Source organism: Streptomyces sp. NPDC048473 (genome assembly GCF_043200155.1).
Classification (GTDB): Bacteria; Actinomycetota; Actinomycetes; order Streptomycetales; family Streptomycetaceae; genus Streptomyces.
In genome coordinates, this window is the sequence record NZ_JBICXE010000010.1 from 169354 (window position 1) to 226858 (window position 57505).

The following is a 57505-nucleotide window of genomic DNA, read 5'->3' on the forward strand; positions in this document are numbered from 1 at the left end:
AGGGCCAGCAGGGTGGGGACGGTGAGCGACCCGTCGAGCTGCCAGGAGACCCCGAGTGCGAGCAGCAGGGCGAACACGAGTCGGGTGGCGAAGGTGAACGAGACCAGGCCGGGGAGGCCGCGCGCGATGAGCCGCCGATCGGCGCGTGCCTCGGCCACCAACGCGTCGTCCAGCGCTCCGTAACCCTCCGCGGTCCGGCCGAACGCCCGCAGGACCGGCTGGTTGCGCGTGTACTCCAGCACGCGGTCCGCGGATTCGCCGGCCGCGGCGTCGCGGCCGAGGTCGAGTCGGCGCATCATCGCGGTGCTGGCCAACTGGACGGCGAACAGCACGGGCGCGCAGACCAGGAGCACCAGGGCGGTGCGGACGTCGAAGAAGAAGGTGGCGATGACCAGTGTCACCGGGGTGAGAAGGGAGGTGAGGAATGGGCGCAGCAGGTGGGCCGGTGTGCTCATCACCTGGATGACGTTCTGTCCGGCCAGTCTGCTGAACTCGGCCGTGCGGCCGTCGGTGAACCAGCCCATCGGCAGGCGCAGGGCCTGGTCGGCCAGTCGGCGGTGCAGCACCCGGGAAAGCTGGGAGCCGACGGTGAACCCGCCGCTCAGCGCGGCGCCCTGCAGCGCCGCGTAACCGAGTACGCAGCCGGAGAACGCCGTCAGCCAGGGCCAGACGTCGTCGGGGTCCGCGCCGAGCAGGGCCTGAAGGACCGGCACGAGGAGGGCGAAGGCCACTCCTTGCAGGACGGCCGCACCGGACTGGAGGACCAGCAGCCGGTTCAGCGGGCGGGAGCCTTCCGGTCCCAGGACGCGGTAGAGGTGACGGATCATCGTGCACTTCCTTCTCGGATGTCGTCCGCCCTGCGGCCGGCTCCCACGGGTGCGGACCGGTGGTGCGGTAGGCCATCGCTCTCGTCCGGGCCCGCGGTCCGCTGGGCCTCCCACAGCGCGGCGTAGCGGCCCTGAGCGGCCAGGAGGTCGTCGTGGCGGCCCTGTTCGGTGACGCGTCCGTCCTCCAGCACCACGATGCGGTCGGCGGAGCGGATGGTCGACAGCCGGTGGGCGATGACGAGGAGGGTCCGGCCGGCCGCGAGCTCGGACAGCGCGTCCTGGATCAGCGCCTCGGAGTGCGGGTCGGCGTACGCGGTCGCCTCGTCGAGGACGAGAACGGGGGCGTCGGCGAGCAGTGCCCTCGCGATGGAAAGGCGTTGGGCCTCCCCACCGGAGAGGGTGACGGTCGTGCCGAGTTCGGTGGCGTAGCCGTCAGGCAGGGCCGTGATGCGGTCGTGGATGCGGGCGGCGCGGGCGCACCGCTCGACCTCCTCGTCAGTGGCGTCGGGACGGCCCAGCCGAATGTTGTCGGCGACGCTCGCGCGCAACAGCCGCACGTCCTGGAGGACGAAGCCGACCCGGCGGTACAGCTCGGCCGCGGGGATGTCGCGGAGGTCGACGCCGCCGAGGGTGACCGTACCGGCGGTGACGTCGTGGAAGCGGGGCAGCAGCGACGCCAGGGTGGACTTGCCGGAGCCGGAGGGGCCGACCAGCGCGGTGACCGTGCCGGGCGCGAGGTCGAGATCGACACCGCTGAGGACGTCGGCCCGCCCGTCGTAGGAGAACGACACCCCACGCAAGGAAACGTGATGGCCGTCGGGCAGGGCCGGGTTTGCCGGCTCGGGGAGCGTGGGGGCGTGCAGCAGTGCCGTGATGCGTACGGCGGCGGCCTGGCCGGCACGGATCTGCTGGATGCGGGGGCCCACCACGCCCATGGGGGCGGCGACGGCGGGGCCGAGCAGGAGGAAGGGGACGAGTTCGGCGCCGGTCATCCAGTCCTGGGTGATGAACACCGCGCCCAGAACGGACAGGAGCAGCAGGACCACGGCCGGCGCCACCACCAGGATCGCGGCGGTGGAGGTCACCAGGGTGGACCGGACCCAGCCGGAGAAGAAGTCGGCGAAGCCCTCGGTCGCGCGCACGAAACGCTCGTGGGCCTTGCTCCCGCGCCCGAAGCTCTTGAACACGGCGATGCCGGAGGCGAACTCCACCGCGGCTGCGGATATCCGTCCCAGGGCGGCACCGAACTCGGCCATCTGTCCCGCCGCGCCCGCCATGGCCCGGCTGAACAGGTACACGCCCAGCAGCAGGGGCACCACGCTGACGAGGGCCAGACGCCAGTCGACCGTGAACAGGTAGGCCAGTGCCAGCACCGGGGCGGTGAGGACCGCGACGACATCGAGCAGGGTGTGGGCGAACAGCGTGTGCAGCGCGCTCACGTCGTCCTGCACGGCCTGCTTGACCTCGCCGGTGCCTCGTTCGGTGAGCCGGCCGAGCGGCAGCCGTCCGATGTGCCGGGCGAGCCGGCGGCGGAGGGTGAGCTGGAGGTTGTTGTCGGCGATGTGGGCGAGGGCTCCGGCCGCCGTGCCGCACACCAGGGCGACGAAGCCCGAGGAGCAGGCCAGGACCACCAGCGGCCAGAGGGCGTCGCCGTCGGCCGGGGGCCCAGCGGTGAGGAGTTCGGCGATGCGGGAGACGGCGATGAAGGGGACCACACCGGCGAGGGCGGCGACGGCCTGGAGGCCCGTGGCGAGGGCCAGTCGGCCGCGGACCGGCTCGGCGAGCGCGCGGAGCGGAGTCGGAGTGAGGCGGGGGCCCGTGCTGTCGGCAGCGGTATCCGCGGCTGCCGGGGCCTGACCGGCCCCGGGCGGTTGTGACTTCACTTGACGAGTACTCCGATTTCGGGGATGGGCCTGCCGCCGGCCTCGGTGATGCGGCGGCTGGTCATGCCGGCCTCGCGGGCCAGCCGGGCGACGTCGAAGGTGTGCCAGTCGTAGGTGTCGGAGACCTCACGCACGGTGCGGCCGTCGCGCAGCACCTTCCATGTGGTGGTGAACCGCATGGCGTCGCCGTCGGTGGGTTCGCCGCCGATCCACCACTCGTACGTCTGGCGTCCGATGGTCTCCCTGAGGGACATGACGGGTGGGATGACGCGGGGCGCGGTCACTCCCATGAGTTCGACGACGATGGGCGCACCGTCCGGAAGGCGGTCCGCGAGCCGTTTCCACAGCGCGACGCGTTCGGGGACGGTGAGGTGACCGGCTACGCCGAAGATCACGACGGCGGAGAGCCGTTCGGGCAGGACGAGGTCCTGGGCGGCGCCGTCCATGACGGTCACGCGCTTGCGCAGGTCCGGGTCGCGGGCGACCCGGGAGGTGAGCATGGCGCGCATGGTGGCCGAGGGCTCGGCCGCGAGGATCTCCGCCTCGGGCAGGGCGGAGGCGATGACCTCCGTCACGCGTCCGGTGCCCGCCCCGATCTCCAGGACGGGGCCGTGGGACGTGTCCAGACCCGTGAGGACGCGGGCCAGCGGCGGGCCGCTGCTGGCCGTGTGCCGGGTGGCGACCAGTTCGTAGAACTCGGCCGAGGTCGAGTAGTAGTCGATCACGGCGTTCTCCGGGTGGGGGCGGGCGTGGTGGGTCGTATACGGGTGGCGTTGCGGTCTCGGTTCACGGGGTGCTCGGCCAGGTGTGTGCGCCGCCGATGGTCAGCGAGGGGTCCAGTCGGCGCAGCACGGTGGCGACGACCTCGCGGCGTCGGGGGGTGAGGTAGAAGTGGTCGCCGGGGAAGACGCGGACTTCGGTGCGGGCGGTGGTGAGGTCCGCCCAGCCACCTGCCCCGTCGCGGCTGCGTTCCTCCCCGAGTTCGGGGTCCTTGCTGCCGGTCAGGACGTGCATGGGGCAGGCCAGTGGCGGCCGCTCCGCCGGCCGGTACGTCTCGATGATCCGGTAGTCGTGACGTACGGCCGTCAGGATCAGGGACCGCAGCCCGGGGTCGTCGAGGACCTCTCGGCTGGTTCCGCCGAGGCGTGCCAGTTCGGCGCTCAGGGTGTCGTCGTTCTGGCGGTGCAGTTGCCCGGTCACGGCGGTGCCGGGTGCCGCCCTGCCTGACGCGAACAGCCGGTGCGGGGGGAGGTTTCGGCGGCCGGTGAGCTCGTGGGCCAGCTCCCAGGCCACGGCGGAGCCCATGCTGTGTCCGAAGAGGGCGTACGGCCGGTCGAGCAGCGGTTCGAGGGCGTCCGCCACCGCGCTGACCAGCTCCCCCATGTCGGCCGCCCCGGGATCCTCGAAACGGTCCTCGCGGCCGGGGTACTGGATGGCGAGGAGTTCGACCTCGGGGGGCATCATGGCCGCCCAGGGCCGGTAGAAGCCCGCGCTTCCGCCCGCGTGCGGCAGGCATACGAGCGTGAAGCGGGGAGCAGGCCCGCCGCTCCACCGCCTGATCCAGGGGCTGTCGGCTCGGACTGCGCGTGCGGAGGGCCGGGGGAAGTGCTGGGCGGGGTGCTGGACCGACACGTTCGGTGAGGAGGACGCGGTCACCAGGTCACCCTCAGTTCTTCGAGGCCGAAGGTGGCCGAGTCGTGCTTGACGGCGACGTCGTCCCGGTCACCGGCGAGGCGGAGGGTGGGGACCCGGCGGATGAGTGTCTCCAGGGCGACCTCCATTTCCAGCCGGGCCAGGTGCTGTCCGACGCACTGGTGGACGCCGTAGCCGAACGCGACGTGGTGGTTGTCGGTGCGGTGGAAGTCGACCCGCTCCGGCTCGTCGAACTGCTCGGGATCGTGGTTGGCCCCGGCGAGGAGGGCGATGACGCCGTCGTCGGCGGGGATCGTCCGGCCGGAGAGGTCGATGTCCTCGGCGGCCACGCGCAGGGGGATGGAGTCGGCGACGGACAGGACGCGCAGGAGTTCGTCGACGGCGGCGGGCATGAGGGAGGGGTCGCGGCGCAGTTCCTCCTTCAGCTCCGGCCGGTCCAGGAGGAGCAGAGTGCTCAGGGCGATCATGCTCGTGGTGGTCTCACGGCCGGCGTTGATGGTGATGCCGAGGGTGGACAGCAGCTGGTCCATGGTCACGTGGCCGGTGGCGAGATGGTCGGTGACGAGCTTGGAGATCAGGTCGTCCCGGGGTTCTTCCCGCCGTTCGGCGATGAGTTCGGCGAGCAGGCCGAAGAGACCGCCGAGGGCTTCGGCAACCTGTTCGGCGGTGCTGTTGCGGGAGCCGGAGATCCGGGTGACGTCCCGGAAGAACTCCAGGTTCTCGCGCGGGATGCCGAGGAGTTCGCAGATCACCGAGGTGGAGACGGCGTTGGCGTACGCGGAGACGAAGTCGACGGGTCCGCCTGCGGCGAGCATGCCGTCCAGGATCTCGTCCACCCGTGCCTGTACGGCGGGGCGCATCTCCCGGACCCGGCGCACGGTGAACACCGGCAGGAGCATGCGCCGGTACTTGGTGTGCTCGGGGGCGTCGGTGCGGATGAAGGGACGGAACCGTGCCCCGGCTTCCTGTTCGCCCTCGCCGAGGGCCGGGAAGCCCGGGCGGCGGATGTCGGCGCTGACACGGGGGTCGGAGAGCAGTTCGCGGACGTCGTCGTAGCGGGTGACGACCCAGGCTTCCTTCTTGGTCGGCAGGGTGACGCGGGCGACCGGTTCGTCGGTGCGCAGCGCGTCGTACTCCGCGGGCGCGGCGAAGGGGCAGCCGCGCTGGATGGGGAAGTCCCGGGGTGGGGCCGTGGTGTCCGCAGCGGTGTCCGTGCGGAGTGGGTCGGAGGCGTGAGACGTGGTCGAGGTCTCGGGGGTGCTCATGGTGGGTCCTAGCCGTCGGTGGGAGAGGAGACGAGCGGAGTGGCGGTGCGCGGGGCGTCCGGGCCGTCGGACGGGGTCCGCGCGTGCGGCAGCCGTGGGGCCGTGTCGGGGCCGCCGGGTGTCCGGGTGAGTACGGCCAGTGGGGGTGCTCCGGGGCGGGTGGGCAGGGCGCGTGCCGTCATGCCGGACTCGGCCGCCACGTCCTGCAGTCCGAAGGGTGCCCAGCGGTAGGAGTCGCGCACTTCGCGTGTCGCATGGGCTGCGCCGTCCTGGTAGACCCGCCAGGTGGAGTGCAGGCGCATCGCTCCGTCCTCGGCCTCGTCCGGTGCTCCGGCGAACGACCACTCATAGCGGTGGCGTCCGGCTCTGGCGGTGGCGAGCCGGGTCTCGGGCAGGGACGAGGGGCTTTCGAACTGCATGAGTTCGACGATGACGAGCCCGCTGGGGGCCAGCCGTTGATGCAGCCGCCGCCATAGCCTGGCCCGCTCTTCGGCGTCGAGGTGGCCGAGAACTCCGCACAGCAGGACGACGCTGATCCGGTCGGGAAGCTCCAGGTCGGGAGCGGAGTCCGCGGTGACGGTCACCCGGGTACGCAGGTCTTCGTCACTGAAGACACGGCTGGTGAGCACGGCCCGCATGCCGACCGACGGTTCACAGGCAATGATCTGCGCGTCCGGCCGGGCCCGGGCGACGGCCTCGGTGACCAGACCGGTGCCCGCACCGATGTCGACGACCGGCCCCGCGCTCAGATCCGCTTCGGCGAGGAGGGCGGCGACCGCCGGGACGCTGGAGGTCGCGGTGTGCTCGGCGGCGAAGAGGTCGAAGAACTCGGCCGACGGGGAGTATGGCGCGGCGTCTGCGGGACGGACCGAAACCGTCTCGGGCGAGAAGCCGGTCGGCTCACCGGCGGGGGTCGGACCTGCGACGTGCGAGGACGGTTCCGAGCAGGATGTGGTATCGCCTGGGAAGCCCTCCGGCACTGGGAATATGTCGCTGACCGCCAGGGGCAGGGGGGTGGCCGGCCGGACGATCTCGGGTGGTCCCAGCCGTGCCGCGAGGTCGGTCCAGATGCGGCACACGGCCAGGTCGTACTGGCCCGCGCGCAAGGCGTCCCCGCCCTGGGCGACGGCCTCGCGGAGACCGTCTAGGGCCGTGCCGATCGCTTCGGGCCACAGGTCGGAGAAGACCGCACGGAAGGTCCCCGTGGTGCCGACCACGGCCGTGGTGCCGAGCCCCAGTCGCCCGGTTCCCGGCCCGTCCAGGACGAACCGCCGGTCCATGTCCCGGCCGATGTGCAGCCGAGGGCTCCACAGCACCGGGCCGTGGGTGTCGGCCAGGGTGAGCACTCCGCCCTCTGTTCCGACGGAGATCCGGTGCCAGTGCAGGGCATGGTTGTCCCGGTCGGACGGGTCGAGCTGGTGGTGCACCCGCAGGGTGAGGGGTACGCCGGCGAACACACCGTGCAGGGAACGGAACGGCTGCGGTCCGATCTCGGCGGGCAGCGGCGCCGGGTCCGCGAACCGCCAGGGCCGGAGCGTGCCCATCGCCTGACCGAGGATGTCCACCAGGGGATGCATCAGGTGGACCGGGGTGGCGGCGTCCACGAAGAGCGGTCGCTGCCGTTGGACGAGCCGGCGGGCTGCCTCGATGAAGACGCGGACGGGAGCGACATGCGGGTAGTGGGTGTTGAGGCGGTACTGCACCCCCCGCCTGCGGGCGTGTTTGAGGTTGTCCATCAGCTCGGTGACGTGGACGGGGTGTTCCTGGAGGACGTGGATGCCCCGGTCCATAAGCGCCCTGGCCAACTCGGTGCCCGGGCCACCCGATATGGAGGAACTCACCGCGACGCAGGCGGCGTCGACATCCTCCGGAAGGTCGGCCACGGCCGTGTAGAACGGGACGCCCAGGCTCTGGGCGTACGCGCGGGACGCTGCCGAACCCCGGCTCAGGACACCGGCCAGGAGGTAGCCGGGGCGCCGACGTACCGCCTCGGCGTAGAAGCGGCCGAAGTTGGTACCGCAGACCAGTACACGCAGGGGCGACGCTTCGCTCACAGCACGCCTTCTTCCACTTGTTCGGCTTCGGCCGCCGCGCCGGTGAGCCGGAGATCGGCAGCCCCGTGGGATCGCAGGTGCGTGACCACGGTGTCCGGATCCAGGACGTCGCAGGCGAAGTGCACGCCCGCCGGAACTTCGCCTCGCAGTACCGCTTCCACCGCGAGGGCGCCGACGGCCGCGGTGAGGCGGTAGCTGCTGGCGGCGCGCAGGGTCAGCCCCGCGGTGGCCGGCCGTGCGGACGCCGTTCCCGACAGCGCGAAGTCCATGACGTAGTAGGGCTTGCGCCCGGCCAGGTCAAGGTCGGCGGCCAGGATCAGCCGCTCCGCGAGCCGGTCGGGGTCTTCTCCGGCTGCGAGACGTCCCGGCAGGACGTTGAGCAGCGCGCGTACGGCCCGGCCGGGGTGGACGTTGTACCAGTCGAGCCGGTCCAGGCCCAGGACGGTGGCGAGGCGTTCACTTTCGCCGCTGAGGTAGGGCTGCACCGCGACCCGGCCGGGGAACGCCTCGTGTTCGGTGTCCTCGGCCGTGCGCAGGGCACGTGAGGCGCGCCGCCCGCCGCGAACGGCCGCCAGCGCCTCGCCGTATGCCGCACCGTCCGCGCCACCGGAGGTCAGGGAGAGCATGAGATCGTGCGCCACGGTCGGTGAACAGGTCTCCAGGCCACCGCAGTACGCGGTCAGCGCCGCGGCCGCGTCCAGTCCCTGCCCGGCCAGCCAGCGCGGCAGGAGGCTCGACAGCCCGGGCAGGGCTCCCGCGGAAAGGACGACAGTGCGGCCGCCGAGGGTCGGATCACCGGCCTTGAGGAGGTCTTCGGCGGCAGGGTCGTCCCCGGCCACGTCGACGCAGTGGGCACCGGCGGCGAGTGCCGCGGAGGCCACCGTGGCCCGGAGCCGGTAAGTGGGTCCGACGCAGTTGAGGACGATGTCGCAGCCCTCGGTGAAGGCGCGCAGGTCCTCCGGATCGGTGGCGTCGGCCCGGACCGTCTCGTCGTGGCAGGTGGGGTTCTCCTCGGCGACAGCGCTCAGGGCGGACGCGGTCCGTCCTCCCAGGCGGAGCCTGGTGTGGCCGAGCCTGCGCAGCTCCCGTACGGCGGCCCGGCCGACCGCACCGGATGCCCCGAGGACCCCGATCACTGGCTTGTTCATCGGGTGATCGCCCCCTGGGTCAGCTCACCGAGGGTCTTGAGGATGCCGGGCGCGTGCTCGACGGACAGGCAGCTGTAGTGGTCGCCGCCGATGTCGACGATGTCCAGGTCTCCCAGCGTCAGTTCCTCCCAGTAGGTGGTGACGGCGTCCTTGCTGCCGGGGAAGGGGTAGGCGCCGTCGTGGCGCAGGAAGGTGATGTCGCCCGCGTAGGGCTCGGCGTCGTAGCGGGTGATGGCGAAGACGCTCTGCCGGAACGCGAGGAAGAGCCGCGTCATGTGATCGGGTTCGTAGGTGCCCGCCGAGGCGGGGACCGCCGCGCACATCCGCTCGATGCGGGTCGCGCGGGGGACCTCCGCCAGTTCCCGGAATCGCGCCGCCACGTCGTCGAACTCCTCGGGCAGTCCGGCCAGTCCGCCGTCCGGCAGCACACCGGGGCTGGCGGCGAGGACGGCGTCGGCGGCCGCTGCGACCCGGTACTGGTCGTCGGGGAAGCCGAGGTCGGCCGGGTCGATGCCCATCATGACGGCGAAGGAGTACTCGGCGAGGAGTTCGTCGTCGAGCCGGAAGCGGGGGCTGTGGCTGCTGATGACGGTGAGGCTCTCCACCTCGGCCCCGGACTCGGCCAGGTTGCGCGCCACCTCGGTGGCGATCAGGCCGCCCAGGCAGTAGCCGACGACGTGGAAGCGGCTGCGGCCGTCCGCCGTCAGGGCGCGGGCGTAGTCGGCCGCCATCTGCTCGATGAGTCCCTCAGGGGGCGCGGCGAGGAATCCGTTCAGGTCCGGGACCTCGACGCCGACGACCTCGGCGAGACCTGGTGAGCGGCGTCTGATCTCGGTGACCAGCGCCCGGTACGGCATGATCGTCGCGGTTCCCGCATGTACCAGGACGGTCGTCGGCTCGTCCTCGGAGCGGGCGCCGTGCAGGTGGATCACCGGGTCGGTGCGCACGGCGTCCGCCGAGGGCGCGTCCTCGGGGGCGGCCAGACCGCGCAGGAAGCCGGCGAGACCGGCGACCGTGGGGCGGCGCAGCATGTGGCGCAGGACGACCTCCCATTCCAGGTCGGCCGCCTGCGGTACGCGTTCGCGCAAGCGGCCCACCATGCGTGCGACCAGGAGGGAGTCGCCGCCGAGGTCGAAGAAGTCGTCGTTGCGGGTGACACGTTCGACAGCGAGGAGTTCCGCCCATAGGTCGGCGAGGCTGTTCTCCAGCTCGTCCTTCGGCTGTTCGTCCACGACGACCGGTGCGCTTTCGCGGGGCAGCCAGGTCCGCAGGCGAGCGCGGTCGGTCTTGCCGTTGGCCGTACGGGGCAGGGCGTCGACGACCTGCCACACCGACGGAAGCATGTACTCCGGGAGCCGGGTGGCCGCCGTGCGGGCAAGCTCACCCGTGGGAACGTGACAGCGGTCGTCCTTCAGGGTGGCGAAGAAGACCTCCTGCCCGGTGAGGGCCAGGGGGTCCCGGGCGTCGGGCAGTGAGGTGACCTCCGAGGCCCCCTGTGCGTCCAGGAGTTCACGCCACTGGGTGTGGGTGAGGAAGGACTGCCCGGTGTGCTCGCGCACATCGGTCCAGGTCCGGCCGGCGACCTCCAGGAACTCCATGGAGACCAGCAGGGGGAGGTTCTCGTCGCGGGTGTTCTCCACGAACACCAGCTGGCCGCCCGGCACCAGCAGTTCCCGCAGCCGGCCCACGGCGGCGTCCGCGTCGGCGGCGGCGTGGAGCGTGTTGGCGCAGATCACGACGTCGAAGGTGTTGGGCAGCAGGTGCTGGGCGCGGGGGTCCTCGTCGACGTCGAAGCGCTGGTAGCGGACCCAGGCATGGTCGGCGAAGCGCTCGCGGGCTTCGTTCAGGAAGAAGGCGGAGGCATCGGTGAACAGATAGTCCACGCCGTACTCGGCGAGGACGGGCACGAGTTCGCCGGTGGTGCCGCCGACGCCGCCGCCCACTTCGAGGACGCGCATCCGCTCCTCGCCAGTGTGGCCGGCAGCGATCTCCCGCAGTGCGGCGACCACCGCGCGGTTGAGGTGCCGGATGGCGAGGTTGTCACGGTAAGCGGCATCCGCGGCATCCGTGGCCGCTCCGGGGAAGAGCAGTTCCTGGATGCCCGTCTCGCCGGAGATCAGCTCGGGCAGTCGCTCGGCACACGTACGCATGACGGTGAGCAGCTCCGTGCTCCAGCCGATCTCGTGCTCCAGTGCCGCGGCCCGCTGCCAGCGGCGTTCCTTCTCGGTCTCGGACACGGGCACCAGGCCGGTGTAGGTGTCGTCCGGGCTCTGGTGGGTGAGCCGGTCGCGTACGGCCAGGGCGCGCAGCCAGCGGCGCACGATGTGCCGGTGCCGGGGCGTGGCGCGCAGGGCCGTGCCCACTTCCTCCGCGGTGCGCGACGCACCGTCGGCGAATGTTCCGGAGGCGGCGAGGACGCGGGTCATCTCGGCGATGGCCACCTCGTCGAGGGCGCTGAGGAAGTCTGTGAGCCGCGCGGTGTCGACGGCGGCCGAGGCTTGACGTACGGCGTCGGCGGCCACCGTACGCGCCTGTGCCCTGGTCGCCGCGGCGGGATCGTAGCCGTCCCCAGAGGGTGCTCCGGGAAGGCCGGCATCCCCGTCCTTGCGGGCCGTCTCCACGAACGCGGCGAGGCGCCGTCCGCCCGCCGCGGAGTCATCGACGATCACGGCGCCCGCCGCGACCGCCGGGTGGGCCTGTACGGCGGCCTCCACTTCGGCGAGTTCGACACGGTATCCGCGGATCTTGATCTGGGCGTCCTCGCGGCCCAGGAACTCGATGGTTCCGTCGGGGAGGTACCGCCCGAGGTCGCCCGTGCGGTACAGGCGCCCTCCGGGGGCGGGGTCGGTGAGGAACCGCTGTGCCGTGCGCTCCTCGTCGCCGAAGTAGCCCAGGGCGACGCCGGCGCCGCCGATGTACAGCTCGCCCGGCACCCATTCGGGGCGGGGCCGCAGGTGCCGGTCGAGTACGGCGAAGGTCTGGTTGGTCAGGGGCTTGCCGTACGGGATGCTCGGGCGGGCGGTGTCCACCTCGCCGATCGGGTGGGCGATGGACCAGATGGAGCCCTCGGTGGCTCCGCCGAGCGAGATGATGTCCAGTCCCGGGAGGAGTTCACGGGCCTGGTCGGGCAGCGAGACGGGTATCCAGTCACCGGATATGAGCGCGAGCCGCAGCGAGGCGTCGCCGGCGGGGGGCTCGGAGCGGAGCCAGTCGCACAGCATGTGGAGCTGCCCGGGGACCGAGTTCCACACGGTCACGCCGTGGTCGCGGACGAGTTCGGCCCAGTGGGAGGGGTCCCCTCGCCGGTCGGCAGCGGGCAGGACGAGGGTGGCACCCACCGCGAGCGGCCCGAACAGGTCGTAGACGGACAGGTCGAAGCCCAGCCCCGCGATGCCGAGGACGCGGTCGCTCCCGGTGACGGCGTAGCGCCGGTTGATGTCCTCGACAGTGTTGAGGGCGGCTCGGTGACTGATCATCACACCCTTGGGCGTGCCGGTGGAACCCGACGTGTAGATGATGTAGGCGAGGTCGTCCGGGTCGCATCGGCTGCCACGCACGTCCGGCGCGGCCACGGTGTCCTCGGGTACGACGAGGTCGACGGCGACGGCCGTGATGCTTTCCGGCAGGTCGTCGATCTCGGCGAGCCAGGATTGGGTGAGGACCGTGCGAACGCCCGCGTCCGCGATGATCGTGTCCCGACGGGCCGGCGGCTGAGCGGTGTCGACGGGCAGATAGGCGCCACCCGCCATGAGAGTGCCGAAGACCGCGACGACCTGCTCCCAGCCCTTGTCGGCCCAGATGGCCACGGGTTCCCCCGGGCGAAGCCCGGAGCCCGTCAGTGCACGAGCCAGAGCGCTCGCGCGGGCCACGAGCTGTCGGTAGGTGAGGGCGAGGTCGGGGGTCCGGACGGCGATCGCGTCCGGTGTGGCCTGCGCCTGGGCGATTACGGGTTCGTGAAGCAGGGCGTCCGGCAGGGGCCCCCCGGTCGTGTTGACCGCGCGTCGGCGTGCCGCCTGCGCCTCGGGCAAAGGAATGCGGACCGGGGCGTCCCAGGCGGCCTCTCCGGCTTCGCCCTCGGCCGACAGCGACCGTACGAGTGCCGTGTACGCCTCGAACATGGCGTCGGCCACCCCCTGGGCGAGTGCGGCCTCCCGGATGTCCCAGGACAGAATCAACGCGTCACCGCGCTGCATGACCTGGCAGTCGAGCCATACCTGCGGCGTCCGGGTCACGGCGTACGTCACCTCGGGAGGCACTCCCTCGGAGGTGGCGCCGGTGCCCAGGGCGCTGGTGAAGACGACCGGCATCAGCACCGGGGAGCCGGCGCGGCGGGAGAGTTCGGCCAGCACCTCCGAGCCGGTGAACGACGCATGCGCCAGGTCTTCGAGGAGCTGCTCCCCCACCGCCCTGGTCCGGTCGGTGAAGGTGGCCGGGGCGTCGAGGTCGACGGCGAGGAGTTCGAGCGAGGTGAAGTCGCCGATGAGGCGGTGTATGTCGTCGTGCAGAGCGGGTCGGTCGACGGTAGGCACGTTGAGCGTGAAGCGGCTGGTGCGGGACCAGGCGCCGACCGTCTCGGCGTATGCGGTGAGCAGGGCGGTCGACACGGTCAGTCCTCGCCGCGCCGCCCGGCCGGTGAGGCGGTCCCGGTCGGCCGCGGACAGCAGGGTCTCCAGTCGGCGGAACGTCACCGTGCCGTCGGGAGCCAGCGTACTTCCGGTCCCTCCGTGATCGTCCACATCGGCTTCCCAGTGTTCGGCGAGGGGAAGTTCGGGGGCGGGCGGCAGGGTGTCGAGGCGTCCGGTCCAGTAGGCGCGGTCGCGGGTGTGTGCGTCGCTGTCGGCGAGTGCGCGGCGGGCCAGGACGTAGTCGCGGAAGGTGATCCGCGGTGCGTCGGAGAGGGCGGCACCACCGTAGCTCCCCTGGAACTCGGCGAGCAGGATACGCAGACTGGCGTGGTCGACGACGAGCATGTCGAAGGAGAGGTGGAGCACAGCCTGCCCGGCGGTCCGGGTGACGTGCACGGCGAAGAGCGGCCACCGGTCGGTGGGGGCCTCGCGGGTGGACAGGCGTGCTCGCGTGCGTTCCAGCTCTGCCTCGGCCGTGTCGGACGGGAGCGCGGTCAGGTCGTCGGTCCCGACCACGAGGGCGGGAACTTCGGGCAGGACCCGCTGGTGGCCGTCGCGATGGACCACGGCACGGAGCATGTCGTGGCGCTGGACCAACTCGCGCCACGCGGCGGTCACTCGGTCCACGTCGAGGTCGGGGTAGCGCAGCTCGACGTAGGCGTGGCAGCCGATGCCGCCGTAGGCGTAGGCGTCGGTGCGGCCGATGAGGTAGGCGGCCTGGATGTCCGTCAGCGGGAACGGTTCGTGGCGGTTGCCGGGGTCGCTCCGCAGCGTGGGCTCCCCTGCCTCCAGGTGGCGCAGGATGGCGTCCTTGTGCGTGCGCAGTTCGGCGCGGTGCGTGTCGGTGAGCCGGCCCTGGGGGGCCCGGAACCGCAGTTGTCCGTCCTGGGCCCAGAGCACCACGCCCTCGTCGGCGTATCGGGCCAGCAGTTCAGCGATGTTCACAGCTCTCCGGTCTCATAGGTGGTCGCGTGGGCCGCGAGCGTTCGGGTGACGTCCGCAGCGAGCGCGGCGATGGTCGGTGCGGCGAAGAAGCGGCGGGCGGGCACGGTGGCCCCGAGACGGCGCTCGATCGCGGTCAGCAGGCGCAGTGCGGTGAGGCTGTCGCCGCCTGCGGTGAAGAAGTTGACGTCGCGGTCCGGCACCCATTGCGGCAGGTATTCGTGCCAGAGCGCGGCAAGGGCTTCTTCGGTTTCGCCCCGTGGCGGTTCGGCACCGGTGGCCGCCGTCTGCGGGCCCGCCATGCCGGCCAGGGCTCCCCGATCGACCTTGCCGTTCGCGGTGAGGGGCAGCGTGGGAAGCAGGAGAATGCGGGACGGGACGGCGTAGACCGGCACCCGTTCCGCCAACAGGACGAAGAGCCTCTCGGCGAGTTCCGGATCCTCGGCGGGTGTGACCGGACCGGAAGGAGCGGACTCGGTGGCGGGCGTGGAGACCGTGGTGGGATCCTGCGGTACGGCGAAGGCGACCAGGCGCTTGGCGGTGCGCTCCCCCACGGCCACGACGGCGGCCCGCGCGACGGCCGGGTGTGCTTCCAGGGCGGCCTCGATCTCGCCTGCCTCGATGCGGTGCCCTGCGATCTTCAGCTGGCTGTCGAGCCGACCGAGGAACTCCAGCAGTCCGTCACCCCGGAACCGGCCCAGGTCACCCGTCCGGTACCAGCGTCGCCCGTCCTGCTCGACGAACTTCTCGGCAGTGCGGGCCGGGTCGGCCAGGTAGCCGCGAGCCAGTCCGGCACCACCGATCAGCAGCTCGCCGGGCGTCCAGTCGGGGCAGTCCCGGCCGGCCCGGTCGACCACCCGGTAGTGCTGCCCGGTCAGGGGACGTCCGTACGGGATGGAGACCCACTGGGCGTCCAGATCGGTGACGGTGAGGGTGTTGGACCAGATGGCGGCTTCCGTGGCGCCGCCCATGGCGACGAAGGAGCAGGGCCGCGCGGTCCGGGCCCGCAGCCGGGCGGGAAGGTCCAGGCCGATCCAGTCGCCGGAGACCAGTGCGGTCCGAAGCCCTGCGATCCGGCTGCCTTCCGCGCCGCCCTGTTCGTCGGCCTCGAGCAGCAGGTCGAGCAGGGCGGGGACGGTGTTCCAGACGGTCACGCGGTACTGATCCAGCAGGCTTGGCCAGCGGGCGGGTTCACGGCGCTGGTCTTCGGTGGGCAACAGGAGGGAGCCTCCTGCCGCGAGCAGGCCGAAGATGTCGTAGACGGACAGGTCGAAGTCCAGCGCGGAGAGGGCGAGGACACGGTCGTCCCCGCTGATGTCGTGGCGGGCGTTGATGTCGGCGATCGTGTTCCAGGCTGCGGCGTGGGTGATCTCGACCCCCTTGGGCTCGCCCGTGGAGCCTGAGGTGAAGATCACGTAGGCGAGCGTCTGCGGAGACGTCGTACAGGGGGTGGGCAGCGGCTCGTGGTGCTGCGTGTCCGCGAAGGACAGGCTGCGGGGGCCGGCTGCCTCCGGGGCGGGCCAGGTTCCGAGGACCACCTCGAACCCGGCGGTGGCGTGCACGCGTTCCAGTCGTGCGGTGGGCTGTTCGAGGCTGAGGGGAACGTAGGCGGCTCCGGTCGCGAGGACTCCCAGGACGGCCGCGATCTGTTCCGGGCCCTTGGGCAGGGTGACCGCGACCAGGTTCCCCGGCCGTACGCCCGCGTCGCCGAGCGACGCGGCGATGCGCAGCGCCTGCCGGGCGAGGGCTCCGTAGGTCACCTCCTGCCCTGCCGTCGTGACGAGGGCGGTGCGGCCGGGGGTGGTGGTCGCGTGGCTGAAGAACGCGTCGTGCAGCAGGCGAGGAGCCACCGGTTCGAGGGCCGCCACCCGTGCCTCGGCAGCCCGCCGTTCGTACTGGGAGGCTGGCAGCAGGTCGGGGAGCGGTGCTTCCCAGTCGTCGGCGACGATGTGCCGCAGGAGCCGTTCGTAGGCGGCGAACATGGCGTCCAGCACGCCTTCGGCGAACAGCTCCTCGACGGCGTCCCAGGTGACGACCAGGTTCCCGGACTCCTCGGTGACCTGGTTGTCCAGGCAGACCTGCGGTGACTGGGAGATGCCCCAGACCTTGGCGGGGAAGCCGGTGCCCGGTGCGGCCAGTGTCGCGTCACCGACTCCGATGGCACTGGTGAACACGACGGGTGCGGCCGCGTCCACTGTGCCCGTGCGTCGGCCGAACTCCCGCAGCAGCCAGTCGATCGGCACGTCCGCGTGGTCGAGGTCCTCGGCCTGACGGCGTTGCAGGACCCTGGCCGCCGCCGGCCAGCAGGTGCCCTCGCGCCGGTATCCGGCGAGGGACAGGGAGGTGAAGTCGCCCAACACCCGGTGGATGTGGGGATGGACGTCACGGCGGTTGAAGAGGGTGAGCGTGAGAGTCAGGGCGTCACTCCCGCTCCAGGTCGCCAGGGTTTCCGCGTACAGGGCGAGCAGGACGGTGGAGGGGGTGAGGCCGCGCCGGGCCGCGTCCCGCTTGACGGCCTGCCAGTCCTCGGCGGGCACGGTCAGTCGGCGCCGGGTGAAGACGGGCGTGTCGAGAGTCGCGGGGTCGCGGTCGAAGGGGAGCGCGGGGGGCGGCGGCAGTTCGGACAGGCGGGACTGCCAGTGGGCGCGGGCACGCGCTTCCGCCTCCGGGTCCGCCGGGAGGCGGGTCAGATAGTCGCGGAACGTCACATCGATGGGCGGCAGTTCCTGGTCCGGATCGGCGTAGAGCGCGTTCAGTTCGGCGTAGAGCGTGGTGATGGAGAGCGCGTCGAGCACCAGGTAGTCCAGGCCGATGCCGATGCGGGTGCGTACCTCACCGTCCTCCTTCCCGGCATCCTCGTCCTCGCGGTAGCGCACCGCCTCGATGGCGAAGAGCGGCCACCGGGCGGGGTCACGGACCTGGCGGGACAGGCGGGCACGCAGGTCCGCCAGGGCCTTGGTCGTGTCGCCGTCGCAGGCGTCCCCCACGGGGATGCGCACGGGTGGCACCTCGGGAAGGACGCGCTGACGTCCGTCGTCGACGACGGCACGGAGCATGCCGTGGCGGGCGACGAGGGTGTTCCAGGCGCGCTCCAGCCGGGGCAGGTCGACGTCCGTGCCGTCGAACTCCGTGTAGTGCCAGGTGCCGACGCCGCCGAGGGTGAAACGAGGGTCTCGGCCGGTGTGGTAGGCGGCCTGGACGTCCGTCAGCGGGAAGGGCTCGTGGGCGTGGTACGGGTCGGGCACGAGGACGGCTGCCTGCTCGTGGGTGGTCGTCGCGGGGTGCAGCGTCTCGCAGAAGTGCTGGAGCACGGGGCGGGCGAAGAGGTCGGCCACACGGGCGCCGGGGAATCCGGCTGCGCGCAGTCGGCCGATCATGCGGGTCGCGACGAGCGAGTCGCCGCCCAGCAGGAAGAAGCTGCTCTCGCGTCCCACGTCGGCCACGTCGAGCAGGTCGGCCCACTCGGCCGCCACGGCCGTCTCCACGGGACCGAAAGGCTCGGAAGTGCGCGGTCCGTCCTGGCCGGCGGCCTCGGTCAGCGCTTGGCGGACGGCGGCCCGGTCGAGTTTGCCGTTGGCGGTCAGGGGCAGGTCGCGCATGACGAGTATGCGCTCGGGAACCATGTAGGCGGGCAGTCGGTCCGCCGCCCGGAGGCGGACCTTCTCCGGGTCGGGTGCCTCGTCGCGAGCGGAGACGGCCGCGGCGAGGTGTCGCACCGGTGTGTCGAGGACGGTGGCGACGGCGTGCAGGACGACGGGGTCGTCCTCCAGCGCTGACTCGACCTCGCCGAGTTCGATGCGGTGGCCGCCGATCTTCACTTGGTGGTCGGCGCGGCCGAGGAACTCCAGCACTCCGTCGGGCCGGTAGCGGGCCAGGTCGCCGCTGCGGTACCAGCGTTCGCCGTCGTGCTCGACGAAACGTTCGGCGGTCCGCTCGGGGTCCCCCCGGTATCCGTTGGCCACACCGGGGCCGCCGATCCACAGCTCGCCGGGGACGAGATCGGGGCAGTCACGGCCGCGCTCGTCCACGACACGTGCCCGCATGTTGCGGAGCGGAACACCGTACGGGACCGACTTCCAGGCCGGGTCGGTCTCCTCCACCTCGAAGACCGTGGAGTGGACCGCGGCCTCCGTCATGCCGCCGAGTGCCACGAAACGGCAGCCGGGTACGAGGGCCCGCAGTCTGCGGGGCTGGTCGAGTCCGATCCAGTCCCCGCCGAGCAGCGCCATGCGCGGGGAGTCGCCGAGGCCGTCGTCCTCGCCGGCGGCCATCAGCAGGTCCAGCAGGGCGGGCACGCACTGCACCAGCGTCACCCCGTGCGTGCGCACCAGCCGCGCCCAGTGGTGGGCATCGCGGCGGTGCTCCTGTCCCACAGCGACCAACTGGCCGCCGAGTGACAGCGGGGTGAAGATGTCCCAGGTGGCGAGGTCGAAGTCCAGTGCGGAGATCGCGAGCGTGCGGTCCGCGGGGCCGAGTCCGAGCTGTTTCTCCATCGCCTCGATGGTGTTGACGACCGCTCGGTGCGACACCTCGACGCCCTTGGGCAGTCCGGTCGAGCCGGAGGTGAACAGCACGTAGGCCGGCAGGGCGGGATCCGGCTGGACGACCTGTGCGGGTTCCGCCTTCGCCGCGTCCTCCAGGAGCAGCACCGGAGCCGAGGAGGCTTCCGCGCACAAGTGGGCGTGGTCCCGGTCGGTGAGTACGGCGGACGCTTCGGCCACGGCGTGGATGCGGGCTCGTCGTACGGCGGGCTGTTCCACTCCGACGGGTGCGTAGGCAGCTCCGGCGGCCAGGATGCCGAGCACCGCGGCGACCTGGTCGGCGCCCTTGGGCAGGGTCACCGCGACCGTGTCTCCCTCTCGCACCCCGTGGTCGCGCAGCAGCGCGGCGATCTGTCGTGCTCGGCAGCCGAGTTCGCCGTAGGTGATCGCGTCACCCGTCGTGCTGATGACCGCAGCGCGGTCCGGCTCGGTCTCCGCCAGCCGGAAGAAGCGGGTGTGCAGGGCGCGGGCAGGGGCCGGCGTGGCGGGCAGGGCCGCCACCGCGCGGCGGGGCAGGACGTCGGTCGCGAGCAGACCGTTCACCGGCCGGTCCCACGCTTCGGGGTCGGTCACGAGACGGCCGATCAGGCGGCGGTAGGCATGGAACGCGGCGTCGGGGACGCCGGTCTCGAACACCCCGTCACGCACGTCCCAGTTGAGGAGGAGACCGCCGTCGAGTTCGGTGACCTGCGCGTCCAGGTAGACCTGCGGTCCCTGCGAAATGATCCAGGAAGGGCGGCCGAAGGACTTCTGGACGTCCTGCTCGAATATCTCGCCCAGGCCGATGGCGCTGGTGTACACGACGGGTGCCAGCACCGGGGCGCCCTCGACGCGGGCGAGGTCGCGCAGCACCTCGACGCCGCCGTATGCCCCGTGGGCGATGCCCTCCTGAAGGCGTTCCTGAAGGCCGCGCGCCTGCCGGGAGAACGGGTGCGGCGCGCTCAGGTCCGCGTCGAGCAGGACCGAGCTGCTGAAGTCACCGACCAGGTCGGCCACTTCGGGGGTGAACATCTCCCGGTCGAACAGCGGAAGGTTGAGCAGGAAGCGCCGGCTGTCGCTCCAGGCGGCGATGACCTCGGCGAAGGCGGTGGCGAGGGCGGCGGCGGGGGTGATGCCGTGTCGGCGGGCCGCGGCGATAAGGGCGGCCTTGTCGGCGGGGCCGAGCCAGTGGTGCAGGCGGCGGGAGTGGGTGAGCGTGGTGTCGTCCGCGCTGACCGGGGTGAGCGGGTCGACGGTCGTCGGCAGCCGGGGGGCGCGGGGCAGGTCCGGCAGGCGCTCTCGCCACCAGGCGGCATGCTGTTCGCGTTCGGCCCTTCGCCGGACGTCGTGCTCCGCGAGGTACCGGCGGTAGTCCAGGCCCATCTCGCGCGGCGGATCCTCAGGACACTCGTAGAAGCGGCGCAGGTCGGACAGGAGGACCCGCAGGCTCAGCGCGTCACCGGCCATCATGTCCAGGTCGATCTGCAGCCGGGTCCCCCCGTCGGGGAGCAGGCACAGGGCGGCACGGAAGACCTCGCCCGTGGTGATGTCCGGGCGGTCGTGGGTGTTGTTCTCACGCAGTCGCTCCAGCTCGGACTCGGCCTCACCGGTGGTGCGTGCACGCAGATCGTGGACGGTGAGGGGCGCACCTGCGGCACCGAAGCGCTGGCGGCCCTCATCGTCGAAGACGGCCCTGAGCATGCCGTGCCGCCGCACGAGGGCGCGCAGGGCGGCATCGAGCCGGGCCGGATCGACGTCATGACCGTCGAGTTCGACGTAGAAGTGCGCGGCGACACCGCCGAGAGGCTGCCCGTCCTGACGTCCGATCCAGTAGGCGTGCTGCATGGTGGCCAGCGGGAAGGAGCCGGACTGCTCCTCGGCGGCCGTCGCGTCCGACGGGGTGGGAGATGCGGGGGCGGGTTCGCCGTCGGGCCGCGCTTGCCCGAGCAGGACCGTCCAGGCCCGCAGGGTCGGCTCACGCGTGAGGTCCTGGAAGGTGACGGTGCTGCCCGCCCGTCGCCAGGTGCCGACGAGGGACATCAGCATCAGTGAGTCGAGGCCGAGTTCGAAGAGGTCACGGTCGTCGGCCAGTTGCTGTGGCGGCAGCTCCAGTGCGCGTGCAACCGCCGCGCGCACCGCGGTCGGTGCGTGCGGGTCGCTGCCGGCGGGGTCGCCTTCCGCTGTCCGCGCCTGGACGAGCGCTTCGTCGCTCACTGATGGGGCCTTCCGATCGGATGGGTGCGGGTCGTGTCGAGGTCGGCAGGCGGCGGGAGGTTCGTCACGCAGGGGCCGAGCCCTAGATTGAAATGATTATCATTTCTATAGTTCACATCGTAATCACATAATCGGACCCGACGCCAGAGCCACGAGGCTCGGCGATGAGAGGCAGAGCCCCATGAGCGAGACACAACGGACCTGGCCCGAGGCCGAGAAGGCGCGGTACTGGGCCGTCGGCCACTGGGAGGGCGTCACCTTCGGAGCCCGGTTGCGCCAGTGGGCGGCCGGGCGCGGAGGGCGCATCGCGCTCGTCGACGGCGACCGTCGCTGGACCTACGCCCAGCTGGACTCCGAAGCTGACCTCATCGCCCGCGGACTGTGCGGACTGGGCATCGGACGGGGCGACCGCGTGGTGGTCCAGCTCCCGAACCGCGCCGAGTTCGTACTCCTCTGGTTCGCCTTGCAGCGGCTCGGTGCGGTACCGGTGCACGCCATGCCCGGTCACCGGCGCCGGGAGATCGGTCATCTGGTGCGCGTGGCGGGGGCCGTGGCCTGTGTGGTGCCCGATCTGCACGCCAGGTTCGACCACCGCGAACTGATGCGCGAGGTGCGGGCGGAGCAGGGATCGGACGGCTCGCTGCGGCATGTCATCGTGGTCGGCGATCCGGGGCCGGGCGAGGACTTCGTTTCCTTCGAAGGGCTCCGCTCGGCCCCGCCGGCCGCCTCGGGTCACGGCCTCGACGACGGGGGAGCCGCCACCTCCGACATCGCTCTCCTGTTGCTGTCCGGCGGCACCACAGGGCTCCCCAAACTCATCCCGCGCACGCACGACGACTACGCCTACAACGCCCGCGCCTGCGCCGCCGTCTGTGCGCTCGACGCGCGGACCGTGTACCTGGCGGTACTGCCGATCGGGTTCAACTTCACCTTCGCCTGCCCCGGAGTGCTGGGCACCCTGATGGCCGGGGGAACTGTCGTCGTCGCGCCGGACCCCAGCCCGCAGACGGCGTTCGCCCTCGTCGAACGGGAGGGCGTGACCTTGACCTCCCTGACCCCGCCGCTTGTCCCCCACTGGATGGAGGAGGCCGGGTCCGGGTCTTGGGACCTCGGAAGCCTCGCGGTGGTGCAGGTCGGCGGGGCGCGGCTGCCGGAGGATCACGCCCGCAAGCTGGGACCGGCGCTCGGGGCGACCGTGCAACAGGTCTTCGGCATGGCGGAGGGCCTGATCAACCTGACGCGCCTTGACGATCCCGAGGACCTGGTCTGTGCCACCCAGGGCCGGCCCGTCTCGCCGGACGACGAGGTTCTGGTGGTGGACAGCGACGGCATGCCCGTGCCGGATGGGACGGCGGGCGAACTCCTCACCAGGGGCCCCTACACGCTGCGTGGCTACTACCGCGCCGAGAAGTACAACCGCACGGCGTTCACCCCGGACGGCTACTACCGGACCGGAGACGTGGTGCGGCGCCTGCCCACCGGACATCTCGTGGTGGTGGGGCGGATCAAAGACCAGATCAACCGGGGCGGCGAGAAGATCGCCGCGGTGGAGGTGGAGGAGGAGTTGCTGACGCATCCGGCGATCACGGCGGCGGCCCTGGTCGGTGTGCCGGACGAGCGGTGGGGTGAGCGGTCCGTCGCTTTCGTCGTATGCGAGGGCTCGGCTCCCGGAGCGCGGGAGGTCGCCGCCCATCTCAAGGAACGCGGGCTGGCCGGGCACAAGGCGCCGGACGAGGTCGTGCGGGTTCCCGCACTGCCGCTCACCGCGGTCGGAAAGGTGGACAAGGCTGCGCTGACACAGCGCTTGCCATTGTCGTAAGGCGTGGCCGGGAGGAGCGCCCGGTGAGCGGGGCGCTCCTCCTGCCGCCCGTGAGAGGTCCCCCACCCGCCGCTACTCCGGTACGGCGAGGAGGGCATCGCCGGCGTGGGCGAGCAGTTCCCTGGTGCGGGGATGCTCCGGGGCCACGAGAACCCGTTCGGCGGGGCCGTCCTCGACCACCCTCCCCGCGTCCAGGACGACGACCCGCTCCGCACGGCGGGCGACGGCGGTCAGGTCGTGCGTCACCATCACGACCGTCAGCCCCGTCGTCGACCGCAGCGAGTCCAGCAGGTCAAGGATTCCGCTCGCCGTGTCCGGGTCCAGCGCCGAGGTGATCTCGTCGCAGACGAGAGCGCGCGGCTGAGCCGCCAGCGTCCGCGCCAGGGCGACGCGTTGGCGCTGGCCGCCCGACAACTCACCCGGTCTGCGTGTCAGTACACCCTCGTCCAGACCGACCAGACCGAGCAGCCTTATGGCTTCTCCGAGCGCTTCCTCGGCGGGTCGGCGCCCGATCCCCCTGAGAGGGCGCAGAAGCGCGGTCCTCACGGATTCACGGGGGTTGAGAGCGCCGCGGGCGTCCTGTGCGACGAGTTGCACCGCAGCGCCGCGTCCTCGCTCCGCACCCGCCTCCCGCCACTCGGCGCTGCCTCGTGCGGGCCGGTGGAGCCCTGCGAGGCAGCGGGCGAGGGTGGTCTTCCCCGAACCCGAGGGGCCCACCACGACGGTGCAGGAGCCTGCCGGGACGGTGAGGGAGACGTCGTGCAGCACGGCAACGCGGCCGTGGGCGGCACTCAGCCCGCGCACGTGCAGCCCTCCCTCGGCGGTGACTTCCTGCGGCCGCGGCGGACCGGACCAGCTGGCGCGGGCTTTCGTCTGTGTCAGGACAGGCACCGGTCTCTTCACCGGCCCTGCCGTGACGATCCGCCCTCCCTCCAGGCGGATCACCTCGTCCGCCACGGACGCGATCCACGCCGGGTCGTGGCTGACCAGCAACGCGGCGCGGTCACCCTCGGAGAGGACCTCGGCCAGCAGGCCGCGCATCGCGTCGGCCAGGACCGTGTCCAAACCGCTGGTGGGCTCGTCGAGGACCAGCAGGCGGGGTGTACCAGCCAGGGCCAGTGCGAGGCCGACGCGTTGGGCCTGCCCTCCCGACAGCTGCCGCGGCATCCGTCGCCGAAACGCCCGGTCGGCCGGCAGCCGCACGGACAGCAGCAGCTCCTCGACCCGCGCACGGACGTCGTTCGCACGCTTCACGGCCGAGCGCAGGCGTACCGCCTCCGCGATCTGCGTGCCGACCTGTAGCGCGGGGTTGAGCGACGATGCCGGGTCCTGTCCCAAGAACGACACCACGCGTCCCCGCAGCCGACCGGCGTCCGCAGGGGTAAAAGGGTCGAGTCCGGCCACCTGGACGGTTCCTGACCGCACCTCCAGGCCGGGTCGGACGTGTCCGAGCAGGCTGTAGGCCAAGCTGCTCTTGCCTGATCCCGACCTGCCCACGACCCCCAGTACCTGCCCTGGCGCAACCGACAGGCAGGCGTCGTGCAGGACAGGCGGACCGCCGGACACCGGACCGACCGTCAGCCCGCTGATCTCGGCGAGCAGACCCTCCTGCACCCGGCGTGCCGTTGTCCCGTTCCCGGTCATGCGATCCCCCGTCCCACCGCTTCCGCCAGCCGTCCGGCCAGCAGCCCGACACACACGGACAGCCCTACGAGCAGCAGGGCCGGCGCGAGGAACGGCGTGGCGGCCAGCGTCGCCCCGGGGACGTTCTCGCTCACCATGCGCCCCAAGTTGGGCGCCGCTCCACCCTGACCGAGGCCGAGGAAGCCCGCGGTGGCGGTGAGGTGCAGGGACGCGACCAGGCGCAGCGCTGTGTCCATGAGGGCCGGTCCGGCGATGTTGGGCAGCACGTCGTGGCGGAGCACGGCCAGCCGGGTGTCGCCGCGGGCCAGGGCCGCCTCGACGTACCCGCTGCTCAGCACCGTGTCCCCCGCAGCGCGCAGGATCCTGATGGAGAAGGGGGCGGTGGCCAGGGCGACGGCTGCCACGAGGGCCGCGTCGCTGCCGGGGAACCCGGCGGCCAGGACCAGGACGACCAGAAGGGCGGGGACGACCGCGAGGGCATCCACGCAGCGGACCAGCAGGTCGCCGAGCCTGCGGGAGACCATGGCCGCCAGGACGCCGACGGCCATCCCGATGGCTCCGGCCGCAGCCGTCCCGGCCAGCGCGGTCAGCACGATGGACCGGCCTCCGCCGAGCACACGGCTCACCACGTCCCGACCCAGCACGTCGGTGCCGAGGAGGAACTGACCGTCCGGCGGCTGGAAAGGCGCGGCGAGCTGGGCGGTGGGGCTGTACGGCGCGGCCAGCGGTCCCAGCAGGGCGAGCAGAAGCAGGAACAGCGTGCCGGCACAGGTGAGCAGCGGCGGCCGCCGGTACCGGGGCGTGCCCGGACGCGCCGGGCGAGTCCGCCTCCCCGGCGGTGTCAGGACCGTCGTCATCGTCGGTGTCCCTCTCGTGCTCCCAGCAGACGCGTGCACAGGTCGCCCAGCAGGAGCACCGCGAGCATGACCGCGATCAGCGCGGTGGCGATGCCCTGCACCATCGGCACGTCCCGCGCCGCGACGGCCAGTTGCAACTCTCGGCCGATGCCCGGGTAGTCGAAGACGTTCTCCACCACCACCGCCGAGCCGACCAGCGCACCCGTGGTGAGGGTGAGCGCCTGTACGGCCGGTCCCGCGGCATTGGGCAGGATGTGACGCACCGCAAGCCGCACACCGCGAACGCCGTTGAGTCGGGCCGCCTCGCAGTGCGGCGTGGCCGCGGTGTCCGCCACGGAGACCCGCAACAGCCTGGTGGCCACCGCCAGACCGACCGCGCTGAGCGTCAGCACGGGCAGGACCAACGCGTGCGGGACATCGAGCGGCGTACCTCCCAGCGGGATGACCGAGACGCGTGGGAGGGCCTCCAGCCACACCGCCAGTACGGCGACGAGCAGCGCGGCGATGACGAACTCGGGCACGGCGGCCAGGATCTGGGCGGACGTGGAGACCACGCGGTCGGCGACGCCGCCGCGCAGCCCGGTCCACAGACCGAGCAGCACGGCGAGCGGCGCGGTGACGGCGAGCGTCAGTGCGGCGAGGAGGAGGCTGTTGGGCAGGCGGGTGGCGATGACGTCTGTGACCGACCGCTCCCCCACGAAGCCGCGCCCGAGGTCGCCCCGGACCGCCCCGGCCACCCAGTCCGCGTATCTCTCGGTGACGGGCCGGTCCAGGCCGAGTTCGGCGCGCACCTCGGCGCGTTGCGCCGCGGAGGCGTCCACGCCGGCGACTCCGCTGACGGCGTCACCCGGCAGGACCGTCGTGGCCGCGAAGACCACGGCCGACAGCAGCACCAGGAGGACGGCGGCCCCCGCCAGGCGGCGGAAGCCGAAGGCGAGCAGCCTCACGCCAGCGACGCCCGGGAGAATCCGGGGAACTGTTCGAAGAGGTCGTCCCGTACTCCGTCGACGCCCTTGGCCTGGGCGTTCAGGTTCGGCTTGAAGACCGGCAGCACCTGGTTGCCCTGCGTCCAGCGCGTACGCTGCGCCTGCGTGCTCAGCTTCTTCGCCTGGACCGGGTCGCGTTCGGCACGGGCCTTCGCCACGAGGGCGTCGGTCTCCGACTCCTTCCAGCCGAACGCCGACGGCGACCCGCCCGCCAGGCTCATCTGGTAAGTCGACAGCGCCGGAATGGGCATCTGGTACGAAGCGGCCAACGGCAGCGCGGCGTACGCGGGGAAATCGGCGTAGAGCTGTCCCGCGGGCAGTTCGCGGACCGATGCCCGAACGCCGACCTTTTTCAGGTCCTCGACGAAGAGGGCGGCCATTTCCACCATGCCCGGCGTCTCGGGACCGGTGGTCAGCGTCACCTTCATCCCGTCGGCGCCGGCCTCCTTGAGCAGCTCACGGGCCCGCTCGGGGTCGTGGGCGCGCTGGGGTACGCCTTGGGCGTAGTCGGGGAATCCGATGGAGGGCAGGTCGTTGCCGACCTCGGCTTTGCCGTAGAAGACCGTCCTGACCATGGCCTTCCGGTCGACCGCAAGCTTGAACGCCTCCCTGACCCGGGGGTCGTCGAAGGGCTTGACGCTCATGTTCATCTGGAAGGACAGACCGACCAGGTAAGGGCTCTGCGTGGGGGCCAGCTCGACCTTCGCGCTGTCCGCGAGCGTGCGTGCGGTGACGGGTGAGAGGTCGTGGGCGAAGTCGATCTCCCCGCTGGTGAGCGCGCCCGCCCTGGCGGTCGAGTCCGCGATCGACCGCAGTTCCAGGCCGTCCAGGTGGGGAACGTGACCGTAGTGGTCGTCGTAGCGCTCGAACGCCGACCCCTGACCGGCCGTGAACTCCGTCAGTCGGAAGGGGCCGCAACTGGGCATGCCCTGGGCGAATTTCCTGGTGCCGTCCTTGACGACGAGGAAGTTGCCCTGGCACAGGATCATGCGGCCGTCGGCGATGGGCCGCAGGGTGGGCAGAACGACCTTCAGGCCCCCGTCGGCCTTGGCGCGGGCGAGGTCGAAGTTGGCGGCGGCGAGCCGGTACACGGGCAGTTTGCTCTTGGCCGCGAGTGCGCTGAGCGAGTGCAGGATGTCGGCGGAGGTGAGCTCGGAGCCGTCGGTGAAGCGGACGCCGGGTCGCACGTGCAGCGTGTACGTCGACAGGTCGTCGGAGATGTCGATGCCCTTGAGCACGCCGTAGCGCACCCCGTCGGGCCCGCTGGGGTCCAGGTTGCCCAGGGTGCCGTGCCAGGCACGGGCGCGCACCAGGTCCAGTGCGGACGGACCGTTGAAGAAGTCGAGCGTCTCGGAGGCACCGCCTCCGACGAAAGCGGCCCGGAAGGTGCCGCCCGAGCGCGTCGAAGAGCCCGATCCCGACTTCGGGTTCGCGCCGGGCTCGTCGGTGGAGCACGCAGCCAGCAGGCCGGGTCCCACCGTGAGAGCCGCGGCGCCCGCCGCACCGCGGCGGAGGAAGGCGCGGCGATCGATCTGTCTGGACATGCTTCTCCTTGACGTTCTGCTGAGCTGAACCGAGCGCCGGGAAGACATCCACGGCACGTGAAGTGCCACCCCCGACGCGGGCGGGTGGCCATGTATGAACGGACGCGTGCACAGCGGGCTGCAACGCCCTCGGCGCTCCGGGCCCGGCTTCGTGCTACCGGAAGGTGAGAGCCCCGGACGGGCAGGCCCACACGGCGTCGTGCACAGCGTCCGACTGGGACGCCGCCGGCACCTCGGCGCGGACGACCACCAGCCCGTCATGCTCGTCCTGGTCGAAGACGGCCGGTGCGGCAAGCACGCATTGCCCGGCCCCGACGCACCGACCCCGCTCCGCGCCGACCCTCCCGGCTCCTGGCGCCTGGCCCGAAAACGTCATGAGAGCCCCTCCTCTGCAGTCGCATCCGCGACCGCCGATGCGACACAGCCAGACACTAGTAGATAATGACTTCCATATTCAATAAGCTCATCGAGTCGGCCGACGGGTGCACTCACACCCAGGACCATCAGCTCCGCGCAAGGTCGTTCCGCCGTCGAGGCAAATTCGGCCGACATGGCAGACAGCCAACTGGCCCCCCTTACTGGGAGGTGGGAGTCCTGCGCGACGCACCGGCAACGCAGTCACCGGCGTCATGGCGCCCGACGCGGCAGCGGATGGCTGTCCTGAGCGCCCTGTACGACCGAGCCGACTTCACCTCCGCACAGGAACTGCACGAGATCCTCGAAGCCGAGGGCATCACCGTCGGCCTGACCACCGTGTACCGGACCCTGCACGCCCTGGAGCGCGCCGGACAGGTCGACGTCGTGCGGGACAGGACCGGAGAACGTCTCTACCGCCCTCGGCCCACCGACGGGCACCGCCACTACCTCGTCTGCCGCAACTGCGGCTTCAGCGCGGCGGTCGACGCCGACCCCGTGGAACGGTGGGCGGACGGCGTCGCCGAGAGCATGAGATTCACCGAGGTGGAACACACCGTGGAACTCTCCGGCGTCTGCGACCGCTGCCGCGTCGACGTAACCGCGCACACTCCAGCGCAACAGCACGCCTGAGCGGGGTTCACGCCCGGTCGGCAGCGTGCGCTCCGGTTCAGCAGCTCATAGCGGAGATCCACAAGGTGCTGGCAAGCTGACGCAAGTGACAGCGTCCGAGACGGTACCCAGCACCGTGATCGCACAACTCAGTCGGCCCCATGACGCCACCGAAGCCGTCCGGCGGAACCTCGCCGCATGCTGGACGGCGGTCGTCAACGCAGGAGGGGCCGTCGTCCCGATGGGCTGCCCGCTTCCGCCGGTGACCCAGGCCGCGCTCCGCCCGACGGTCGAGAGGATCACTCGTGAACTGTCCCCCGACCACAGCAGACTCCTCATGGCGACTGTGGACGGCGCACTCGCGGGCTGGCTGCTGCTGCGACGCGAGGCACATCCCCTCGCGGCGCACTGCGGCGTGTTGAACCACGTCCAGACACACGCGCACTTTCGTGGCAGGGGCGTCGGAGCCGCGATGATGCGGCACGCCCAGGGCGTCGCGCGCGACGAGATGGGGCTGGAGCGGCTGCAGCTCGCTGTACGGTCCGGTCTGGGGCTGGAGGAGTTCTACCGTAAGGCGGGCTGGACGGAGGTCGGCAGGTGGCCGGGCGCGCTGCGCGTGGCCCCCGGTGACGACCGCGACGAGATCCTGATGAGTCTGGCCCTGTAAGAGCCGCAGCGCTTCCGCCCTCCGCAACGGCCTCGATCGATCTGCTTCCGCCGCCGACATCAGGTTTCGACGGGAGTGGAAAATCCGCCCGTGTCCCCCATGACCGCCACCAGTACGGTGCTGTCTCCGAACTGCCAGACCGGCGCGACGTGGGCGAAGCCGGCCCGGCGCAGCAATGCGGCGTGTCGGCTCACCGTGACCTGCTCGTCGCCGCCGCTGCCGGAGTGGAGGGCGTGGCGCCGTCGGCGTTCATCGAGCAGATCGGTCAGTTCGGGGTCCCTGGCCGCGGCGTCCCACCAGGACCGCCAGTCCTCGCACGCGTGGCCGCCCGTGCGCTCGGACCTGCGACGGCCCACATGGGCGGTGAGGTCCGAGCAGGGCGCCGCATCCGGCGGGAAGTGGTCCCCGTTGACGAGGACGCCGCCGGGGCGCAGCAGGGACGCGAGGGAACGGTAGGTGCGCAGCAGTACCGGCTCGGGCAGGTAGTGCAGCGCGGTCGTCGAAACGGCGGCGTCCAAGGGGCTGTCCAGCCCGAGGGCGTCGGTCCAGCCCTCCGCGCCGATGACGGTGTCGACGTAGCGGGCGGCGTCGGCATGGTGGGTGCGCCCCAGTTCCAGCAGTACGGGGTCCATGTCGGCGGCCACGATTTCGGCGCGCGGAAACCGGGCGGCGAGCCTGGCGGCCAGGGAGCCGGGGCCGCACCCGAGGTCGAGCAGCAGGGGGCGAGCGCGGTCGGCGACGGTGTGTTCGACAACATCGGCGATCACGGTGAACCGCTCCTCGCGGTCCACCGCGTACCGCTCCTGCTGGCGTTCCCAGCGCTCGACCCAGGTCCTGGCCGTCGCCATGCTCACACCCATAGCTTGCGTCACCTCGTCTGTCTCTCGTCCGTGCGGGAGCACCGACGGATCTACAGATGGTAACGATTATCAATTGCCATTCATGCCAACGACGCGAGGACGGCCAGCAGCCGGTCGATCTCCTCCACCGTGTTGTACACGTGCAGGCTCACGCGCACCGAAGCGTCCCGGCCGTCGGAGCCGGCCTGGCACAGGTTGTCGGCCCGCACCATGAAGCCGTGGCTGAAGAGAATGAACCCGAGATCGTCGGAGGGGATGTCGCGGTGCCGGAAGGTGACGATGCCGCGTCGGCGCTGCTCGGCGGGCAGGGCGGAGTCGGCGGACAGGCTTGCCTGGCAGCCCACGATCTCGTACGGCCCCAGACGCGCGAGCCGGTCCGTCAACCGGGCGGTGAGCGTCGTCGTCCAGCGCGCGACGCGCTCCGGTCCGATCGCGTCGAGCCAGTCCAGAGCGGCCCGCAGCGAGACGATACCGGCCGTGTTGGGCGTGCCCTGCCAGCCCTCCGGCCGGAACGCCGGCCCCCGCGCATTGCGCGCCCAGATCACCCCTGAGCCGGGCAGCGCCATCGCCTTGTGCCCCGAAAAGACCACGAAGTCCACATCGAGGGACGGGTCGTCGAGGTGGACGGGCAGGTGGCCGACGCCCTGCGCCGCGTCCAGGCAGATGGCCACGTCCGGGCCGACCGCTTCACGGATACGGTGCACGTTCATGTCGCCGCCGTAGACGTGGTGGACGTGGGTGGCGGCCACGAAGCGGGTCCGCGGGCCCACGGCCCGGGCCAGGGCCAGATGGTCGTAGTCTCCGGAGACCGGTTGGTGGGGCAGCGCCTGCACGCGGACCTGGACGCCACGCTCGGCCAGGAGCCGCCGGGCCTCGATCCAGGGGTCCAGATTGGCCCGGTGGTCGGCGTACGGCACGAGGATCTCGTCCCCGTCGGTGAGGTACTGCATGAGCCAGTCCCGGGCGACGGTACGCAGGCCCTCGGTTGTGCCACTGGTGAAGTGAACGCCGGAACTGCCCGGTTCGGGGTCGTGGAGGAACTCCTTGACGCGTTCGCGGGTCGACTCCACCAGTTCCGTCGTCCGGTTGGCCCAGGGGTAGGTGCCGCGGCCGGCGTTGGCGTTCGACGTCGTGAGGTAGGTCTGAACGGCCTCCAGCACGGCACGTGGCTTCTGGGACGTAGCGGCGCTGTCGAGGTATGCCAGCTCCGGGTGCGCCGTAATGATGGGGAACTGTTCCCTCGCTTCCTGCTGCCAGAGCGGGTTCTCAGGCTCTGGGGAAGGAGGCGGGTCCGCCGGGCTCATTCGCGCACCAGCGGTGCGCCGGCGTCCCGCCAGGCGACGATCCCGCCGGCCAGACTGCGGACGTCCGGGTGGCCCATCCGGGACAGTGCGGCAGCGTAACGCAGTGATTTCTCGCCGACGGGACAGGCGAGCAGTACGGGAGTGCGCTTGCTGAAGGGGAGCCCGCCACGGAGCAGGTCCTCGAACACCTCGTCGACGATGTTGAGCGAGCCCTCGATGTGCAGGGCGGCGTAGGCGTGCGGGCTGCGCAGGTCGACGACGAGGGGCCGCGGATCGCCCTCGGCGGACCACCTCCGGGCGTCGTCCACCCCGATGACGCGAGCCTCCGCACGGGCCTCGGCGTCGGTGACGGCCACCGCGGACCGCCCACGGCCCGTTCGGCCCAGGAGGTCCGGGCGCCGCTGACGCACATAGCTGAGATAGCTCTCGGCCCGGTCGCACACGATGAACACCGCCGTACGACGCTGCCCCGTCCCGTCCAGCTCCTCGTCGGTGTGACGCAGTTGCCGGACCGCCCCTTGGTAGGCGGCACCGCCGGTCGGTCCGCTCAGCAGTCCGCAGCGGCGGATCAGGGTGATCATTCCGTCGATGGCCTCGTCCGAGGTGACCGACTCGATGGTGTCGTACGTCGCCGGGTCGAACAGGCCGACCTGGTGCACCTCGTCGATGGTGCGGATGCCTGGTATGAAGTCCGATTTGTGGGCGACCAGGCCGAGGACCCGCACGCGCGGGTCGTGCTCGCGCAGGACCCTGGCGACACCGGTCGACGAACCGGCCGTCCCCACGCAGGCGATGAACCAGTCCGGTGCCCGGCCGTCCAGGTCCTTCAGGATCTCGGGGCCGGTGCCCTCCGCGTGGGCCTCGACGTTGCGGGGGTTGAAGTACTGGTCGGTGTGCAGATACGTGCTCCCCGGGTCCGAGAGCGCCCGATGGAAGTGTGTCAACGGGTCGTCCGTGTCGGTCGGATCGAGGCACTCGCTGCGCCCGGGAAGTTCCTCGATCTCGGCGCCGATGAGCAGCAGGAGTTCCTTGATCTCGGGTACGCGCATGCGGTTGGTGACGCTCTTGAACCTCACGCCGTGCATACCGGCCAGCAGGGCCAGCGCCTTCGCGGTGTTGCCGCTGGAGAGCTCCACCACCGTCCCGTCACCGGCGGTGGCGGCCTCCAGGTGAGGCCGGGCCATGTGCCACGCGGGCCGGTCCTTGACGGAACCGAACGGGTTGAGCATCTCCAGCTTGGCGAAGAGGTCGATGTTGCGCAGCCCGTGCACGGCGGGATCTATGCGCACCAGAGGCGTGTTGCCTATGGCCTCGGTGATGCTGTCATACCTCATCCGACTGCTCCCCCACAGGTGTGATCGGCCAGTAGTCCTCGTCCGGGCACCAGTTCCAGGATTCGCCCCGCCGCTCCACCGCGACCGTCCGCGCGACCGGCTGCCGCTGCGCGCGGTGGGCGTGAAAGTCCATGGCGTAACCGGCAGTGTTGACGAAAGCCAGCAGGTCCCCCGCCACTGGCAGCCGCGGCAGGTAGACCGAACGGCGCGTGATGAGGTCACCTTCCAGGCAGAGGTTGCCCGTCAGGTAGACACCGACCGGCTCCCCGTCACCGGCTGCGGTTCCACCCCGCGGCAGCAGGACGGGGTCCACCAGGACGCCGTGCTCCTCCAGGCTCATGTCGCCCGCGTTCATGGCGAGGTGCACCAGGTACTGCCCGGAGTCCGTGTCCACGGGACGTACGTCCAGCACGCGCGCGAGCGACAGTCCGCACTGGTCGACGAGAGAGCGCCCCGGTTCGATGTACAGGTCGTGGAGGTGTTCCAGCAGGAGGGTGGCGGGCGGGCGGCCCAGCACCGGCGCGGGCAGGGAGAGCAACTCGTCGAGGTATCCGGGGCCTGCGGTGGGACGGTGCGCGGGGTACAGCGCGGCGGCACCGCGCACCGTCCCGCCCTCGTTGCGCAGCCCGTATCCGTGACCGCGCCAGGTCAACGGCGGGCGGACACCGAGCACCGCCTCGGTCAGCGCGGTGGTCCACCGCTCCCACTCCTCCGCCTCGGCCACATAGCCGACGCCGAATCCGCCCCCGATGTCGAGAGCGCGCGGCGAGAGCCCCCGTGCCCGGCACTCGTCCATGAACAGCACGCACTGCTCCAGCGCCCGCCCCTTCTCCTCGACGCCGATGGTGTCCAGGTGGTATGCGGTTCCAACGAACTCCACTGTCTCCGCGTGGCGTTCGAGCGCCGACAGCAGTGCCTCCGTCTCCCGTACCGGAGTGCCGAAACGGCTGCGCCGGGAGAGCAGCCGGGTGCCCGCTCCCCCGCGGCCGGAGGCATGGTCGAACCCCGACAGGCGTACCAGGACGGCGACCCGGCCGAGCCCGTGCGCGCGCACCAGGCCACAGAGCCGTTCCAGTTCCCCCGGCGAGTCCAGGTTGACCGTCGCTCCGACACGGGCCGCCAGCCAGAGGAACACGGCGTCCTTGGGACCGGTGGCCATGATGCGATCGCCGGTGAACCCGCACCCCAGTGCGTGCCTGAGCTCCGCCACAGAGGCGACGTCGACACCGACGGCGGCCGGGTCCTCCGCCGCCAGTCGCCGCAGCAGGGCGCTGGAACGGTTCGCCTTGTGTGCGAAATACACGCGTCCGGTGAGATGGTGACGGTCGTAGACGGCACAGAAGCGGGCGGCGTTCTCGGCCACGGCCTCGGGGAGCAGCACGTTGAGCGGCGAACCCAGCGCGTCGACGAGCGAGTGCAGGAAGTGCCGGTCCGTCAGCAGCCGGGCGAGCGGTGGCTCCACCCTGGGCCTCAGATATAGGGGCGCGTCCACGTAAGACCTCTCCCGGTGTCGGCCGACCACCGAAGCGGCGATCGCTCGGGAGTAGTCGTTTCCAGGTACAACCGCTCCTAAGCCTCGTATGTCCGGTTCCCAGAGCGCAGTCCCGTGCTCAAGGAGAGGGTGCTGAGGCCGCGGTCGAGCGCGCTGCCATGGATGGGTGTGCCCTCGCCACCACGGCTCGCCGCCGCGGCGGCGAGCCGTGGTGGCGAGGGCACAGGCGCGGTCAGGGTGGTCAGTGTCCGGCGACGACGCCCGACAGCTCGTTGGTGCTCTTCGGCAGGGTGACGGAGCTGATCTTCTTCCCCGTCTCCACGTCGATGGCGTGCAGCGCCTTCTTGCCGGGCTCGGAGACGTAGGCGACGTGTCCGCGCACGAACAGGGTGGGCCGGGCCTGCTGCCAGTCCAGCGGCTCCTGCCAGTCGCCCACGACGGGGATCTTCTTCTCGATCTTGCCGGTGTCCGGGTCGATGACGTGGATGGCGCCGTCGGTTCCGAGGACCAGGGCCTCACCGTGCGGGCCGCGGGCCAGCGAGCGGAAGGAGTAGCTGGTGCCCAGGTCCACCAGGCGCAGCTTCTTCTTCTCGGTGTCGATGAGGGAGACGCGGGCGGGGCGTTCCAGTTCGGCATCGGGGTCGGTCTTGTAGTCGCCCAGCAGAACGGGCGAGGTGTCGCTGCCGGCCTGGTTGCCGATGCGGCCGTAGTCGTCGGGGGAATCGATCTTGGTGAACGTGCCGTCCTTGTAGATCAGGATGCCGTCCTCACAGCCGACGCCGACGGCTTCGTTCTTCGCGGCGGCCTCACCGTGGACACCGGGGCAGTCCTCGCTGCGCGCAATCTCCTTGTTGTTCCGGTCCAGCACCAGCGCGCCGGTGCGCTTCTCTTCGGTGCCCAGGGTGCTCACGAGTTTGCCGTCGGCCAGTTCGATAGCGACACCGTGGTGCGGCTCGGCGGAGGTGTACGTGCGCCCGGCCGGCTTCTTGCCGCTGCTCAGTGCGGTGGGGTCGAAGACGTTGACCTCCCCGGTGCCGTCGGTGAAGAGCACGGTCTTCGCGGCGTGACGGACTACATGGCCCGGCTTGGCGCCCTTGTACTCAATGTCGGTGAGGGCCTGGGCGGAGGCGTCCAAGACACGGAATCCGCTGTCCGTGGAGACCATGACGTGGTCCTTGTTACCTGCGGGATTGACCCGGTTGAAGCCAGGCAGGTCAATAATCTTGGCGAGCTTCAGGCTCTCGCCGTCGAGGATGTAGAGGCCGCCGTCGAAGGTGGCGACCAGCGGCTCCTTGACCGCCACCGCGGGCGTGGCGTCGGCTGTTTTGTCGGACTTGGTGTCTGCGGAGGAGGAGGTCTCTCCGCCGCAGGCGGTCAGGACCGTGGCGGTGGCCAGGGCGAGTGCGGCACCCGTGAGGGCTCTGCCGCGTATCGACTTGTTCATGGGTTTGTTCCTTTCTGCACCGCGCGGTGGCGGCATGGGGGTACGACGAGCCGGCGCCCGATGGGCGGGTGTGCCGGGAGGACCGGGAGGTCAAGATCTGGTGGTCAGGAGCCGGTCAGGCCGGTGACCATGGCGGTGGTGTTGGCGCGCATCATCCGCAGGTAGGTGTCGGCACCCGCGCCCTTGGCGGTGAGGGACTCCGAGTGGAGTTCGACGACACGGACCCCGCCGCTCATTTCCGTTCGCAGTACCTCGGCGAGCCGTTTGGGCTGGGAGGAGTCGGCGAAAACGGTGCGTACGCCTGCTTTCTCCATCGCCTGGGTGAGGGAGCGCAGGTCCGAGGAGCTGGGTGAGGCCAGGGTGGTGCCGCTGGGGATGACCGCGCCGATCACCTCGAAGCCGAATCGGTCGGCGAGGTAGCCGAAGACGTGGTGGTTGGTGACCAGGGCCCGGTGGTCCGCGGGAACTCGGCCGAAGGACTTCTTCATCCAGCTGGTGAGGTCGGTGAGTTGCTTCGCGTAGCGGTCGGTGTTGGCCCGTATCGTGTCGGGGTCCACGCTGTTGACGTGCTCGATGACCTGGTCGGCTATCAGGCCGGTGACCTTGTGCATCCGGTGGGGGTCGGTCCAGAAGTGCGGGTCGGGCTGCCCTTCCTCTCCCTCGGGGCCGCCGTCGTCGGCGTTGTGGAAGGTGAGCGGGTCGGCCGCCTCGCCGGCGGCGAAGGTGGCGACACCGGACTCGCGGGCGGCGTCCACGTGCCGCAGGACGTTCTCCTCCAGGCCCAGGCCGTTGTAGACGACCAGATCGGCCTGTTCCAGCTCGGCGGCCTGCACCGCGGACAGTCCGAAGGAGTGCGGGTCGGCGTTGGGCTTCATCAGGACGGTGACGTCGGCCTCGTCGCCGACTATCTCGCGGGTGACGTCGCCGAGGATGTTGGTCGTGACGACGATGCTGGGCCGGTCGTCGTCGGTGGTGCAGGCGGTGGCGGTCATCGCTGTCACGAGGGCGAGGAGGCCCGCGATCAGGTGTCGGGGGCGAGCGGTGCCCACCCTCGCGCGACGCTTCGCCGCGGTTCGGCTCATCTACCGGCCTCCACCATGAGGACCGGCTTGACGTCCAGGTCGAAGGAGCGCGCGATGCGGAGGCCGTCGTTGTAGTCAATCTCGAACACCTTCTTGCCCTCGGGGTCGTTGACGTAGGCGCGGCTGCGGTCGACCTCGATGACGGGGGCGTTGCCGTCGGAACCGTCCGGCTTCCCTGGTGTCAGCAGCGGCTTGGTCCGTGCGGTCTGCTTTCCGGTCGCGATGTCATAGCCGTGCACGGAACCGTCGGTCTCCAGTACGAGCAACGGGGAGCCCTCGCCCGCCGTGTTGACCGCGACGACGGGCCCGGTCTCCACCTGCTTCCAGGTCCGGTCGGCGACGTCCAGGACCCAGACGGCGTCGCCTCCTGCCGGGGCGGTGACGGTGTCGCTGCCGGGACGATGACGGAAGGTGGTGGCGCGTTCCTGTCCCGGGACGTGCTTTCCGTACGGGATCTTCTCGGCAGTGAAGGCACCGTCCTGCGCACGCACGAGCAGGGCGCCGTCGGCACAGCCGAGAATCACGCCGCGCCGGGTGACCGCGTCTCCCTGAGGGGCTTCGCACGTCACGTCCGGGGAAGCCACGCGTTCGCCCTTGCGGTCGAGGACGACGAGTTCCGTGGTGCCGCCCTGGTTCGCGAAGGCGAGCAGGTGTTCCTCGTACGGCACGACCGCACCGGTGTAAGTGCCGCGCAGCGTCCGAGGAGTCGCGATCTGCCCCTTCTCCATCTTGCTGCGGTCGTAGAGGACGGTGCGGCCGTTCTCGTCGGTCACCGCGGTGACGGCGACATCACTGCGTATCTGCGCTTGGCTGCCTGCAGGAATCTCACCCACGTCCCGCGTCGGCGCACTGTAGTAGTGGACGTGGTCGCCGTGGTCCACCATCCACGCTCCGCTGTCGAGCACATGGGTGCCGGCGGGCCCATGGAGGTAGCCGAACCTGCCGTCCATGCCCAGCCGAACGGCATCCCTCACCTCGGCCGTCCTGTGCACCTTGCCGGTGACGAGGTCGAGGACTCTGGTGTTCCCGCTGTCGGGGTCGTTGAGGAGGAGCCGGGACTGCTGCTCGGCGGCCTCCTTCGCTCCCTCAACGTACCCGTGCGGAGTGGCGGACGAGGGATTCGCCTCGGATCGCCCGGCGTCCGGGTCCTCCCCCGCACAACTCGTGGTGAGCAGCGCGGTGAGCACCAGTGCGGCCGATGCCCACGGCGTGACGTTTCTGCGGACGGTCATGGTGATCGCCTCTGGCTTCTTTCAGTTGACTTCGAGCAGGGGTGCCGTGGAGTGGACCTGACGCGTACGCCGGTCACGCAGGCCGGACAGGACGTGGGAGACGAAGAACAGGCTCACCGCGAGGGCCGCGACAGTCGCGCCGGCCGCGGTGCTCAGGTGCCAGGACAGCAGCAGGCCCCCGAACGTGGCCAAGGTGCCGAGCAGTACGGCGAGCACCATGACTCCGCGCACGGAGCGAGCCCAGGGCAGAGCGGCCGCCGGCGGTGCGATGAGCAGCCCGAGGACGAGCAGCGTTCCCACGATGTGGAACGAGGCGACGATCGCCAGGCCGAGCAGGCCGAGGAGCACAGCGTGGGCAAGGCGCGGTCGCAGCCCCAGGGTGTGGGCCTTGCGCGAGTCGAACGCCAGGGCAAGGAAGGCGCGATGACCGAGGACCGACACCGCCAGCGCCGCGAACAACGCCGCCGCGAGCACGAGGAGGTCCTGTTGCCTGACCGCGAGTACGTCCCCGAAGAGGAAGCCGGTCAGGTCGACCGCGAACGACTGCGAGCGCGACACGATGATCACGCCGAGCGAGAGCATGCCGACGAACAGCAACCCGATGCCGGTGTCCTGCGACAACCTGGGCGTACGGCCCAGCGCGGTGACGCCTGCCGTCATGACGACGGCGCTGACCACCGCGCCCGCCATCAGATTGCCCCCGAGGAGCGCGGCGACCGCGACCCCGGGCAGCAGCCCGTGGGACATGGCGTCACCGAGGAAGGCCATCCCCCTCAGCACCACCCAGGTGCCCGCCAGCGCACAGATGGCGGAAACCAGCATTCCGCCCCATAGGGCCCGCTGCACGAAAGTCACCTCGAACGGGACCGTCAACCATTCCATGCCCCGGACACTACAATGAAAATCATGTTCAACACGCCGCAGCCCTCAACCACCCCACCTCTCGATCGGAACATCTCCCTCCGCTTCTCGGAGCTGTGTGCCGGCTATCCAGGGCGCCCCGTCCTCCATCAAGTCAGCAGTGAAATAACCGAGTTGACCATGACGGCGCTCGTCGGCCCGAACGGCAGCGGCAAGTCGACCCTGCTCGGCGTGCTCGCCGGTGTGATCAAGCCGACATCGGGCGACCTTCTCCGCACTGGTGCCCGGCCGCCCGCTTTCGTACCGCAGCGCGGAGCAGTGGGCGACACTCTTCCGCTCACCGTTCGGCAGACCATGGAAATGGGACGCTGGGGCGAGCGTGGTCCGTGGCGACGGCTGACCGCACGGGATCACGCGACCGTGGACGCGATGCTCGACCGGCTCGGCATCGGCGACCTCGCCTCACGCCAACTGGGCGAACTCTCGGGCGGGCAACGGCAACGCGCGCTCATCGCCCAGGGCCTGGCGCAGGAATCGGACCTGCTGCTCCTCGACGAGCCGACCACCGGGCTGGACCCGGAGGCGAGGGACCGGATCGGGGCACTGTTGACGACGCTCGTCGCCGACGGGGTGACGATCGTCCAAGCCACACACGACCTCGAGGTGGCGCGCGCGGCGGACGCCTGCCTTCTGCTGCAGGACGGCCGCCTCGCGGGGCAGGGGCGTCCGGACCAGGTCCTCACCACGTCGTCACTGACGCGGATCTGGCAAACGCTCTGAGGAGCCCGGCACACGCATTCTCGACGGCCATGCCGGGCACGGCCGAGCGGTGCGCAGGACCCAGGTTTTCGACCCGGACAGCGGGTCCAGTCCCGCACGACCGCCTGCCCGACGGGCATTCACGCCGGACGGGCAGACTGTGGCGCGCGTCGACTCAAGTCCTGAGTCCGCGCAGCTAGGTCACAAACTTATGTCGGGCAGGAGACCGTCCTCCTGGGGGCAATGTGCCGGACGTCCTGGGCGGTCGCGGGCCGGCCCTCGCTGCTGCGGGCGTGCGCCAGTTCGGCGGCGCCTAGGGCGAGGAACGGCTCGCGGTCATCTTCCTGGTACTGGTCGGCGTTGTACGCGGCCAGGACCTGCAGCCAGATCACCGTCACTGCTCGCGCCCATCGCGTGGACCGGGGAGAGTGGCTGCGTGTTCATCTTGCGGGGGTTCGTCCGTCTCCTCACCGGGCCGGTGCGCAGCGAACGGGCCGGGTAGTCCGGGTGCGCCGCCGAAAGCGGCACAGTTCTTCATCCGGTGCAGGGGGTTGTAGGTCAAGCCTTGCGCCGGTCCTGTGCCGGCATTTCGGCGTGCGGGAACTCGGTGGCGGACAGTGCTTCGACGATCAGGTCGGTGTCCCTGCCCAGGGCGTGGACGGCTGCGGCGACAGCAGGGGCGTTGTGGACCTGGTGGGCGTGGGGCACCGCAATCTTCTGATGACACATCAGGCAGCCTTTATCCGGGCGCTGGTGTCGTGACCGGTACGGGAATGGGCAGGGGTTACGTCGTATGCGGGGCGGGTCGGCGCTTTGCGGAGAAAGGGCCGCACGACCTCAGTGTGGCTCAGTCCGCACAGGGCGGCGTCAATTGCGAAGCTCGACTCCCGTGACGTGCAGTGTCGTGTTCACCTCCAGCGCGTAGAGCCGTCCGTCACCGGTGACCCGACGTCGATCCGGGCTGGGCTTCTGCAGCCCAGCCCGTCCCCCAGGGTCCGCGCGTGTCCGGTGAGCGCGTCCAGCACCTGCGCGGGGAGACTCGCCAGGGTGACAGATGCGGTGCTTGTGGCGTCGGCAGCGAGCTTGGAGCCGGCGTCGCGGAACGCCCCGGCGTGCACTTCGGTAGCCATGGCGGAAACACCAGGTCCCCGCGGGGCAGAACGCGGGGCCGGTGCCATCGAACGCCCATCCTTCACGGCATGGCTTCCGGTCGTCAGCAGCGGAAGCCGCACCGACGAGTGGCTCTGTCGATGACGAGGAGCAGCGGTGTCTCCTGGACGCTACCAAGGTTCGCCCGCCGAGCGCCCATCTCGGCTCCTTCACGTAGGCGTGCGCCGTAGGAGCCGGGGCACGCAACCGGCGATGCCCCGGGCTCCATGGAAGCGGAGGCTGGGGCGGGCTGTGCCGTACCGGGCCGGGCGGTGCCGTGGCTGCGACCACCACCCGGCCCGGAGTTTCAGTTGTGAGCGGCCCCCGCGGACACCGGTTCGGGCTGCTCGTGCTCGCACGCGTCCTCGATGCCGTACGTCTCCCAGGCGGGGAACACGTCGTCGTTCGGCGCCGGTTCGCCGTCGGCCAGCAGACAGTCGGTCAGGGCGGCCTGCAGCTTGTCTGCCTGCAGTCCGGTGCCGATGAACACCAGCTCCTGCCCCTGTGAGGTGCCGGCGTCGCGAGCCCCCGAGGGCTCGAAGCGGGCGACGGAACCGGCCTGCGACCACAGCCCCGTCACTCGCGGTCGGCTGGCCAGCCAGAAGAAGCCCTTGGAGCGGAGTACCTGCCCAAACTGTCCGCTGTCGAGCTGCTCGGTGACCAGGTTCCACAAACGGTCCGGGTGGAACGGGGCGTCGGCGCGGAAGACGGTGGAGGAGATGCCGTACTCCTCGGTCTCCGGGACATGGTCTCCGTTGAGTTCCCTGACCCAGCCCGGAGCCTGCTGGGCGCGCTCGACGTCGAAGAGCCCGGTACCGAGCACGTCACGCAGGTCCACCGCGCCATGGCTCGCCGGGACGATGCGGGCAACGGGGTTGAGGCGTACCAGAGCGGCCTTGAGCCGGTCGGCGTCCTCGGCGGCGACGAGGTCGAGCTTGTTGAGCACGATGACGTCGGCGAACTCGATCTGGTCCATGAGTAGATCACTCACGGTGCGCTCGTCGCCCTCGTACTGGTCCAGTCCACGCTCGGCCAGTCCGTCGCCGCCGGTCAGCTCCGGCAAGAAGTTGGCCGCGTCGACCACGGTGACCATGGTATCGAGTCGGGCGAAGTCGCCCAGGGTGGCACCGTCGTTGCGCGGGAAGGAGAAGGTGGCCGCTACCGGCATCGGCTCGGAGATCCCACTGGACTCGATGAGCAGGTAGTCGAAGCGGTCCTCGCGGGCCAACCGGTCGACCTCTTCCAACAGGTCGTCGCGCAGAGTGCAGCAGATACAGCCGTTAGTCATCTCGACCAGGCGCTCCTCGGTTCGTGACAGCGCCGCTTCGCCGCCCCGGACGAGAGCCGCGTCGATGTTGATCTCGCTCATGTCGTTGACGATCACGGCGACGCGAAGACCTTCGCGGTTGCCCAGGACATGGTTGAGCAGGGTGGTCTTGCCCGCGCCGAGAAACCCGGACAGCACGGTGACAGGCAGACGGTGGTGGTTCACGTTCGCTCAGCCCTCGGGGTGCAGCAGGCCGCGCTCGTACGCCTTGACCAGCCGCTGCGGCACAAGATAGCTGGAGCCGTCCACCGTGATCGGCACGAGCTGCGGAGTGCTGGCCTTCCACTGGGCGCGGCGGTGGCGGGTATTGCTGCGGGACATCTTCCGCTTGGGAACAGCCATGGGGGTCTCCTCGATCCTTGACGCCGATCAGGCTACATGAAAATGAATACCATTACGACCTGCATGCTCCCTCTGAATGACACAGTTGGCAATGACCTGCGCCAGGTCCCCGCCGTCGTCGAGCCCAGCCGACACATCCTGCGCGTCGTACGCCAGAACTACGGCCTGGCCGTCGGCGTCAACCTGGTCGTGCCTCCTTGCCGACGCAGGAGGCACGACCAACCCGGTCCTCGCGGCTTTGCTGCACAACACCAGCAGCATCGCCGCCGTGGCCAACTCCCCGCCACTGAAGCACGACGCTTCCGCCGATCCATGCTGCGAGCCGGGAGGTCACGGACATCGGCCGTCCGGAATGCCGGTCAGCGGGCGGTGGAGTTGCCGGCGTAGGGCAGCAGGGCCATCTCGCGTGCGTTCTTGATAGCGGCGGCGAGTTGGCGCTGCTGCTGGGCGGTGACCCGGGTGACGCGGCGGCTGCGGATTTTGCCGCGGTCGGAGATGAACTTGCGCAGCAGGTCGGTGTCCTTGTAGTCGATGTACGTGATCTTGGCCGCGTCGAGCGGGTTGGGGCGGGACTTGGCGGGCTTATGGGGTTCCTGGCGGCGGGCCATGGCGGCTGCTCCTTGTGTGGGGAAGGTCGTCGAGGGGTCAGGCTGGGTCCAGGAGCGCGTCGAAGGCGGCGGGAAGGTGCTTCCACGCGTCGCGCCCGGCCGCGTACTCGGCATCCGTCAGAAGGCACGACTCAAGGAGCCGTTCGAGCCCCTCTCGGTCCAGTCCGGGGGACGTGAAGACGAGGTGCTGGCAGCAGTCGCCGTGATCGGGGTGCCAGTCCAGTGCTGCGGCGGCCTGCCGGATGGGTGGGATCATTTCCCAGGCGGCGTCGGGCAGGGAAGCGAGCCATGGTCCGGCGCCCTCCACGCAGAGCGCGCCGCCCGCGGCGTCCCAGGCGAGCAGGGTGTCCGGGCGGTCGGCGAGCCAGAACCGGCCCCGGCTACGCGCGGCCGCGCAGCACAGGTCCTCCAGCGCTTCGTACAGACGCGCGGGGTGAAAGGGCCGGCGACGGCGCCAGACGAGCGTGGTCACCCCAGCCTCATCAGCCTCCTGAGGCAAGAGCGCGCAGGCCGGATGCTGCGCGGCAGCGGCCGCCTCGACGTCGAAACCGGCAAAGGCGATCTCGGCGAGTTCGCCGGAGTTCACATCCACGTGGCGGGCGGTGGGGTGGAGTTGGGTGAGGAGTGCGCGGTCCTCGCTGTCCGCTTCCTCGTTGTCGACCAGGGCGAGGACGGGCGCGTACTCCAGTTGACGGGCGAAGGTGTCGCCGATGGTGCGCTGGTCGGTGGGGGCGGCCGCCAGGCCGGCTTCGGACAGGTCGTCGCCGTTGGCCAGATAGGGCAGCACGAGCGCCGGGTCCACGGCGGTGATCACGTTCGTGAGGATCAGGAGGTCGCCCGCGTGAGCGGCGACCACCTCCGCCATCGCCTTCGGTTCGACCGAGTCCCACAGCTCGACGACGGCGAGCCGGGTCAAACCGCCGTGGGCCAGCCGCTCCAGCTCGGGGACGAGATCCTCACGCAGCGCGCAGCAGGCACAGTCGTTGATCAGCGGCGTCTGCTCCCGAGCGAGGTCGCCGGAGCCGTCGCGGGTGAGGCGGCGTACGGCTCCGTCCCCCGCGCCGGTCAGGTCGTGGTGCAGAGCGACGCTGCCGGGAACGGTCCGAAGGAAATGGTCGACGACCTCCTTGCGGGCGTCCGCATGGAGCCCGGCGACGAGGACGACGGGTAGTCGGCGATCCTGCTCCATCAGCGGGCCCCGTAGCGGCGCTCGAAGCGTTCGACACGGCCGGCGGTGTCCAGGACGCGGGCGGTGCCGGTGTAGAAGGGGTGGCTCACCGAGGAGATCTCGACGTCGACGACCGGGTAGGTCTCGCCGTCCTCCCACTGGATCGTCTTCTCGCTGGTCATCGTGGACCGGGTGAGGAAGGCGTGGTTCGACGCGGTGTCGCGGAAGACGACGGGGCTGTAGTCGGGGTGGATGCCGGGCTTCATGGCTGGGTCTGGCCTTTCGGGGCTGGTCGGGGGACGAGGGGTGTCAGCGCTCTTCGCGGAAGTCCACGTGACGGCGTGCGACGGGGTCGTACTTGCGCAGCACCATCCGGTCGGGGTTGTTGCGCCGGTTCTTGCGGGTGACGTAGGTAAAGCCGGTGCCCGCGGTGGAGCGCAGCTTGATGATCGGGCGGAGTTCGTTGCGTGCCATGAGGCTAGTATATGGGAACGATTTCCATTACCAATAGGTAGTGGACGCAGAGAGAGGCAGGTAGCACCATGTCCGCCCACTGCCAACTGACCGGCGCGAAGCCGGGCTTCGGCAACGCGATCTCCCACTCGCACCGGCGCACCTCACGCCGCTTCAACCCGAACATTCAGCGCAAGCGCTACTGGCTCCCCAGTGAGGGGCGCAACGTCCGTCTGACCCTGAGCACCAAGGGGATCAAGACGGTGGACGTGATCGGGATCGAGGCGGCCGTGGCACGGATCCGGGCGCGCGGAGGGCAGGTCTGATGGCGAAGAAGAGCAAGATCGCGCAGAACGAGAAGCGCAAGGCGATCGTCGAACGGCACGCCGCACGGCGGGCCGAGCTCAAAGAGATCATCCGCCGCCCCTCGACAACCCAGGAGGAGCGGGGCGCCGCACTGGCGGAACTGCGCCGCCAGCCGCGCGACGCCAGCGCCACCCGCGTCCGCAACCGCGACAGCGTGGACGGCCGCCCCCGCGGCTACCTGCGTAAGTTCGGCCTCTCCCGGGTCAGCACCCGACAGCAGGCGCACGCCGGCTTCCTGCCCGGGGTGACCAAGTCCTCCTGGTGAGCGGGCTCCGCTGACGTCAGAGGCGTGACCGCACCCCACTGCCGCGTATCACGGCCGGCGTTGACACCGCCGCCAGCGCGGCCCATCGAGACCGACGGGCCGCGCTGGGTGCTGTTGCGGCACCTCCACGGACCGCGGCCGGCGGGCATCCGCATGCCGCATGCCCGCCGGCGAGGGAACGACATATGGCAAACCGGGCCCTGACTTGCGGTCTCGCACGTCGCGAAGGCATGCACTTCGCCGGATCACGACGGCGGTGTCATGGTCGAGCCCGAACGTCATGGTCGAGCCCGAGAAGCGTGCGAACAGCCTCGCCAACCGGGGCACTTCTGGGAGGCGCTCCGCCCAGCCGAGCAGGCGGACCCCCTGAGTGCGGCGGCTGTTCCTTCTCGGTCGACATCCCGTTCGGGCGCGGCTGGCAGTCGGCACAGACGCCGCTGAGTTCGAGGGTGTGCTCCACGGCGGCGAATCCGGTGTCGGTGGTGATGCGATCGGCCCACTTCTCGACGACCGCAGAGTCGATCGGGCGGCTGCGGCCGCAGGTGCGGCAGATCAGGTAGTGCTGGTGGCCGTCGCCCCGGCGCGGCCTGTAGAGCCGTTCACCGGAGTCGTCGCGCACCACGTCTACGCCTCCGACGCTTTCCAGGGTGCGGAGCGCCCGATAGACGGTGGTCAGTCCGATCCGCGTGCCGTTCGCCGCCAAAAGGGCATGCAACACCTGAGCCGACACGAAGTCCTGACATTCCGCCAGTCCATCGAGGACCGCCGCCCGCTGCCGGGTGGTCCGACCAGTCACGGCAGGTCACCTCCATAGACATCGCCGAGCGGCACAACCACATGCTAGATGAAAATGATATCCATGTCCATGTTATTCTGCCCTTCTGCAACGCGGCGCACGGACTCGACGTCCTGCCGATTCCCGCTCACAAGCCAAGGCTCAGCGCCACGCAGGTGCCGCTTCCTCGGCAGCCTCTGGGGCCGAAAAGCGCGTCGGCCGCACCATACGAACGGGCACGATTCTCATGAGGGGGTCTTCAATGCGGCATACCGGGCACACCCCGGCGGACGGCGGACAGCCCCGTCCGTACACACTCGCCAGCTGCGGGACCTGCGGTGAGCAAGCCGGCCAAGCCGTCATCGGCACGCTACGACAGGCCGTACGGGACAGTCCCCACGCCGTCATGGTGGCTACGCAGTGCCTCGGGCACCTGCTCGACTGTTCCGCCGGCCGCGGCGCCCACCTCGTCGTCCAGCCGTGTACGGAGGACCGGCGCCCCAGCGCACCGGCCATGCCCCTGGGACCGGTGGCGAGCGCGGAGGACGCCAGGACGGTTCGGGCATGGCTCATGGCAGGTATGCCGGACGTGGCGAGCCTCCCCGCTTCGCTTCTCGCCGCGCGCCCCGGGTGCGCTCCGGGCACCTGATGCAAGCCAGCGGGCGCAAGGGCCTGTTGAGCATGGTGGCCGGCAACACACCCCAGATCCGCGGCAACATCGTCACGCAGCTCAAGCGCACCCGTACGGACTCGGTGGTCCTCTCCGTTTCGATCCACGAGAGCCCATCCGGCCGCTACCCAGTGGTCCAGCGACTGGCGAGAACTACCGACGGGCGGGCGGAGGCGCCGGCCTTGCTCGGCACGACCGGGGATCCTGTGGTCATCCTGCGGCAGGACCTGATCGCGCTCCGGCGCACGCACAAGGCCACCCACGTCGTCCTGGCCCTGACCGAGCACATTGACATCCTGCCATTTCTCCTTCAACTGTGGCGGTCCAGAATCGGGGCCGACAGCTTGCAGGACCACTACGATGCCGCCCCCGTCGTCGTCGGCGTCGACCGGAGCGCGTTCCTGGCCGACATCACCTGCGTCCACCGGGCAATCCAGGTCTGGGGCGCGGACGAGGATGGTGAACGGCTCACCCGGGCCGAGGTTGCCGCCCGCCAAGTGGAGGCCGCCGACGCACTCGTTCTCACAGACCCCTCGCCGGAGAACAGGAAACAGGGGAAGGCCGCCGCCGCATTTCTTCGCTACCTCAACGCCCGCGCCGGCATGACCACCCTCGGACAGATCGCCACCGCACATCCGGTTTCCACCCGTGCCCTTACCCGCCCTCGGGCACCCGCGCAGGTACGGGCGGAATGGGAAGGCCGACTGGACCCGGTGGCCTCACCGTACGCTCACCCCGAAACCGGCCAGACCGTCTCCAGTGTCGTCTGGCGCTCCCGCCGACCTCTGCACCCGCAGCGGCTCGCCGACTCCTTGAGCGATGCCCTGCTGGGCGTGCTGCGCAGCCGCGGGCACCTCTGGCTCGCCAGCAGACCGGACGCACTCATAACGTGGCGCTCGGCCGGCGGCCACTTGGAAATCCGCGAGATGGACCGCTGGCTGGAGGCTCCCACGTCCCCGGCCTGGGAAGCCGCCTCCCCGCAACGCCGCACCCTCGCCTGCTGGTTCTGGGACGACTACTACGGCGAGCGCCGCAACGAGATCACGTTCACGGGCTTGGGCCTGGACAGCACTCGGATCACCAGCGCACTGGACGGCGCCCTGCTTAACGACGCCGAGCTGTCACTCGGCAGCGAGGGCTGGAGCCACCTGAAAGACCCACTGCTCGGTGACACCGAACGACACTGAAGCGCGCCCTGGCAGCCAGACAGCATCACGTGGACCTGTTCCGGGACGTACTGACAGGGTGCAGCCGGGTCCTGCGCACAGGCCGAGCAGTGGTGGCGCATCTACGCGCGGCGGCGCTGGAGTATCCCGGCTTCACCCCCGCGGCCGGATCCTCAACGACTGGTCGGCGCCCCGTGGACCATGCGCCTGATGCTCGCCGCAGCGGGGGGATAACTGTTGCACGGGCTGTTACGGTCCATCGCCGTATCTCTACTCAGTCGCCTCTTACGTGCCAGGCATGCACGCACTGCTGCGTCTACGGCACTCGAACTGGCGATTCCCGCGCCCAAGGCGATGACAGCTGATGTCGCGGCGGCTGCCCCACAACTGAGCCGTTTAATCTTCGAGTTCGTGCCGGACGCGGCGCGAGGGGGTGAAGGTGTAGAGGTCGAGGATGTCGGGTGGGTCGACCAGGCCGGGGCCGCCGTCGTTGATCCAGGCGGTGATGTCGGCTGCGGCGCCGGGGTCGTTGACCTGGCCGAGCCATACGGGTCGTCCTCCGGCCTTGCGGCCTTCGGCGGAGGGCTGGACGACGATGACGTTGGCGCGCTCGCACGCGTCGAGGCAGTCGGTGCGCCGCACCATCGCCACCCCGGCCAGCGAGGTGCGCAGGTCGGCGAGCTGGGCTTCGTGGTCCAGACGGGGCACCTTCGCTGCCGTGCCGCAGCAACAGCCGCGGCAGACGGTGACCGTGGGCCGGACCTCTCCCGCCCTGGAAGCATTCTGGGCGGTCTTCTTGCCGCGGCGGCTCATCGTGCGTTCCGGGCGGCTGTGGCGGCGCGGTTCCAGGCGGTGTCGCGCAGCAGGCGCAGGCCGTTGAGGCCGACGATGACGGTCGATCCCTCGTGCCCCAGGACACCGAGTGGCAGTGGCAGGTGGCCGGCCAGGTCCCAGATGACGAGGCCGGAGATGAAGACGGCGGCGATGATGAGGTTCTGCACCACGAGACGCCGGGCGGCCCGGGAGAGACTGATGAGGGTGGGGACGGTGGCGAGTTCGTCGCGGACGATGACCGCGTCGGCGGTCTCCAGGGCGAGGTCGGATCCGGCGCGGCCCATGGCGATGCCAGTGTGTGCCGCGGCCAGGGCGGGGGCGTCGTTGACGCCGTCGCCGATGACCAGCACCTTGCGGCCGGCTTTCTCCTGTTCCTGGACGGCGGCGACCTTCTCCTGCGGCAGCAGTCCGGCGCGGACGTCGCTGATGCCGACCTCGTCGGCCAGGCGTACGGCAGCGCGCGGGTTGTCGCCGGTCAGCATCATCGGCACGCTGCCGGTCAGCGTGGCCAGGGCGGCGACGGTGGTGGCGGCGTCGGGGCGCAGGCGGTCGGCAATGCCCAGGACGCCGACCGCCAGGCTGTCGCGCTGGACGAGAACCGCGGTGCGCCCGCCGTCCTCCAGTTCGGCTGCCACCACGGCGGCGCGGGCCGAGTCCGCGTCATCGCTGTCACCGAGGAGGCGGGCCGGGGCACCGACCGCGATCGTGTGGCCCTGGATGGTGGCGGTGACTCCGATGCCGGGGGTGGAGGTGAAGTCCCGCGTGCTGGGGATGGTCAGGCCGCGGGTGCGGGCGGCATCGACCACGGCGCGGGCCAGTGGGTGCTCGCTGGGGTGCTCGGCCGCAGCCGCCAGGACCAGCAAGGTCTCCTCGTCCAGGCCGGAGCCGGCCAGCGGGCGGATGTCGGTGACGCGGGGGGTGCCCTCAGTGAGTGTGCCGGTCTTGTCCAGGGCGACCGCGTCGATCTGCCCCAACCGCTCCATGACGACGGCGGACTTCACCAGCACGCCATGGCGTCCGGCGTTGGCGATGGCGGACAGCAGCGGCGGCATCGTGGCGAGGACCACCGCGCAGGGCGAGGCGACGATCATGAACGTCATCGCCCGCAGCAGCGAGTCCGTGAGTTCGGCACCGAAGCCCAGCGGAATCAGGAAGACGGCCAGGGTCGCGACGACCATTCCCACGCTGTAGCGCTGCTCGACCTTCTCGATGAACAGCTGGGTCGGCGCCTTCGTCTCGGAGGCTTCCTCGACCATCGCGACGATTCGGGCGATCACGGACTCGGAGGCGTCGCGTTCGACCTTCACCCGCAGCGCGCCGGTGCCGTTCAGGGTGCCGGCGAAGACCTCGTCGCCGCTCTCCTTCGTCACCGGCAGCGGCTCACCGGTGATGGTGGCCTGGTCGACCTCGCTTGCCCCGTCCCGCACCCGGCCGTCCGCGCCGATGCGTTCGCCCGGGCGCACCAGGATCGTGTCGCCGACCGCGAGTTCGGCGGTGGCGACGGTCTCCTCGCGCCCCTCGCCGGACAGCCGGGTGGCTGTGGTGGGGGCGAGGTCGAGCAGGCCGCGGACCGCGTCCTGGGTGCGCGCGGTGGCCAGCGCTTCCAGGGCGCCGGAGGTGGCGAAGATGACGATCAGCAGCGCGCCGTCCATCACCTGTCCGATCGAGGCCGCGCCGATCGCGGCGACGATCATCAGCAGGTCGACGTCCAGGGTCTTCTCCCGCAGCGCCGCAAGACCCGCCCAGGCCGGCTCCCAGCCACCGGTGACGTACACCGCCGCGTACAGCGGCCCCCACGTCCACGCGGGGGCGCCGGTCAGCTGGAGGGGCAGCGCGATAAGGAACAGCACCAGCGCGGCCGAGGCCCAGCGGGCCTCGGCCAGCGCGAGCACGCGCGTCCGGCGGCGCGGCACCGCCGACGGAGCAGCCGGAGCTGTCCGCTCGGGACGCTGAGTGAGTGCAGAAGGCATGACGAAGAAGCCCTTCACGGGTGCAGTGGTGGCGAGCACCCTCACCGTACAGGAATACCTGAACAGGTCTTCAAGTGTGATGAGTAGGATGGGCGGCATGGGTCATGGAGCCGATGCCAGGAACACCGCCACTACCCGCGAGCGCCTGGACGCCGTGGGGACCGCAGACGTCGCCGCCACCCTCCAGGCCCTGGCGACCCCCTCCCGGCTGCGCATCCTGGCCCGCCTCCAGGAGGGGCCGTGCGCGGTCGGCGACCTCGCCGAGGCGGTGGGCATGGAAGCCTCCGCCTGCTCCCACCAACTGCGCCTGCTGCGCAACCTGGGCCTGGTCACCGGTGAGCGCAACGGCCGCTCCATCGTCTACGCCCTGTACGACCACCACGTCGCCGAACTCCTCGACCAGGCCCTCTTCCACGTCGAGCACCTTCGTCTCGGCCTGCGGGACACTCTCGCCGACGAGACGGTGAACGCCGCACTCTGACCCGCCCGCGTCGCGATAGGTGCGACCGGGCAGCATGCCCTCGATCGCGTACTCCTCGCCGCCCTGCGGGGCAACTGCTCGAACGGCGCCCTGTGGCTGGCGGCCACCCCTCGGCGAAGGGCAGGCCAGGACAGCTCTGCCACCCCGTGGGCAGGGGACGCGTACGAAGTGCCAGGCCGACTGCCCACATCGACCTCATATATTCAGCTGCGGCCGTGAACTGACGCCATGTCAAGAGAAGGGTGCCTCCCACCTGCGATGATCTGGACTGCTTAGATCAAAACCGTCGCAGAGAAGAGGCACCCAACAGGTGCAGGCTACCGAATGGGATCACCGGCTCGTCGTGCGGGCCGACGACAAGAATCTGATCGGTCACGCGGGCGTGGTGCTGCTGCGGAGGGTCGCCGACCGCGTCGGCCTGACCCTCGCGCTGAGCGCGGCGCTGCCGAAGGGCAGCGGGCCGAGCTGGCGGGACCGTGGTGTGGCGCTGGTCCAGCTGGCCTGCGCGATCGTGCTCGGCGCGACGAACATCCTGGAAGCCGAGCAACTCCAGGGCCACTGGCGGCGCCTGTTCCCCCCGGTCTCGGACAGCACCCTGCGCCGCACCCTTCAGGCCATCGACGCCCCGGTCGTGGCCCGGATTGAGCGTGCCCGCGCTGTCATACGCCGCGCGGTGTGGACGCTGCTCGCCCTACGGCCCGGCGGCTTCCCCTGGATCTCGGTATGCGGCCGGGAGCTGACCGGCTGGTACGTCCTGGACCTCGACGCGACCATCGTCACCTGCACCAGCCGCAAGGAAGGCGCGGCGGGCACCTTCAAGGGCACCTTCGGCCACATGCCCCTGGGCGCCTGGATCGCCAACACCCGCGAGTGCGTTGCCATGCTGCTGCGGCCCGGCAACGCGCCGCCCAACGACGTCGCCGACCACAAGGCGGTCCTGGCCGCCGCGTTGCGGCAGCTCCCGCTGCCGCTGTGGTCGAAGCTGCTGGTACGGATCGACGGCGCGGCCTTCAGCCACGACGTCCTCGACCACCTCCAGCAGCTGACCACCAGCCGGCGCCGGGTGCGCTGGGTGACCGGCTGGGCCATCAACACCGCAGACGAGGATGCGATCGCGCTGCTGCCCGGAAGCGTGTGGACGGCCGCACTGCGGCAGGACGGCGAGGTCCACGAAATCAAAGGACCCGACGGCCAGTGGCTGACCTACCAGGTCGCCGAGCTGACCGGCCTGCGTGACCTGACCGGCTGGCCCGAGGGAATGCGGCTGATCGTGCGCCGGGTCAAGCCCTCGCGGCGCGATGCGAAGAAACTGACCGCCTTCGAGAAACGCACCGGCTGGCGCTACCAGATCGTGGCCACGAACATCCCCTCCCACCACGGGCTTTCCGGGGTCCCCGCCTCCGGCCAGGTCTGGTTCGTCGACGCCCTCTACCGTGACCACGCCGAGGTCGAGGACCGCGTCAAAGCGATCAAGAGGGTCGGGCTCGGGCTGCTGCCCTCGAAGTCCTGGCAGCTCAACGCGGCCTGGATACTTGCCGCCACCCTCGCCACCGACCTCGACGCCTGGACCCGTCTCCTCCTCCTGCACGACGAGCCCGACCTGGCCGCTGCGGAGCCGGAGACGATCCGGATGAAGCTGTATCACCTGCCCGCCCGGCTCACCGCCCACGCCCGCAGGCGCACCCTGCACCTCGACCGCACCTGGCCCTGGGCCGAAGCGTTCACCACCGCCTGGCAGCGGGCCATCCAGCTTCCGGCCCTCACCTGAAGGCCGGCCACCACCCCGACGACACCGGACAGGAGAGCACCGCACCACCCTCGGGCCCGTGGAACCCGACGCCCCGCAGCGTCACGCGACGGCCAGTCCCGACACGGCACGGGACATATCGGGCAGCCAGCCGCTCACAGCGACGACGTCACTCCTTGGAAGAATCGAGGTCGACGCCGCCTCGGCCCGCAACGGGCGGCGCCCTCCCCGGCCAGGGCTTCGGCACCATCCTGCGCACTGCCTCCGCCGGGCTTGTCCTGGGCACCGTCCTGGCGCCGGCGGCTCTACCCCGGCAGAACCTCGAAGAATCAAACCGTTGGCGAATTCAAGGCCGCTCGCTGCGGGAAGTTCCCGTCTGATCCGAGCAAAGTTCGAACCGCCCCAGCGTGTGGCCCGCACATCTCTGAATGAATGGGCCGGCCGAGGCAGGGTGGCCAGGAACTCATCAACCTTGAATTCGGTGCCGTCATCAGGGGCTGAGGGGACAGCTGATGGGGCCGGGACAAACTTGTCCCGGCCCCATCAGTCACTTGTACTTTCGCACTGAACTCACTCACGTCGGCGACGTGGGGGAATTCATAGACTGAACCTGAATGTTTGGTGCAGAGCTCCCACCTGCGAAAACGCGGTTTTTGGGGTGCCCATCCCAGCACCATCCCAGCACGGTAGCCACGTCCCAGCACCATCCCAGCACGGCGGCGCGTCACCCGCACCTACGCGGCGGGTTCGAACGCCGTCTGCATGATGGCACGGCACCGGTCCCACGCCTCCGGCACCAGGTGCCCGTAGATGTCGACCGTGGTTGTGATGGATTTGTGCCCGAGCCAACGGGAGACCTCGTGGATAGGTATGCCCGCGGCGAGCGCGGTTGAAGCGAAGAAGTGCCTCAGCGAGTGCGGGTGGTACTTGGGCTTCCCCTCCACATCGACAAGGCCGGCAGCGACGCACGCCTTCCTGAAGTGATACGAGTAGGTGTTCGCCGTGGGCATGGTGCCCTTGCCCCGCTCACGGGGAGCGAAGAAGACGTCGACCTGACGCGCCTTCCCTGCCTTGTCGCGGAACGTGATCGGGATCGGGGCCCACAGCTTCTCGTGCCCGTCGATCTCCGTGCAGATGAAGGGCGCGACCGGCACGTCTCGGTACTCGCCCTCCTCGCGGTGCTTGAGCGGGACGAGCCGTGTCCGGCAATCGTCACGGTGCGCCTTCGCGCTGATCTGCCAGCGGATCCGGATCATGTCGTTGCGCAGGCATCCGACGTGGAAGGCCAGGGCCTCGCTGACTCGCATGCCGACCCCGGCCTGGAGCCAGACAGTGAGCTTGTACTGGGGCGACATGTGCTGGTGCAGCAACCGCACCTCGTCGAGGGACGGGATTTCGTCCTCGTCGACGGCGCGCGACCCAGGGGCGTTCTTGACGTCCTTGGTCGGATCTTCCTGGATCCGCTTTTCTTCCTTCGCGGACCAGAAGATGTGCTTCACCATCTTCATGCGGTCGTACACCGTGCTCGCGGCCAGCTCTTTGCTGATGGCCGCCTTGAAGTGCTCGATGTCCCGCTTGGTCACCCCGGCGAGGGTCTTCCGACCTAGCCGGGGGACGAGATGGTTGTCGATGAAGCCCTTGTAATTGTTATAGGTTCCGTCGCCGATTATTCGACGTTCGAGCCAGTCTTCGACATAGACGCGGACGGTGATCTTGCCAGCATCGGGGTCAATGTAGACCATCATCCCCTTGTCGGTCTCGACCTTGGCAGCAAAGGCATCCGCGCCGTCCGGACCGGTCTTCTTCGCGAACGTTTTTTCGCGCTGCCGCGCCGTTCGACCGCCAGGCTCCCGATAGCGGACCGTCCAAGAATGCCCGCAGCGCGGCTTGTCGCACGGGTATGTGGTGACCTTGGGATCGGACTTGCATCGCTGATATACGGTTGCCAACTGACACCCTTCATGTGCGAGGAATGGCCGAGCGGCCGTTATCCGTAGTTGTCTTCGAGATAGGCGATGATGTCGCGCTCGCGGAATCGCAGAAGGCGTCCAACTTTCTGCGCCTTAAGTCCCCACGCCCGATATTTGTTCTTAACGGTGATCTCGCTCACCTGCAGCCAAGAAGCCACTTCTCCCGGAGTGAGGAGCCTGTTGCTCCCGCCGGCGCTCACGACGCCACCTGCATGACAGCAGAAGAGGCTTGCCGTTCAGCGCCGCCGTGGAGGCAGCTATCTGAGCGAAAATGGGCAGCGGGTATCACGGATCGGCGCACGTTTGGGTTCCTTGCTGGGGCGCGTGGTCGATTGGGCAATGCCGACAGCACTACCCATGCCATGAGGGGCTTGGAGCAGAAGCCGACAGCTATGCGGCGGGAGGGCCGGTACTACCTCTCTATTTGCTGGGCCCTGTCTGTTAGCCCGCTCCGACTCCACCGCCAAGCACAGTCGGGTGCGAACTCCCTCAATGGTCTGCACGATCCCCGGTTTCGGTAACCGGGGATCGTGGGCTACATTCCGCCCCGCAACCGCGGACTACGAGGTAAGCCGGTAGGACCTGAGCGCGGGGTGTACGTCGCCTTCGACCAGGAGCACGAGCCCGTCTTCGGTGAGTCGGCTGAGGTTGCGAGCCACGACGCGTTCGGGGGCGCCGACGGCTCGGGCGATGCCACGGGCCTCAGCACCCGGGTGGGCCGCGATGTGCGCGAGCACCACCAGGTCCTGGCGATGTCCGCGCTGCACAAGGTCCTCGCCGAAAAGGCCGGCGGCACAGACGCAGAGGCACAGGGCCGTGGAGAGGGCTGCGTAGTCAGCTTTCGTCTGGGCGGTCCATGCGTTCATGGCGCCGAGCGCCAGGAGGATCGGAGCGGCGACGCGGGCCGATCGAAGTGCGACTTTCGGCAGGTGGGCCTCCTTGGTAGGGACCATGGCGCGTGAGACGGGAGGCGGGGGCCAGCGCCGGACGTTGGCCCCGCTCCGCTTGGAGCATCTCTGACCTGGTGTTTTCCGGGGAGGTTGTACGTTGACATGGTCTTCGGCAAAGGTTCCAGTCCCACGGGGCCCTTTCTCGTCTGCCGTGGGCGAATCCGTTTTCGGGCCTGCCGTGGTGAGGGCCCCGCTTACCTCGGCGTGAGGAAAGGGCTGGCGCCTTCGGCGCAGCACATCCGCGCTACGTCATCGACCAGCGCCTGGTCATCACCGACGGGCGCCTAACCCTCACGTTCGCCGCAGGTCTGCGTTCCGGTCCGAACACAGCCACTGTGACCTGCGCGTGGGACCCGGTCTCGTCGTACGCGGCATGTCCCGAGGGTGGCTGCGTGTACGTCGCCGCCCGGTTCAGTGTGCAGCTCTGGCGAGCAGGCCCGGGGCAATCCGTGCACACCGCGCGGCGTACTCGTCAAGGTGACGGGTACGGAACTGCTCGGCATCCCAGTCCGCTTCGAGGACCTCGCCGTCCGGCCAGACGTAGGCGAGTCCTCGCCCTCCGGAGGTCAGCGTCACCTCGCGCAGGTCGTAACGGTCATCCTCGAAGGCGTCGAGAATCATCCATTCTCTCCGGCTGAGGTCGGTGAACAGTACGCCGGGCGCCGCAGAGCCGGGCGCCGCTACGAGCCCTGGGTAGACACGCCCCTCCAGCGACGCCGCGCGCCAGCCGGGCGCGCTGACCGACACCTGCTGCGGTATCCGACCGATCAGCGCTTCGAGGACGGCATCGAACTGGAGCGTCCCGTATGCGAACAGGATCGCGGCATCCGGCGCGAGTCGGTCACGGCGACCGGAAGTCGCCGTGACCGGGGTGGGCTGGGCGGTTGCTTGGTACATGATCATTCCGGTCGTCACGAGCTGGGCAGGTACATGGCGTTGTAGGTCGGCGACTCTGGGGCGTGCTTGATCTCCCCCATCACCGTGTACCCCCATCGCAGATAGGCATCGTGCGCCGGCTGATTGTCGATGATGCAAGTCAGGGTGGTGGCACTCTCCGCGCGTCCCGAGATCACGGTGTCATGGATCTTTCTGCCGAGACCCTGGCCCTGGTACTCGGGGAGGACCATCAGCTCTCGGAGCCAGAAGACCTGCCGGGCATCCGCGAGGGTCTGGAGCTGCGCCGGCCTCCGGTCGCCGAGGGAGATCCACCACGGCTTGTCGG

At 70.4% G+C, this 57505-nt stretch carries 49 protein-coding genes (2 of these 49 running past the window's edge); 10 read left to right on the forward strand and 39 right to left on the reverse strand.

Features of this window, described 5'->3' with window-relative positions:
* The 9 genes from ACGFU7_RS19295 to ACGFU7_RS19335 all read right to left on the reverse strand — a co-directional run.
* On the reverse strand, positions 1-827 hold the beginning of the coding sequence (locus ACGFU7_RS19295) for an ABC transporter ATP-binding protein (protein WP_393697223.1). 931 nt of this gene lie to the left of the window's left edge; 827 of the gene's 1758 nt are visible here — the first part of the coding sequence; its start codon is at positions 825-827; its stop codon lies beyond the left edge, outside the window.
* On the reverse strand, positions 824-2710 hold the full coding sequence (locus ACGFU7_RS19300; protein ID WP_393697224.1) for an ABC transporter ATP-binding protein: 1887 nt from the start codon (positions 2708-2710) through the stop codon (positions 824-826). The genes ACGFU7_RS19295 and ACGFU7_RS19300 overlap by 4 nt, the downstream gene beginning before the upstream one ends.
* On the reverse strand, positions 2707-3435 hold the full coding sequence (locus tag ACGFU7_RS19305; RefSeq protein WP_393697225.1) for a class I SAM-dependent methyltransferase: 729 nt from the start codon (positions 3433-3435) through the stop codon (positions 2707-2709). The genes ACGFU7_RS19300 and ACGFU7_RS19305 overlap by 4 nt, the downstream gene beginning before the upstream one ends.
* 61 nt (positions 3436-3496) lie before the next feature.
* Positions 3497-4366 (reverse strand): alpha/beta fold hydrolase, encoded by an 870-nt coding sequence (locus tag ACGFU7_RS19310; RefSeq protein WP_364940825.1) that lies wholly within the window; start codon positions 4364-4366, stop codon positions 3497-3499.
* Entirely contained in the window at positions 4363-5628 is a 1266-nt protein-coding gene (locus ACGFU7_RS19315) for a cytochrome P450 (RefSeq protein WP_393697226.1), read from the reverse strand. The genes ACGFU7_RS19310 and ACGFU7_RS19315 overlap by 4 nt, the downstream gene beginning before the upstream one ends.
* Positions 5629-5636: 8 nt before the next feature.
* Entirely contained in the window at positions 5637-7682 is a 2046-nt protein-coding gene (locus ACGFU7_RS19320; protein WP_393697227.1) for a Gfo/Idh/MocA family oxidoreductase, read from the reverse strand.
* Complete coding sequence (locus ACGFU7_RS19325; protein WP_393697228.1) at positions 7679-8830, reverse strand: saccharopine dehydrogenase NADP-binding domain-containing protein; 1152 nt, start codon at positions 8828-8830, stop codon at positions 7679-7681. The genes ACGFU7_RS19320 and ACGFU7_RS19325 overlap by 4 nt, the downstream gene beginning before the upstream one ends.
* Entirely contained in the window at positions 8827-14400 is a 5574-nt protein-coding gene (locus tag ACGFU7_RS19330; RefSeq protein ID WP_393697229.1) for an amino acid adenylation domain-containing protein, read from the reverse strand. Before ACGFU7_RS19330 ends, ACGFU7_RS19325 begins: the two co-directional genes overlap by 4 nt.
* The gene (locus ACGFU7_RS19335; protein WP_393697285.1) at positions 14397-21053 is read right to left on the reverse strand and encodes an amino acid adenylation domain-containing protein; all 6657 of its coding nucleotides are present in this window, start codon (positions 21051-21053) and stop codon (positions 14397-14399) included. Before ACGFU7_RS19335 ends, ACGFU7_RS19330 begins: the two co-directional genes overlap by 4 nt.
* A 259-nt stretch (positions 21054-21312) precedes the next feature.
* On the opposite strand from ACGFU7_RS19335, the gene ACGFU7_RS19340 reads away from it, so the two are divergent.
* Positions 21313-22950: a (2,3-dihydroxybenzoyl)adenylate synthase gene (locus ACGFU7_RS19340; RefSeq protein ID WP_393697230.1), complete on the forward strand. Its 1638-nt coding sequence runs from the start codon at positions 21313-21315 to the stop codon at positions 22948-22950.
* Between the two features lie 72 nt (positions 22951-23022).
* Here ACGFU7_RS19340 and ACGFU7_RS19345 read toward each other — a convergent pair whose 3' ends face one another.
* From ACGFU7_RS19345 to ACGFU7_RS19365, 5 genes are all read right to left on the reverse strand, one after another.
* The gene (locus ACGFU7_RS19345) at positions 23023-24594 is read right to left on the reverse strand and encodes an ABC transporter ATP-binding protein (protein ID WP_393697231.1); all 1572 of its coding nucleotides are present in this window, start codon (positions 24592-24594) and stop codon (positions 23023-23025) included.
* Positions 24591-25451, reverse strand: a complete 861-nt coding sequence (locus tag ACGFU7_RS19350) for an ABC transporter permease subunit (protein WP_393697232.1) — start codon at positions 25449-25451, stop codon at positions 24591-24593. The genes ACGFU7_RS19345 and ACGFU7_RS19350 overlap by 4 nt, the downstream gene beginning before the upstream one ends.
* Positions 25448-26398, reverse strand: a complete 951-nt coding sequence (locus tag ACGFU7_RS19355) for an ABC transporter permease (RefSeq protein WP_393697233.1) — start codon at positions 26396-26398, stop codon at positions 25448-25450. The genes ACGFU7_RS19350 and ACGFU7_RS19355 overlap by 4 nt, the downstream gene beginning before the upstream one ends.
* A complete protein-coding gene (locus tag ACGFU7_RS19360; RefSeq protein WP_393697234.1) occupies positions 26395-27981 on the reverse strand; it encodes an ABC transporter substrate-binding protein in 1587 nt (528 codons plus the stop codon). Before ACGFU7_RS19360 ends, ACGFU7_RS19355 begins: the two co-directional genes overlap by 4 nt.
* A 154-nt stretch (positions 27982-28135) precedes the next feature.
* Positions 28136-28357: a ferredoxin gene (locus ACGFU7_RS19365; protein ID WP_393697235.1), complete on the reverse strand. Its 222-nt coding sequence runs from the start codon at positions 28355-28357 to the stop codon at positions 28136-28138.
* A gap of 209 nt (positions 28358-28566) precedes the next feature.
* On the opposite strand from ACGFU7_RS19365, the gene ACGFU7_RS19370 reads away from it, so the two are divergent.
* On the forward strand, positions 28567-29028 hold the full coding sequence (locus ACGFU7_RS19370) for a Fur family transcriptional regulator (protein ID WP_393697236.1): 462 nt from the start codon (positions 28567-28569) through the stop codon (positions 29026-29028).
* A gap of 85 nt (positions 29029-29113) precedes the next feature.
* Positions 29114-29674: a GNAT family N-acetyltransferase gene (locus ACGFU7_RS19375; RefSeq protein WP_393697237.1), complete on the forward strand. Its 561-nt coding sequence runs from the start codon at positions 29114-29116 to the stop codon at positions 29672-29674.
* 59 nt (positions 29675-29733) lie between these two features.
* Here the strand turns inward: ACGFU7_RS19375 and ACGFU7_RS19380 are convergent, their stop codons facing one another.
* The 8 genes from ACGFU7_RS19380 to aztB all read right to left on the reverse strand — a co-directional run bounded on the left by ACGFU7_RS19380 (position 29734) and on the right by aztB (position 39304).
* Positions 29734-30534 (reverse strand): class I SAM-dependent methyltransferase, encoded by an 801-nt coding sequence (locus ACGFU7_RS19380; protein ID WP_393697238.1) that lies wholly within the window; start codon positions 30532-30534, stop codon positions 29734-29736.
* Positions 30535-30614: 80 nt separating this feature from the next.
* Complete coding sequence (locus tag ACGFU7_RS19385; RefSeq protein WP_393697239.1) at positions 30615-31838, reverse strand: aminotransferase class V-fold PLP-dependent enzyme; 1224 nt, start codon at positions 31836-31838, stop codon at positions 30615-30617.
* Entirely contained in the window at positions 31835-33172 is a 1338-nt protein-coding gene (locus ACGFU7_RS19390) for a pyridoxal-phosphate dependent enzyme (RefSeq protein ID WP_393697240.1), read from the reverse strand. Before ACGFU7_RS19390 ends, ACGFU7_RS19385 begins: the two co-directional genes overlap by 4 nt.
* Positions 33162-34664: a Y4yA family PLP-dependent enzyme gene (locus tag ACGFU7_RS19395; protein ID WP_393697241.1), complete on the reverse strand. Its 1503-nt coding sequence runs from the start codon at positions 34662-34664 to the stop codon at positions 33162-33164. The genes ACGFU7_RS19390 and ACGFU7_RS19395 overlap by 11 nt, the downstream gene beginning before the upstream one ends.
* 241 nt (positions 34665-34905) lie before the next feature.
* Positions 34906-36108: a zinc metallochaperone AztD gene (gene aztD / locus ACGFU7_RS19400; RefSeq protein ID WP_393697242.1), complete on the reverse strand. Its 1203-nt coding sequence runs from the start codon at positions 36106-36108 to the stop codon at positions 34906-34908.
* 104 nt (positions 36109-36212) lie between these two features.
* Positions 36213-37190 carry a zinc ABC transporter substrate-binding protein AztC gene (aztC, locus tag ACGFU7_RS19405; RefSeq protein ID WP_393697243.1) on the reverse strand — a complete coding sequence of 326 codons (978 nt, stop codon included), beginning with the start codon at positions 37188-37190 and terminating at the stop codon, positions 36213-36215.
* Positions 37187-38422, reverse strand: a complete 1236-nt coding sequence (locus ACGFU7_RS19410) for a hypothetical protein (RefSeq protein WP_393697244.1) — start codon at positions 38420-38422, stop codon at positions 37187-37189. The genes aztC and ACGFU7_RS19410 overlap by 4 nt, the downstream gene beginning before the upstream one ends.
* Before the next feature lie 21 nt (positions 38423-38443).
* Positions 38444-39304 (reverse strand): zinc ABC transporter permease AztB, encoded by an 861-nt coding sequence (gene aztB / locus ACGFU7_RS19415; protein WP_393697245.1) that lies wholly within the window; start codon positions 39302-39304, stop codon positions 38444-38446.
* Positions 39305-39319: 15 nt separating this feature from the next.
* Between aztB and aztA the strand changes: the two genes are divergently transcribed.
* Complete coding sequence (gene aztA / locus ACGFU7_RS19420) at positions 39320-40063, forward strand: zinc ABC transporter ATP-binding protein AztA (protein WP_393697246.1); 744 nt, start codon at positions 39320-39322, stop codon at positions 40061-40063.
* A gap of 188 nt (positions 40064-40251) precedes the next feature.
* On the opposite strand, the gene ACGFU7_RS19425 is transcribed toward aztA, so the two are convergent.
* The 9 genes from ACGFU7_RS19425 to rpmG all read right to left on the reverse strand — a co-directional run bounded on the left by ACGFU7_RS19425 (position 40252) and on the right by rpmG (position 45110).
* Entirely contained in the window at positions 40252-40434 is a 183-nt protein-coding gene (locus ACGFU7_RS19425; protein WP_393697247.1) for a hypothetical protein, read from the reverse strand.
* 166 nt (positions 40435-40600) lie between these two features.
* A complete protein-coding gene (locus ACGFU7_RS19430; protein ID WP_393697248.1) occupies positions 40601-40750 on the reverse strand; it encodes a hypothetical protein in 150 nt (49 codons plus the stop codon).
* Positions 40751-40950: 200 nt separating this feature from the next.
* Positions 40951-41172: a hypothetical protein gene (locus ACGFU7_RS19435; RefSeq protein ID WP_393697249.1), complete on the reverse strand. Its 222-nt coding sequence runs from the start codon at positions 41170-41172 to the stop codon at positions 40951-40953.
* Positions 41173-41498: 326 nt separating this feature from the next.
* Complete coding sequence (locus tag ACGFU7_RS19440; protein WP_393697250.1) at positions 41499-42683, reverse strand: GTP-binding protein; 1185 nt, start codon at positions 42681-42683, stop codon at positions 41499-41501.
* A gap of 6 nt (positions 42684-42689) precedes the next feature.
* Positions 42690-42860 carry a 50S ribosomal protein L32 gene (rpmF, locus tag ACGFU7_RS19445; RefSeq protein ID WP_215040293.1) on the reverse strand — a complete coding sequence of 57 codons (171 nt, stop codon included), beginning with the start codon at positions 42858-42860 and terminating at the stop codon, positions 42690-42692.
* Positions 42861-43219: 359 nt separating this feature from the next.
* Entirely contained in the window at positions 43220-43468 is a 249-nt protein-coding gene (gene rpsR / locus ACGFU7_RS19450) for a 30S ribosomal protein S18 (RefSeq protein WP_393697251.1), read from the reverse strand.
* Between the two features lie 37 nt (positions 43469-43505).
* Complete coding sequence (locus ACGFU7_RS19455) at positions 43506-44657, reverse strand: CobW family GTP-binding protein (RefSeq protein WP_393697252.1); 1152 nt, start codon at positions 44655-44657, stop codon at positions 43506-43508.
* Positions 44657-44902, reverse strand: a complete 246-nt coding sequence (locus tag ACGFU7_RS19460; RefSeq protein ID WP_215040308.1) for a type B 50S ribosomal protein L31 — start codon at positions 44900-44902, stop codon at positions 44657-44659. Before ACGFU7_RS19460 ends, ACGFU7_RS19455 begins: the two co-directional genes overlap by 1 nt.
* Positions 44903-44945: 43 nt before the next feature.
* A complete protein-coding gene (rpmG, locus tag ACGFU7_RS19465) occupies positions 44946-45110 on the reverse strand; it encodes a 50S ribosomal protein L33 (RefSeq protein WP_383254956.1) in 165 nt (54 codons plus the stop codon).
* A gap of 68 nt (positions 45111-45178) precedes the next feature.
* Here rpmG and rpmB point away from each other — a divergent pair, with 68 nt between their 5' ends.
* Together rpmB and rpsN are read left to right on the forward strand one after the other, a co-directional pair.
* Entirely contained in the window at positions 45179-45415 is a 237-nt protein-coding gene (gene rpmB, locus ACGFU7_RS19470; RefSeq protein ID WP_215040312.1) for a 50S ribosomal protein L28, read from the forward strand.
* Positions 45415-45720, forward strand: a complete 306-nt coding sequence (gene rpsN, locus ACGFU7_RS19475) for a 30S ribosomal protein S14 (protein WP_393697253.1) — start codon at positions 45415-45417, stop codon at positions 45718-45720. The genes rpmB and rpsN overlap by 1 nt, the downstream gene beginning before the upstream one ends.
* 259 nt (positions 45721-45979) lie before the next feature.
* Here rpsN and ACGFU7_RS19480 read toward each other — a convergent pair whose 3' ends face one another.
* Positions 45980-46516, reverse strand: coding sequence for a Fur family transcriptional regulator (locus ACGFU7_RS19480; RefSeq protein ID WP_393697254.1), 537 nt, complete (start codon positions 46514-46516; stop codon positions 45980-45982).
* A gap of 241 nt (positions 46517-46757) precedes the next feature.
* On the opposite strand from ACGFU7_RS19480, the gene ACGFU7_RS19485 reads away from it, so the two are divergent.
* Both ACGFU7_RS19485 and ACGFU7_RS19490 read left to right on the forward strand, forming a co-directional pair.
* Positions 46758-47144, forward strand: a complete 387-nt coding sequence (locus ACGFU7_RS19485) for a hypothetical protein (RefSeq protein ID WP_393697255.1) — start codon at positions 46758-46760, stop codon at positions 47142-47144.
* 32 nt (positions 47145-47176) lie between these two features.
* Entirely contained in the window at positions 47177-48352 is a 1176-nt protein-coding gene (locus ACGFU7_RS19490; RefSeq protein ID WP_393697256.1) for a GTP-binding protein, read from the forward strand.
* Between the two features lie 375 nt (positions 48353-48727).
* Here the strand turns inward: ACGFU7_RS19490 and ACGFU7_RS19495 are convergent, their stop codons facing one another.
* Together ACGFU7_RS19495 and ACGFU7_RS19500 are read right to left on the reverse strand one after the other, a co-directional pair.
* Positions 48728-49144 (reverse strand): (2Fe-2S) ferredoxin domain-containing protein, encoded by a 417-nt coding sequence (locus ACGFU7_RS19495; protein WP_393697257.1) that lies wholly within the window; start codon positions 49142-49144, stop codon positions 48728-48730.
* Positions 49141-51135, reverse strand: coding sequence for a heavy metal translocating P-type ATPase (locus ACGFU7_RS19500; protein ID WP_393697286.1), 1995 nt, complete (start codon positions 51133-51135; stop codon positions 49141-49143). Before ACGFU7_RS19500 ends, ACGFU7_RS19495 begins: the two co-directional genes overlap by 4 nt.
* A gap of 97 nt (positions 51136-51232) precedes the next feature.
* Between ACGFU7_RS19500 and ACGFU7_RS19505 the strand changes: the two genes are divergently transcribed.
* Both ACGFU7_RS19505 and ACGFU7_RS19510 read left to right on the forward strand, forming a co-directional pair.
* Complete coding sequence (locus tag ACGFU7_RS19505) at positions 51233-51616, forward strand: ArsR/SmtB family transcription factor (RefSeq protein ID WP_393697258.1); 384 nt, start codon at positions 51233-51235, stop codon at positions 51614-51616.
* Positions 51617-51926: 310 nt separating this feature from the next.
* The gene (locus ACGFU7_RS19510) at positions 51927-53384 is read left to right on the forward strand and encodes an IS1380 family transposase (RefSeq protein WP_393697259.1); all 1458 of its coding nucleotides are present in this window, start codon (positions 51927-51929) and stop codon (positions 53382-53384) included.
* A 713-nt stretch (positions 53385-54097) separates the two neighbouring features.
* On the opposite strand, the gene ACGFU7_RS19515 is transcribed toward ACGFU7_RS19510, so the two are convergent.
* The 5 genes from ACGFU7_RS19515 to ACGFU7_RS19535 form a co-directional block, all read right to left on the reverse strand.
* Positions 54098-55312 (reverse strand): site-specific integrase, encoded by a 1215-nt coding sequence (locus ACGFU7_RS19515; protein WP_097921494.1) that lies wholly within the window; start codon positions 55310-55312, stop codon positions 54098-54100.
* A 38-nt stretch (positions 55313-55350) separates the two neighbouring features.
* The gene (locus ACGFU7_RS19520; RefSeq protein WP_097921493.1) at positions 55351-55533 is read right to left on the reverse strand and encodes a helix-turn-helix domain-containing protein; all 183 of its coding nucleotides are present in this window, start codon (positions 55531-55533) and stop codon (positions 55351-55353) included.
* Between the two features lie 360 nt (positions 55534-55893).
* On the reverse strand, positions 55894-56286 hold the full coding sequence (locus ACGFU7_RS19525) for a winged helix-turn-helix domain-containing protein (RefSeq protein ID WP_393697260.1): 393 nt from the start codon (positions 56284-56286) through the stop codon (positions 55894-55896).
* A gap of 408 nt (positions 56287-56694) precedes the next feature.
* Positions 56695-57180: a gamma-glutamylcyclotransferase family protein gene (locus tag ACGFU7_RS19530; RefSeq protein ID WP_393697261.1), complete on the reverse strand. Its 486-nt coding sequence runs from the start codon at positions 57178-57180 to the stop codon at positions 56695-56697.
* Between the two features lie 14 nt (positions 57181-57194).
* A protein-coding gene (locus tag ACGFU7_RS19535) for a GNAT family N-acetyltransferase (protein WP_267079502.1) crosses the window boundary here: on the reverse strand, positions 57195-57505 show its 3' portion. 244 nt of this gene lie beyond the right edge of the window; the window shows 311 of its 555 coding nt (coding positions 245-555); its start codon lies off the right edge, out of view — the gene reads right to left on this strand; it ends in the stop codon at positions 57195-57197.

Coding starts and splice junctions, on each gene's coding strand:
- ACGFU7_RS19315 (WP_393697226.1), bottom strand. CDS start 5,628: ATGAGCACCCCCGAGACCTCGACCACGTCTCACGCCTCCGACCCACTC.
- ACGFU7_RS19325 (WP_393697228.1), bottom strand. CDS start 8,830: ATGAACAAGCCAGTGATCGGGGTCCTCGGGGCATCCGGTGCGGTCGGC.
- ACGFU7_RS19340 (WP_393697230.1), top strand. CDS start 21,313: ATGAGCGAGACACAACGGACCTGGCCCGAGGCCGAGAAGGCGCGGTAC.
- ACGFU7_RS19345 (WP_393697231.1), bottom strand. CDS start 24,594: ATGACCGGGAACGGGACAACGGCACGCCGGGTGCAGGAGGGTCTGCTC.
- ACGFU7_RS19350 (WP_393697232.1), bottom strand. CDS start 25,451: ATGACGACGGTCCTGACACCGCCGGGGAGGCGGACTCGCCCGGCGCGT.
- ACGFU7_RS19360 (WP_393697234.1), bottom strand. CDS start 27,981: ATGTCCAGACAGATCGATCGCCGCGCCTTCCTCCGCCGCGGTGCGGCG.
- ACGFU7_RS19365 (WP_393697235.1), bottom strand. CDS start 28,357: ATGACGTTTTCGGGCCAGGCGCCAGGAGCCGGGAGGGTCGGCGCGGAG.
- ACGFU7_RS19380 (WP_393697238.1), bottom strand. CDS start 30,534: ATGGGTGTGAGCATGGCGACGGCCAGGACCTGGGTCGAGCGCTGGGAA.
- ACGFU7_RS19385 (WP_393697239.1), bottom strand. CDS start 31,838: ATGAGCCCGGCGGACCCGCCTCCTTCCCCAGAGCCTGAGAACCCGCTC.
- ACGFU7_RS19390 (WP_393697240.1), bottom strand. CDS start 33,172: ATGAGGTATGACAGCATCACCGAGGCCATAGGCAACACGCCTCTGGTG.
- aztD (WP_393697242.1), bottom strand. CDS start 36,108: ATGAACAAGTCGATACGCGGCAGAGCCCTCACGGGTGCCGCACTCGCC.
- aztC (WP_393697243.1), bottom strand. CDS start 37,190: ATGAGCCGAACCGCGGCGAAGCGTCGCGCGAGGGTGGGCACCGCTCGC.
- ACGFU7_RS19410 (WP_393697244.1), bottom strand. CDS start 38,422: ATGACCGTCCGCAGAAACGTCACGCCGTGGGCATCGGCCGCACTGGTG.
- aztB (WP_393697245.1), bottom strand. CDS start 39,304: ATGGAATGGTTGACGGTCCCGTTCGAGGTGACTTTCGTGCAGCGGGCC.
- aztA (WP_393697246.1), top strand. CDS start 39,320: ATGAAAATCATGTTCAACACGCCGCAGCCCTCAACCACCCCACCTCTC.
- ACGFU7_RS19435 (WP_393697249.1), bottom strand. CDS start 41,172: ATGGCTACCGAAGTGCACGCCGGGGCGTTCCGCGACGCCGGCTCCAAG.
- rpmF (WP_215040293.1), bottom strand. CDS start 42,860: ATGGCTGTTCCCAAGCGGAAGATGTCCCGCAGCAATACCCGCCACCGC.
- rpsR (WP_393697251.1), bottom strand. CDS start 43,468: ATGGCCCGCCGCCAGGAACCCCATAAGCCCGCCAAGTCCCGCCCCAAC.
- ACGFU7_RS19455 (WP_393697252.1), bottom strand. CDS start 44,657: ATGGAGCAGGATCGCCGACTACCCGTCGTCCTCGTCGCCGGGCTCCAT.
- ACGFU7_RS19460 (WP_215040308.1), bottom strand. CDS start 44,902: ATGAAGCCCGGCATCCACCCCGACTACAGCCCCGTCGTCTTCCGCGAC.
- rpmG (WP_383254956.1), bottom strand. CDS start 45,110: ATGGCACGCAACGAACTCCGCCCGATCATCAAGCTGCGCTCCACCGCG.
- rpmB (WP_215040312.1), top strand. CDS start 45,179: ATGTCCGCCCACTGCCAACTGACCGGCGCGAAGCCGGGCTTCGGCAAC.
- rpsN (WP_393697253.1), top strand. CDS start 45,415: ATGGCGAAGAAGAGCAAGATCGCGCAGAACGAGAAGCGCAAGGCGATC.
- ACGFU7_RS19485 (WP_393697255.1), top strand. CDS start 46,758: ATGCGGCATACCGGGCACACCCCGGCGGACGGCGGACAGCCCCGTCCG.
- ACGFU7_RS19490 (WP_393697256.1), top strand. CDS start 47,177: ATGGTGGCCGGCAACACACCCCAGATCCGCGGCAACATCGTCACGCAG.
- ACGFU7_RS19495 (WP_393697257.1), bottom strand. CDS start 49,144: ATGAGCCGCCGCGGCAAGAAGACCGCCCAGAATGCTTCCAGGGCGGGA.
- ACGFU7_RS19500 (WP_393697286.1), bottom strand. CDS start 51,135: ATGCCTTCTGCACTCACTCAGCGTCCCGAGCGGACAGCTCCGGCTGCT.
- ACGFU7_RS19505 (WP_393697258.1), top strand. CDS start 51,233: ATGGGTCATGGAGCCGATGCCAGGAACACCGCCACTACCCGCGAGCGC.
- ACGFU7_RS19525 (WP_393697260.1), bottom strand. CDS start 56,286: ATGGTCCCTACCAAGGAGGCCCACCTGCCGAAAGTCGCACTTCGATCG.
- ACGFU7_RS19530 (WP_393697261.1), bottom strand. CDS start 57,180: ATGTACCAAGCAACCGCCCAGCCCACCCCGGTCACGGCGACTTCCGGT.